Origin of the sequence: Micromonospora sp. NPDC049374, from assembly GCF_040677165.1 — a bacterium.
In the GTDB taxonomy this organism is placed as follows: Bacteria; Actinomycetota; Actinomycetes; order Mycobacteriales; family Micromonosporaceae; genus Micromonospora.
On sequence record NZ_JBFAQH010000001.1, the window covers coordinates 340,048 to 397,718 of the forward strand.

Below are 57,671 nucleotides of genomic sequence, written 5' to 3' on the forward strand. Positions count from 1 at the left end.
GATCGGCGACGGCTGGGACTACGCGGCCGGCGCGATCACCCGTACCTACGTCAACTGCCGGCAGGACTCCAAGAAGCCCGGCTCGAACAACAGCGAGCACCGGACCGCGGACCTCTGCTGGGGGTCGAAGAACGCCACCCTCTCCCTCGGCGGGATGACCACCGAGCTGGTCCGGGACGACAGCACCGGGACCTGGATCACCGCCAACGGCGACGGGTCCAAGGTGCAGCTGCTCAAGGACACCGGCCTGGACAACGGCGACGCCGACGGTGAGTACTGGGTCGTCACCACTAGGGACGGCACCCGCTACCACTTCGGCCGGCACCGCCTGCCCGGCTGGACCGCCGGTCAGCCGGTCACCAACTCGGTGCTTACCGCACCGGTCTACGGCAACCACTCCGGTGAGGACTGCTACCAGGCCGGCGACTGGGCAGACTCGGCCTGCACCCAGGCCTGGCGGTGGTCGCTGGACTACGTCGAGGACATCCACGGCAACGTGATGAGCCTGTGGTGGGCCAAGGAGGAGAACCGCTACGCGCGGAACTTCAACTTCAAGTCCCCGGTGAAGTACGACCGTGGCGGCTACCTGACCCGCATCGACTATGGGCAGCGCAGCAACAACATCTACGGCACCGCGCCGCTGGCCCGGGTCAGCTTCGACGTGGCGGAGCGCTGCTTCGCCGAGGGCTCCCAGACCTGTTCCGAGTCGAACTTCAACAGCCAGATCCCGCACGACTACCGCATCTGGTACGACACCCCGGCCGACCTGAACTGCATCTCTGGCCGGAAGTGCTGGAACGCCTCACCGTCGTTCTTCACCCGCAAGCGGCTCGACAAGATCACCACCTGGGCGCAGCGGCGCAGCGGCTCCACCGCGTTGCAGAAGGTCGACGAGTACCAGCTCACCCAGTCCTTCCCGACCCTGCTGACCGGCCCCAACACCGCGCTGTGGTTGGAGTCGATCCAGCGGACCGGGTACGGCGTCGACGGCGACAAGGTCGCGCTCAACCCGGTGCGGTTCGCCCACAACCCGGAGGACATGCCCAACCGGGTACGCAACGACAACCGCCCCAGCTTCTCCCGGCTGCGCATCGCGCGGGTGATCAACGAGTACGGCGGCGAGACGGTCGTCACCTACAAGCAACCCACCGGCTCCTGCGCCACCGGCTCCGGCCTGCCCGGCAAGGACGACACCGCCGCGCTGAAGGGCAACACGCGGCTCTGCTTCCCCAACTTCTGGCACCCGGACCCGGCCAAGGACGACGTCATCGACTGGTTCCACAAGTACGTGGTGGAGTCCGTCGAGGAACTACCGGCGATCGACGGTGCCGCCTCCTCCACCCTCACCACGTACGCGTACGACAACGCCGGCTGGCGCCTCGCCGAGCCGGAATTCAGCAAGAAGTCCCGCCGCACCTACTCCCAGTTCGCCGGCTTCGAGCAGGTCACCGTCCTCACCGGGCCACCCGCCGCCGAGCTGGGCAGCGAGCAGACCAAGTCCGTCACCCGCTACTTCCGGGGGATGGGCGACAGCGTGTCCGTGAAGGACAACGTGGGCACCGGCGAGGAGATCGCCAAGGACCGGGAGCCGTTCGCCGGCCGGGTCGCCGAGGAGTTGACGTACGCCAAGGCCAGCGACCCGGACGCCAACTGGCTCACCCGCAGCGTCACCTACCCCACGGCGACCGAACTCGCCTCCCGCGACCGGGACGACGGGCTCGACCCGTTGAAGGCGTGGCGGGTCACCGACACGCGGCAGAAGGCGGTGTCCCGGTCCTCCGGCACCGGCGACGACACCCGCACGCTGCGCACGGTCGAGACCAAGACCACCTACGAGAGCACCCACGGGCTGCCGGAGCGGATCGAGTCACTCGGTGACACCGGCAAGTCCGGTGACGAGTCCTGCACCCTCGTGGAGTACGCGCACCACACCGACAAGAACCTCATCGGCCTCACCAGGCAGATCCGCAGCAGCCCGACGACCTGTGCGGCTGCCGACTTCGACGACCTGACGACGCTCTCCTCCGCAGGCCGGGTCGGCTACGACGGCGCCGCCTACGGTGCCGCCCTGCCGAGCAACACCCGGGGCCTGGCCACCCAGACCTGGTCGCTGAAGGCGGACGGCTCCGGCTTCCAGAACGACGGCACCACCACCTTCGACGCCATCGGCCGGGTGCTGACCCGCACCGACCCGGACAACAAGGTCTCCCGGATCACCTACACCCCGGCGACCGGGCAGGCGTACGCGGTAAGCGAGGAGAACTCCCTCGGGCACAAGCAGACCCGCGAACTGGATCCGGGCCGCGCGGTCACCCTCAAGACCACCGACCCGAACAACCAGGTCAGCCACGCGGAATACGACGCCCTCGGCCGCCTCGTCAAGGCGTGGGGCGCGGGGCGTACCCCGTCACCGGCCCTGGTGCCCGACTTCCGTGCCGAGTACGCCCTCCCGGCGATCGTGCCCGACCCGGAGAACCCCGGCGAGAGCATCCGCAAGCCGCCGTACGTGACCACCTTCGCCCGGGGCCACGAGGACCGGATCCAGACCTCGGTCACCATCTACGACGGGCTCGGCCGCGAGCGGCAGTCCCAGGTGGAGGCGACCGGCGGCGGACGGCTGATCACCGACACGCTCTACAACTCGGCCGGTGAGGTCTGGCAGACGAACAACGCCTACTTCGCCGAGGGCTCGCCGATCGGCCGGCTCTTCACACCCGAGTCGGACACGGTGGTGCCCAACGCCACCCGCTACACCTACGACGGCCTCGGCCGGGTGGTCGAGGAACTGCCGCTGCTCAACGGCACGGAGTACCCGAGCCGCGCCACCAAGTACAGCTACGGTCTCGACCACTCCACCGTCATCAACCCGGCGGGCGCGGCCTCGTACCGGCTCTACACCGACGGCCTCGGCCGCACCACGCGGGTCGACACCTTCCGCGACGCCGCCCGCACCGACTTCACCTCCATGCGCTACGAGTACGACGCGCGGGGGCAGCTCGCCGAGGCCACCCACTCGGCGAACCCGGTCCCGTGGACCTGGACGTACGACCAGCGCGGCCGGCTGACCCGGACCACCGACCCGGACACCGGCGCCACCACCATGACGTACGACCACCGGGACCGGCCGCTGACCACCACCAACGCCCGTGGCATCACGGTGTGGAACGGGTACGACGAACTGTCCCGCCCCACCCAGCAGCGGCTCGGTGGCAGCGGCGGTGAACTGCTTGCCGAGTACACCTACGACACGGTGGCCGGCGGCAAGGGCCTGCCGGCGACGTCGACCCGGTACACCGACGGCCTGCCGTACACCCAGTCGGTCGGCGGCTACACCGAGGACTACCAGCCGACCTCGACCACGTTGATGCTCCCCGAGTCGATCGCCACCACCTGGGGTCTGAACCGGGAGTACCGCTACGACTACACGTACACCGACACCGGTCTGACCGAGTCGGCGACGCTGCCGGCGGTCGGCTCGCTACCCAGCGAGAAGCTGCTGGTCCGGTACACCAAGGACGGCCTGCCGCTGTCGGTGTCCGGCAAGGACTGGTACGGCTCCGAGACGGTCTACTCGCCGTACGGGCAGGTGTTGCGCTCCACCCTGGGCGCACACCCGTACCGGGTGTGGACCATGGCCTCGTACGACGACGCCAGCGGCGCCCTCACCCGGCAGCAGGTGTTCCGCGAGGTCAAGGGCGACCACCTGGTCTCGAACCGTGGTTACTGGTACGACGCCGCCGGCAACGTGACCGCGATCCGTGAGTACGCCGCCGGAATCGCCGAACGGCAGTGCTTCACCTACGACCCGCTCGGCCAACTCCGTAACGCCTGGACGTCGCAGGACCAGGCGTCGTGCCAGGCCGGGCCGGGCACGGCGACGGCCCCGAACGCGGCGGCGGGGGTCGACGGCACCGGCTACTGGCAGGAGTACGAGTACGACCTGCTCGGCAACCGCACCAAGCTGGTCGAGCGGGACCTGACCGGCCGCACCTCCACCGGCCCGATCGAGACCACCTACGGGTACGGCTACGGCACCGAGGAAGGCGACCAGCCGCGCACCCTCGACGCCGTCACCAAGACCTACACCACGCCGCAGGGCGCGGCCATCGTCTCCGAGGCGAAGCGGCTGTACGAACTGACCGGCGAGACGAAGTCGGTCACCTCCACCCGCAACGGGGACCAGCAGGAGCTGTCCTGGACGTACGACGGCCAGGTCGAGCGGATCACCGGCTCCGGCACCAAGGGCCGCACCGCGTACATGGGTCTGGCCGCCAAGTGCATGGACCTCAGCCAGCGCCTCGCCCAGCCGAACCAGCCGATCCAGCTCTACTCGTGCAACGGCGGCGCCTGGCAGAAGTGGGCCTTCACGCCCACCCCGAGCCAGAACAACGGCAACCTCGGCACGCTCTCGGTCTACGACGACAAGTGGTGTGCCCAGCCGGCCGGCACGACGGCGGGCTCGGTGCTGCGGTTGCAGGCGTGTGACGGCACTGCCGGCCAGCAGTTCGAGCGGCTGCCGTCCACGGCACAGCTCAAGCATGCCGCGTCCGGCCTGTGCCTGGCCGCGAAGGACGGTGCCTCGGCCGACAACACCCCGATCGTGCTGGTGACCTGCGCCAGCGGATCCGCCGCGCAGCAGTGGAACCCGCAGGACGAGACCCGGCACATCTACGGGCCCGGTGGCACCCGGCTGCTGACCGTGCAGGGCCGGCAGGCCACGCTGAATCTCGGCGAGGCCCAGCTGACGGTGCACCCGGGCGGGTCGCCGATCGACGCACAGCGCACCTACTCGACTCCCGGTGGCGCGGTGCTGCGTCAGTTTGTCGGCACGGCCCAACAACCGTTGACCGTGGTGGCCGGTGACCACCAGGGCAGCCCGTACGCCGAGGTGAACCTCTCCGGTGTGATGGAGGCCCGGATCCGTAAGCAGGATCCGTTCGGCAACGTGCGTACCGGTGCGGTCAGCGGCTATCTGCGGACCAACCAGGGCTTCCTCGGCGCGGTCCGCGACGACGCCTCCGGCTTCGTACCGTTGGGTGCCCGGCTGTACGACCCGGAGGTGGGTCGGTTCCTCTCCGTTGACCCGGTGCTGGACCTGACCGACCCGGTGCAGAACAACGGCTTCACGTACGCCCACAACAACCCGGTCACGCACTCCGACCCGTCGGGTCTGTCGGTGGCGTTGACCGCGTCGGAGACGGCGGCGGCGCTGGCTGGTGCAGGCTTGTCGTCGGCGATGATCGCTCAGGCGCAGGCCAACATGGGCCGCTCGCTGATCTCGGTCATCCTGGATTCGGCGTGGTACATCCTCAAGGAGTTCATCGGCATCAACGACGCCCTGAACTGCTTCGGCGGTGACATGTGGGCGTGCGGCAGCCTCATCCTCAACGCGATCCCCTGGACCAAGGTCGCCAAGATCCCTGCGGTGATCCGGGCGGTCAACCGTACGATCAACGCGATCCAGGCATGGCAGGCCGCGAAACGGGCCGCCGAGGCGGTGCTGGCCGCGGCACGGGCTGCCGAGGCCGCCGCGTTGCAGGCGAAGAAGCTCGCCATCGAACGGGCCAAGAAGGCCGCCCAGGCAGCAAAGAAGAAGGCCGCCGACAAGGTCAACTCGACAAGCAACAAGGCGACCCAGTCGGCCAAGAAGACGGGTAACGGCCCACAGAAGGAAGCCCAGGCCAAGTCCAACCCGAAGGGCTCGTCGGCAGCCTCCGGTGGCGCCGGCGGCAAGGGCGGCGGCAAGGGCGACGGTGGCGGCGGCAAGGGCGACTCGAAGCCGGGCGGCTCCTCTGGCGCCTCCAACCGCAGCAACGGCGGCTCCAGCGGCAGTGATGCCGGTTCTTCGGGCGGCGAATCCTGCCCCGTTCGCAACAGTTTCGTCCCGGGCACGCGGGTGCTCATGGCCGACGGCTCAACCAAGGCGATCGAGGACGTCAAGCCCGGCGACAAGGTAGTGGTCACCGATCCGGAGACCGGCCGTACCGAGGTGGACACGGTCAGCGCCGCGATCACCGGCGACGGCGTCAAGGACCTGGTGAAGGTCGTCATCGACACCGACGGCGACCACGGCAGCGAAACCGCCGAGGTCACCGCCACCGACGGCCACCCGTTCTGGGTGCCCGAGCTGGGCGAGTGGATCGACGCCACCGACCTCCAGCCCGGACAGTGGCTTCAAACCAGCGCCGGCACCTACGTCCAGATCACCGCGATCGACCGCTGGAGCGTCCCCCGCGCCACCGTCCACAACCTCACCGTCGCCAACACCCACACGTACCATGTGGTGGCCGGAACCGCGCCGGTGCTTGTACACAACTGCGGTCCCGAGCCGGGGCCGGCGCCAGAAGGCTCCACCTTAGAGGATTATCGGCAAGCGAATCTTGGGACGAATGCGCCGCGATTTGTCACCGAATACACCTCGCCCAATGGCAACCGCTATTATGGCCGAACCACCCCTGGGGGTGTGGATATCGAGTCAGGTTCGGTTTTGGATGATGTGCTGCGTGGGCGTCATACCGGCTGCTCCGAGGTCTGTGCGCTCAACGAGGCCCAGAAGGCTGGGGACGAGATATTCGGGGGAACATTCCGAACGCTGAAGGTGAACTCAGGAGAGCTTGTAGATCCCTGCAAGGACTATTGTCAACCTATGATCAACCGGTTGTTCGGAACGTGGTGATGATGAGGTAGGCTACGTTCGTTGGAGAGTGAAGGGTGTGTCGCGATGGATTTACCGGCAGGTGTTTTATCGCGGCGCGCCCTATCATTCGTGCGGGCGCACGGACAAAGGATGCCTAGTGGTCGGGCGCGGCGATCTGCAGAGCAGTGGATCAAGCAAGGGCTCGACCGGGCCCTCGTTCAGCGGGCTATCGATTACGAGCGTCGCTGGGGCGATCTGTATCTGCCACCGTCGGTTTTGTATAACGGCGGACCAAAATACCTTGGCCCTGATCTGCTCGTTGGCCATTGGTCGGACGGCGGATACATCGAGGCGGGCCCTGCTCGGTTCTCTGTCTTTTACGATTTCCTACTTGGGCCTGATGGTGTTTTTGGTGTAGGAGACGTCGAATTCGTTCCTCTTTACGGGTCAGTGGAGGGCTGGATCGAGTCGTTGGCGCTCGAGAACGAGATCCGAAGCATGGCCAACGAAATACGGAGGTTTAAAGGGTCCGAGGTTTCCTCGCTCGATCTCTCGGCGATGGTTCCCTTTCCTGGTATTTCCGGAATTTCCGATAGTTGGCTGATGAACGACGGGCAAATCGTCTTCGTCAGTCGGGGGATTAGCCTCATCTCCGGCCATCTGGACGACGTGGTCGCCATCGTATATTCGGGTATTCCCGATCGCGAGGCGAGCCTCGGGCTGTGGCCATCTTGAGCGGTGAGGATCCTGGTTGTGAAGCTGCCGTCGCATGACGGAGAAGATCGATCGGTTTTGCAAGTGTGCCACTAACTCCCCGGGTTGCTCTGGCCGGAGGAGATGCTGCCGGTGTAGGTCGACTCGTAGCCGCTGCGCCACGATCACCGGCGACGGCGTCAAGGACCTGGTGAAGGTCGTCATCGACACCGACGGCGACCAGGGCACCGAAACCGCCGAGGTCACCGCCACCGACGGCCACCCATTCTGGGTGCCCGAGCTGGGCGAGTGGATCGACGCCACCGACCTCCAGCCAGGCCAGTGGCTACAAACCAGCGCCGGCACCTACGTCCAGATCACCGCCATCGACCGCTGGAGCGTCCCCCGCGCCACCGTCCATAACCTCACCGTCGCCAACACCCACACGTACTATGTGATTGCAGGCAGCGCTCGGGTGTTGGTTCATAACTGTGACGGCGAAGTCAGCCGCGTAGCGGAGAATGCTAGCAAGTCTGCCGAGGCTGCCGACTATGAGGGCGGTTCGGGGGGTCGTGTTCCGGCGCTAGACTACGTGAATGGTGCGCTCGAAATTGCTGAGGTAAGATTCGATGATTTCGATGCTGCAGCAGGTGTGCTTATTGATCGAAAGCACGGCGTGGCCACCACGCGCAAGATGGTCGATACGGCAGTTCGGCAGTCCATGGCCCTTGAGCAGAATGGTTACACCGGTAGGTGGGAGGTTCCTAATGAGAGGGCGTTACGGAGGGCCAACAAGGTGTTCCGAGATGCTGGCGTAACGAACATTGTGGCGGCGGTGGTGAAGCATGATCTCGCAGGTTGTAAATGCACTCGTTAACCTGCTCGTCTCGATTGATGTTGCGGCCGACTCCGAGATCGATCCGGACTTTGCTGTGTCCCTTCAAGGGCGGGCCGCGACAGTATTTGACGCATTGACGAACGATGAGCGGCACGAAGTGGCGCGCTTAGTGCGGGATATGGCTAGACTGGAGCTGGATTCTGAACGAAAGAGCGCCTTAGGCGAGTTCATTGATGCCTACGGTCTTGAAGATGACGACTAGAAGGAACTGTTTCGAATCTGTGGCTACATCGTGCCGCCCCGTCTTGATGCGCCACGGCGTCCGCGGTGTGGATCGTGGTGAACGGACCCTCGGTGGTCCTGGCCGACGGCACGGACCTGTTGGCGTTGCCGGCGCTGGGCCTCGCCTGGTGGACGTGGCGTTCGGCGGTGGCCCGCCCGACCCTGGCGCGCTGGCTGCGGATGGTGTCGGTGCTGGTGGTGTTGCCGATCGCCGGGCTGGGCGTCGCGGCCACCTCCGCTCCCCAGTACGACGACGCTGTCGCCTTGTACGAGTGGCAGGGCGTCGCCGTGGTCGGCATCGGCAACGCCTATCACGACTCCCGGAAGCCCTATACGTGGTGGATCGGCGCGGATGACGGACCGAGGTTCTCGGAGCTGCCGGAGGGCGGCTACGAGCTGTTCTCGACGCAGCCGCCGCCGGTCGCGTCGGGAGAGGACTGTTCGGCGCGGGATCCGAGGCACTGTTTCCGAATCGTGCCGCGCCGTCTGGCGGTGCAGGAGAGTCGGGACGGTGGGGCGAGCTGGCGCGTCGCCTGGCAGATTGACGAGGACGCCCGGCAGCGACTGGCGACTGCGATACCTGGTTTGCGTGATGCTGATGAGTACCTGTCGTCCCGCGCGTTGCTGGTGCGGGATCAGCCAAACGGCGGGGTGGTCGTGCTGGTGGCAAACGGTCGGGACGGCTTTGCCCGCCGGGACGCTGCCGGCAGCTGGGAGCGCATCGGGTTCGGCACCCTTGTCGGTGACGGTTTACGGCACCAGCAACCCGCAACACCGATCCCGGGTGTCGCCGAGGCGACCGTCACCGTCGGCTGGCGGGTCGCCGTACCGCTGTCGGTCGCGGTGGGAAGCCTGGTGGTGCTCGCCGGCTGCGCCACGTTGCTGGCGCGGCGGCACGGCTGGTTCGTGATTCCACTTGCCGCCGTTGGTGGCGCGCTCGGTCTCTTGGCGCTCGCCCTGTACGTCCCCTACGCATTGCGTGGCGCGAACTCGGACGACGGAGTGGGATCGGTCCTCGTGGTTGCGCTGATCGTGGGGATGACGGCGGTGCCGGCGGGCATCGCCGTGCTCGTCGCCAATGTCACGGAGCCGTTGCCGGCACTGACCGGCCGGATCTGCGTCGCGGGCATTCTCGCCGGGGCGATGGTGCCACTACCGTTGCTGCTGCGTCTGCTTACCGGTTGGCCTCCGCAACGTGCGGCGGTGGTCGTCGTGCCGATCGTCGCGGTGGTCGTGATGGTTGTCGGCGTCGCGTGGGCCATCCGCTACGCCGTACGGCGGGTGCCGAGGCGAGGGTCCTCATCGGCGGGCACACCGCTGTGGACGCCTCCCGACCCACCGTGGCCGCAAACCAATGACGAGCCGCGCACCGCCTGATCGGGTACTCCACAGCTCGTCGTCCGACGACCTTTGCCTTGCCACGCCGTCAGGACGGTACCGCGTGCCGACTGCGCATCTGACGGATGAGGCTCGGGTCTTGGCTCTCGGGGTGCGTCGGGTGCCTCAGAGCAGGTCGTAGACGTCGCTCCGGTGACCGAGGTGAAACGACGAGCACGATCAGCTCCTGGTCCCGGACGGTGTAGATGATGCGGTACGCGCCGACGCGGATGCGGAAAAGGCTGGAGTGGCCGGTCAGGGCTTTGACGCCGGCTGGGCGAGGTTCGGTGGCCAGGTTGGCGATCGCGCGGTGACTCGACGGGCCTGCACGGGGCGGTCGAGCTTGCGCAGCAGCTTGGCGGCGGCTCGGTCGACCTGGACGGTGTAGGTGGGTGGAGTCGGGCTGGTCACAAGCCGAGCTCGTCGCGTAGGTCGGTAAGCGGTATCGGGGTGTCGCCGGCGTCAATGCGGGTCAGGGCCTCGCGGCGGCGGCGACATCGCTGGCGTCTTCGGCCCGCTCGATGGCCTCGGCGACCTCGGCCGGGGGTGATGGCGGCCAGGCGTTGGCCCCGACGGGGGACGTAGGTGATCCTCCCGGCGTAGTGCGCGCGGGAGACGACGTCCGCGAGGCTGTCGCGGGCGTCTGAGATCGGGAGTTCGGCTGCGGGCTCACTCATGGTGCTGATTGTGCAACTCGTACGAATCGAACGGGTCGACGTAGGTCATAAGATCACGAGCCGGATCCGGCCGTGGGCGTCAAGATCGGTCGAGAGCGCAGGGGCCAGGGTGGGCGTTGGGGTGGGGGCAGCGTCCGGGGCCGTCGAGTGGGGTGTCGCACCAGACTCGGGTACGCAGGCTTTGGTGGTCTTCTTCGCTGAGGGTGGTTTCGCCGAAGTCGATGACCGTCAAGTGGCCGAGGGAGTCGCGGAGGGCCACGGCGAGTGCGGTCGCCTCGTCGAGGCTGGTCAGGGTGGTGGGTAGGTGGATGACCCAGCGGGGCGGGCTCATCGCGGCTCGCGATCGTAGTGGCGGTGGGCGGCCTGGCGAGACTGCCATTGGCGCAGCGCCTGGCGGATGCGCTCGGCTTCGGTGTTGGCGGTGGTCAGCTCGCGGTGCAGGCGTTCCAGTTCGTCGGCGAGCCGGTTGAGGTAGGCGTACACCTGGTCCGGGTCGAGGCCGCGCCAGCGGGTGTCGAAGGTGGCGGCGCGGGCGTGCTGGGGGAGTGGGCGCTCCCCGGACAGGTAGATCATGGGCGGGCGGCTTCCTGCTCGGCAAGCATCGTGGTGATCTGCTGATCGGTGAGGCCGCGCATGGTGAGGATGCGGCGGCCCCAGCGGTGCAGGCGGCAGGGGTGGGGTGCTCGGTCGTTGCGGCAGCGCGGGCCGTCGGGCCATTGCTGTGCGGCGTGCACGCTTATCGCCCGGAGCGCGAATGTGACATCTTCGGCGCTGATGTAGGGAGGCAGCGGAATCTCGCCGAGGGCTTCGTCGATCGAATCCATGATCCTCCTCTGTGGAATGGTCTCGGGGCCGGAGCGGACGCCGGGATGAGGTTCGTGGGAGGCGTCCGCTCCGGCCGTGACCTGCCAGGGGGATTGGCTGGTCATCCACGATGGTGATTTCACTACTGGCCTGGCGCAATGTTCTGCGGAAGAATGCGAATCAAGGGATGAGGTGCCTTACGCGACAACAGCAGAGGAGATGACGTGGACGACCCGGGAAGCACCGTCCCGCGTAGGCAACTCGGTAGGTATTTGAGAGAACTTCGCGAAAACGCGCACGTAACTGTGGTCGCGGCCGCGAAGGAACTGGAATGGTCGACGCCGCGAATCTGGCGGTACGAAACCGGCCAGGTCCCCATGCACCCGAACGACGTGGAGGCCATGTGCCGGGTGTACGGCGCGACCCCCGAGACCATCCAGACCATGCGGTCGTTGGCCCGCGAAACCAAGGCGCACGGCTGGTGGCACAGCTACGGCGAGGCGATCGAGGACTGGTTCAAGCTGTACGTCGGCCTGGAGGCCGCCGCGACAAAGATTCGAAAGTACGAGGCCGACCTGGTACCCGGTCTGTTGCAGACGGTCGAGTACATGACTGAGGTCATCGCGACGAACCATCCGGATCTGTCCCAGGCGGAACAGCAGGTCAAAGTAGATGTTCGACTGCGCAGACAACGTCTGCTGGCTCGGGCGGTGCCCCGCGCGCCCTACTACGACGTGATTCTCAGCGAGGCGGTGCTACGTCGGCCACTGCGTGACCGGGCGGCGATGGCCCGGCAACTCGACGCGCTAGTGGTGGCGGGTCGACAGCACAACATCAAGATCCGGGTGCTTCCGTTGGCCGCCGGGCTGTTCCGCTCGGCCGACACGGGAACCTTCACCATGCTCGATTTCCCCACCGACGTGCGGGAACCGGAGCCGACCACGATCTACATGGACGGTCCGTGCGGCGCGGTCTACCTTGACAAGCCGCACGAGATTCAGACCTACGAGGATGTCTGGCGCTCGCTCGGCGAGCGAGCGCTCGATGGCGACGACTCCCGTGAGCTGATCACGGCGATCGCGAAGGAGATGAGCCATGAAGCGTGACGGGGTGTGGCGCACGTCGTCCCGGTCCGGCAGTGGTGAGTGCGTCGAGGTGGCGGGTTTCGCTGACGCGGTCGGCGTACGCGACAGCAAGGACCGGCAGGGCGCGGAGCTGAGCTTCGAGGCGACAAGCTGGACCCGGTTCGTCGCCGCCACCCGCACGGGCCGCTTCACCCTCCGCACCTGAACCTGGCATGACCCGCCCGGTGCCGACCGAACCCGGTCGGCACCGGGCCGTGTCTTCGCAGTCATGTCATGGGTCGGTCGAAGCTCGATCAGTAAACCGGTGCGGTGGAATTCGACCGGCGACGACGCGGACCGGGCTGAAAGGCGTCGACCTGCTAGGCGATCGCGGAGATGTTGCCGTCGTCAAAGTAGATCGCTTGGTGCAGGCGCCCTCCGAGAGCGGCCGCGTAGCGGGCCATGACGTCCTGGCCGGAGATCTTGCCTTGCTCGATCTGGGAGACGCGACCCTTGGTGACGCCCATACGCTCAGCGACCTGCTGCTGGGTGAGACCGCGGGCGCGGCGGATCTCAGCCAAGCGGTGCCCGATGACGGTGGCGAGTAGCTCCTGCTTGCCCACCTCAACGGCCTCTTCGCCGCCGGCCCGCTCGATCTGCTCGGCGCGGATGTCCTTCCATCGCGTGTAGTTGCCCATCAGAGCCGGTCCCCCTCGACGCGTTCCTTCAGGTATATCTCGTATCGGTGCTCGGCCAGCGGGATGGCTTCGGTGTACCACTCGTTCCATCGTCCGGTCTTGTCTCCCGCGACCAGGAGAATGCTTGAGCGCCATGGATCGAAGGCAAACAGGATGCGTACGGTCCCTGGCCGCAGCTCTTTGAGGTTAGCGATCGTCGAGCCGTGGATCGTGTCAACAAGTGGTCGGCCCAGCCCTGGCCCGACCTCGGCAAGTAGGTCGATGGCCTGCACGACACGTTTTCGGGTGGCGGGGTCGAGGGTCTCGATCCAGTCGCGGACCTCATCAACGAGGTAGACATCCCACTCGCGGCTAGCCACGCGGCGAGTATAGCGAATGGTAAACCCGGGTGTGGGTGTCAGCCGCGCGTGTATCTGCTCGGGCAGGCTGTGTGATGGCGTGCGTCGGGCGGGGAGGGCTGAGGCTGTCAGGTGGGCCGCAGCGGGCGTGGGGAAGAATGGGCGGCGTGACGTCCCCCCGTGATCTTGTGCTGCTGGGTTGTACCGGGTCGATAGGTACCCAGGCCATCGACATCGTGCGGCGCAACCCGGAGCGGTTCCGGGTGGTGGGGTTGGGCGCTGGTGGCGGCAACATCGGGCTGCTCGCCGCCCAGGCCCTCGAACTCGGCGTCGACGTGGTTGGGGTGGCGAAGGCGTCCGCCGCGCAGGACCTCCAGCTGGCGTTCTACGCCGAGGCGAGCCGGCGGGGCTGGGCGAGCGGGGAGTTCAAGCTGCCCAAGATCGTGGCCGGGCCGGAGGCGATGACCGAGCTGGCGCAGTGGCCGTGTGACGTCGTACTCAACGGGGTGGTGGGGTCGCTCGGGCTGGCGCCGACGCTGGCGGCGCTGCGCGCCGGGCGTACGCTCGCGCTTGCCAACAAGGAGTCGCTGGTGGCCGGCGGCTCGCTGGTCAAGGGCGCGGTGACGCGGCCGGAGCAGATCGTCCCGGTGGATTCGGAGCACTCGGCGTTGGCCCAGTGCCTGCGCGGCGGCACCCGGGGTGAGGTACGCCGGCTGGTGGTGACCGCCAGTGGTGGGCCGTTCCGGGGTAGGCGGCGCGACGAGTTGACGGCGGTCACGCCGGAGCAGGCGCTCGCCCACCCGACCTGGAACATGGGACCGGTCGTCACGATCAACTCGGCGACCATGGTCAACAAGGCGCTTGAGGTGATCGAGGCGCACGAGCTGTTCGACGTGCCGTACGCCGACATCACCGTGATGGTGCATCCCCAGTCGGTGATCCACTCGATGGTCGAGTTCGTCGACGGATCGACGTTGGCGCAGGCCAGCCCGCCGGACATGCGGCTGCCGATCGCCCTGGGCCTCGGCTGGCCGGATCGGGTGCCCGAGGCTGCCGCCGCCGTCGACTGGGCCACGGCGCACACCTGGGAGTTTGCGCCGCTTGACGACGAGGCGTTCCCGGCGGTGGCGCTGGCCAAGGCGGCCGGGGAGGCGGGCCGTTGCCGACCGGCGATCTACAACGCGGCGAACGAGGAGTGCGTGGCGGCGTTCGTCGCCGGGCGGCTGCCGTTCCTCGGCATCGTCGACACGTTGCAGCGCGTGTTGGAGGAGGCTCCCGATTTCGGTGAACCGGGTACCGTCGAGGACGTACTCGAAGCCGAGTCGTGGGCGCGCGCACACGCGCAGGAGATCATCGCTGCTGCGGTGGAAGGAGCTTGATGTCGTTCGCGTTCGGGGTGGTGCTGTTCGCCCTCGGCATTCTCATCTCGGTGAGCCTGCACGAGGCCGGGCACATGCTCACCGCCAAGGCCTTCGGCATGAAGGTCACCCGCTACTTCGTCGGCTTCGGCCCCACCCTCTGGTCGTTCAAGCGCGGCGAGACCGAGTACGGGATCAAGGGCATCCCGCTCGGCGGCTTCTGCAAGATCGTCGGCATGACGCCGCAGGACGACGACGTCGAGCCCGGTGACGAGAAGCGCGCCATGTGGCGCTACCCGGTGTGGAAGCGCACCATCGTGATGTCCGCCGGGTCGGTCACCCACTTCGGGTTGGCGATCTTCGCCGCCTGGCTGGCCGCGATGACCTTCGGCCTGCCCAACCCCGACCGTCCGACCACCGAGGAGCAGATCCGCGCCGAGCCCGCGGTGATCGCCCTCCAGGACTGCGTCCTGCCGGACACCACCTACCGCGAGTGCACCGCGAGCGACGCGGCCAGCCCGGCCGCCGCGGCCGGGCTGCGGGACGGCGACCGAATCACCTCGTTCAACGGCACCCCGATCAACAACTACGGTGACCTGCTCACCGCCCTGCGGACCGCCAGCCCGGGTGCCACCGCCGCCATCGGCTACGAGCGTGACGGCCAGGCCGGCAACGTCGAGACCGTGCTGGGCACCACCAAGCGTCCCCCGATCGACAACCCCGACGGGCCGGTCACCGACGTGCCCGCGCTCGGCATCGGGCTGATCATCAGCACCCCCGGCCTGGTCAGCTACGGCCCGGTGGAGGCGGTCGGCGCGACAAGCACCTTCATCGGCGACATGGCGGTGGCCACCGCGCAGGCGTTGCAGCGGCTGCCGGAGAAGATCCCCGCGCTGTGGACCGCCATCACCGGCGGCGAGCGGGACATCGACACCCCGATCAGCGTGGTCGGCGCCAGCGTCCTCGGTGGCGAGGCGGTCGCCAACAACGCCTGGGAAATCTTCGTCATGCTGTTCATCTCGCTGAACTTCTTCATCGGGGTGTTCAACCTGCTGCCGCTGCTGCCGCTGGACGGCGGCCACATCGCCATCGCCTGGTTCGAACGAGCCCGTTCCTGGCTGTACGCGCGGCTGCGCCGGCCCGACCCGGGCCGGGTGGACTACTTCAAGCTGATGCCCTTCACGTACGTGGTGATCCTGATCGGTGGGGTGTTCACCCTGCTCACCATCACCGCGGACGTGGTCAACCCGATCACCCTCTTCCCAAAGTGAGTGCCTGAAGTGACCGCTGTCAGTCTCGGTATGCCGCCCGTACCGCCGCCGCCGCTCGCGCCCCGCCGGGCCAGCCGCCAGATCATGGTCGGGTCCGTGCCGGTCGGTGGCGGGGCGCCGGTGTCGGTCCAGTCGATGACCACCACGTTGACCGCTGACGTCAACGCCACGTTGCAGCAGATCGCGGAGCTGACGGCGTCCGGGTGTCAGATCGTCCGGGTCGCGGTGCCCAGCCAGGACGACGTGGAGGCGCTGCCGGCCATCGCGCGCAAGTCGCAGATTCCGGTGATCGCGGACATCCATTTCCAGCCGAAGTACGTCTTCGCCGCGATCGACGCCGGGTGCGCGGCGGTCCGGGTCAACCCGGGCAACATCCGGCAGTTCGACGACAAGGTCAAGGAGATCGCGGCAGCGGCCTCCGCCGCCGGTACGCCGATCCGGATCGGGGTCAACGCCGGCTCGCTGGACAAGCGGCTGCTGGCCAAGTACGGCAGGGCCACGGCGGAGGCGCTTGTCGAGTCGGCGCTGTGGGAGTGCTCGCTGTTCGAGGAGCACGGCTTCCGGGACATCAAGATCTCGGTGAAGCACAACGACCCGGTGGTGATGATCCGGGCGTACCGGCAGCTCGCCGAGCAGTGCGACTACCCGCTGCACCTGGGCGTGACCGAGGCCGGGCCGGCGTTCCAGGGCACCATCAAGTCGGCTGTCGCCTTCGGGGCGCTGCTGGCCGAGGGGATCGGCGACACCATCCGGGTGTCGCTGTCCGCGCCGCCGGTCGAGGAGATCAAGGTCGGCAACCAGATCCTGGAGTCACTCGGGCTGCGTGAGCGCGGCCTGGAGATCGTCTCCTGCCCGTCCTGTGGGCGGGCCCAGGTGGACGTCTACAAGCTGGCCGAGGAGGTCACCGCCGGCCTGGAAGGGCTGCCGGTGCCGCTGCGGGTCGCCGTGATGGGCTGCGTGGTAAACGGTCCCGGTGAGGCCCGCGAGGCCGACCTGGGGGTGGCCTCCGGCAACGGCAAGGGCCAGATCTTCGTCAAGGGTCAGGTCATCAAGACCGTGCCCGAGGGGCAGATCGTGGAGACCCTCATCGAGGAGGCGCTGCGGCTGGCCGACGAGATGGGCGCCGAGCTGCCCGAGGAACTGCGCGACCTGGTTCCCGGCGCCACCGTCACCGTGCACTGACGACGCGACCAGCACGAGGGCGGCCACCCCACCGGGTGGCCGCCCTCGGCGCGTACCGGGGTCACTCGGATTCGGCGAGGATCGCGTACAACTTGCGACGCGTCTCGTCGAGCACCTGGGCGGCGCGTTCCCGCTGATCGTCGGTGCCCGTCATCATCACCTGGCGGAGCGCCTGCATCGCCTGCATGCCGGCGTTACGAATGTCGTGCCAGCTGTTGATGGTGTCCTCGGCGACCTCCGCCCAGGGCGGTGTCTGGGCCGCCTCGTCGGCCTCGGCCCGGCCCTGCTCGGTCAGGGTGAACCGCTTGCGGCCACCGCCGGACTCCTCGGTGGCGACGACGACGCCCTCGTCCTCCAGCAACTGGAGGGTCGGGTAGATCGAACCGGGGCTGGGCCGCCAGCTCCCGCCGGTGCGGGAGTCGATCTCCTGGATCATCTCGTAGCCGTGCATCGGCCGCTCGGTGAGCAGGGCCAGCACCGCGTTGCGGACGTTCGGCCGGCGTCCCCGGCCCCGTCCACGACCGCCTCGGCCGTGCCCGAACCCGTGCCCGCCGGGCGGAAACGGCGGCCCCGGCGGGAAGGGCGGGAAACCGAACCCCCGCATCCGCCCCTCGTGCAGCCCACGCCCACGTCGATGAAACTTCATCCTGTTCTCCTTACCGGAACTATCACTGATGCATCAACGATATATCGCCAACACAACGCCGACAACTCACCAACCAACCCACCCCGCCCCGCGCCCACGCCACGTCGCCTTGTTGACCAAGAAGTCTGGGTCGGAATCAGCGGGTGCAGCCGGCGAAAACTTCTTGATCAACGAGGGCAGGGGGTTGGGCGGTGGTTACCGTCCGCCAACAGAAGGTGAACGAATCTGGCAGGCTGGTAACCGTGCTGACGGCGCCGGTGCGGCAAATCGGGGAATCGGAACGGCGTGCGGTCGAGCGGTTGCTCGATCTCGACCCGTTCGCCAGCGCGCAGGTCGCGGAGCGGGTCGCCGCGCGCGGGCTGGCCTGGTGGCGGGCCGAAGGCCGGGTCCTGGGGTACGGCTCCCGCCGCCACCTCGAATCCGTCTGTTGGCTCGGCGGCAACCTCACCCCGGTGCTGGCCGGCCCCCAGGCCATCGCCGCCTTCGCCGACCTGCTGGCCGGCGAGGAACGACTCTGCTCCTCGATCGTCGGGCGAGCCGACGCCGTGCTGCAACTGTGGGAGCGACTCTCCGACACCTGGGGACCGGCCCGCGACGTACGCCCGAACCAACCGTTGCTGGTCACCGACGCGCTGCCCCCGGTCCCCGTCGACCCGCAGGTACGCCGGGTGCGCAGCGGTGAACTCGACCGGCTCTTCCCGGCCGCCGTGGCGATGTACACCGAGGAGGTCGGCATCTCACCGCTGGCCGACGACGGCGGGCGCGGGTACCGACGCCGGGTCACCGACATGATCCGCTCGGGTCGGGCGTACGCCCGCTTCGTCGACGGCCGGGTGGTGTTCAAGGCCGAACTGGCGGTCGTGACCCGGCGCACCGCGCAGGTCCAGGGAGTGTGGGTGGCACCCGAGTGGCGGGGGCGGGGCATCGCCACCGCCGCGATGGCGGCGGTGGTCCGTGACGCGCTGACCCGGGTCGCCCCGACCGTCAGTTTGTACGTCAACGACTTCAACCTGCCCGCCCGGCGGGTCTACGAGCGTTGCGGCTTCCGACCCGTCGGTGCGCTGGCGACCGTGTTGTTCTGAGTCGGCCGCCGTCGGCTGGAGATTTTCGTCACCCACGCTGCCGCAGGCGAAAATACGTTGAGCCAGGCGGCCGGGCGAAGCAGGCTGGAAACTCCGCCACCAGACCGGAGGAACCGACGCATGCGCCTGCTTCGTGATCTGTGGGTCACGTCCTCGCGTCGGATGACCCTGGTGGTCGTCCTGATCCTGCTCGGCGGCATCGGCCAGGCGGCCACCGCCGCGCTCGCCGGGCCGGTGCTGTTGCACCGCTCCGTCGGGTTCTTCGTGCTGCTGTCGGTGGCGCTTGTCGCGTCGGTCGTCAGCGACCTGGTGGTCAGTCTGGTGATGGCCGGCGTGACCGCCGACTGGTCCGCCGACCTGCGTCGCCGACTGTGCCGGGTGGCGCTGGGGCAGCCCGTGCCAACCCTGGAGACGACCCCGGTGGGGGAGATGCTCGACCGGATCGACGGCGACGTGTACGACGTCGCCTCCGGGGTGCGCGGTCCCGGCGTACGGCTGGCCCAGGCGTTGGCCGTCGGCCTGCTGTCCACGCTCGCCGCGTTCACCGTCTGGTGGCCGGCCGGGGTCGGCATGCTGCTGCTCTGCGTCCTGCTCGCCTTCACGCTGCGCCGTCCCGCCGCCCGGATCGCCCCGGCCCGGATGCACGAGGAGGCGGCCTGGTCGGACCTCGCGGCGGTGATGGAGGAGGCGATCCACGGCCAGGACGACGTACGCACGAGTCTGGCCCGGCCGTACGTGCTCCGCCTCTACGCCCGCCGGGCAGCCGAGGTGCTGCGCCGTGGTCTCCGGGTGTGGCAGATGTCGGCGCAGGTCAACACCGTCGCCGCCGGGGTGACCCGGGCCGGGGTGGCGGTGGTCGTGCTCGGCGGGGTGTGGGCGCTGACCACCGGCCGGGTCGACGCCGCCCGGATGACCGCGATCTGGCTGCTCGCGCTCTCCTTCGGCATGACCGTCGAACACGTCAGCCGGATGGTGCCGGAGGTGCAGTACGCCCTCGGCGCGTGGGGACGGGTCCAACTGCTCTCGGCGGCTCCGCAGGAGCCCAGCGGCGGTGCCGCCCCCAGCGACGGTGACCTGGTCATCCGCGACCTGACCTACCGTTATCCGAGCACCGGGCCGGACGCCGATCGCGGCCCCGCACTGCGCGACATCGACCTGACCTTCCTGCGGGGCCGCTCGTACGCCCTGGTCGGCCGGACCGGGTCGGGTAAGTCGACGCTGGCCAAGCTGCTCACCCGGGCGGTGGACGTGCCACCGGGGACGGTCCTGCTCGGCGGGCGCGACGTGCTCGACCTCGACGTGGAGCAGCTACGCCAGTGGGTCGCCGTGGTGCCGCAGCGTACCGAGATCCTCGCCGGCACACTCGCCGAGAACGTGGCGCTGTTCGACCCCGAGCTGCTCGACGCCGCCGCCCGGGCCCTGGACGAGCTGGGGCTGGCCAACTGGATCGCCGAGCTGCCGGCCGGCCTGGACACCCGCCTCGGCGAGGGCGGCCACGTGCTCTCGGCCGGTCAGGAGCAGCTGGTCGCCTTCGCCCGGATCCTGGTCCGTGATCCGCACGTGGTGATCCTCGACGAGGCCACCGCCCGACTCGACCCGGTCACCGAGACCCGGGTGCAGCAGGCCACCGAGCGCCTGCTGCGCGACCGGATCGGCATCGTCATCGCCCACCGGCTGTCGTCGGTGAGCCGCTGCGACGAGGTGGTGGTGCTGGCCGACGGCGCGGTCGTCGAGGCCGCCCCGCTGGCCGAGTCGCGGCGCTTCGCCGAGCTGTTGGCGGCCGGTCATCAGGGCGGGCACGGTGCCGACGCGGAAACTGAGCTGCTGCCGGAGCCGGCGACGGACCGCATCTGGGCGGAGCCGGCGCTTGTCGGTGCCAACCCGGCGGCGGCCACGCCGGCCGGCACGTTGAGCCCGACGACCGCGATCAGCACGCCCGTGCCGACCCGCCCGGCAGCCGCGCGCGGCGCGGACGTGCTGCTGCCCGACGAGACCGGCGACGGCACGGGCTCGCAACCACCGGCCGATGCTGAGCTGCCCGCTCGGCACGCCGTCGAGGCAGCTCTGCCGGTGGGCGATCCCGCGCCGGCCGTCGGGCCGGAACCGGTCGATCCGGCGGAGGGCCGACAGGTCGGCGGGCGTGAAGCCGGCACCGGTACCGCAGGCGCGGCGACGGAGAACGACCGGCAGCCGGCGTCCCGGGGACGAACCCTGCGGGAGATCGCTCGGCTCTGCCTCAACGACCCCCGGTACGGCGCGGCGGCGGTGGGCATCTTCGCCGTGCTGGCGATCCTCGGCCTGGACGGGCCGGTGCTCGCCTGGCTCTGGGCCGACGTGGTCGACGGCACCGGCGACCCCTGGCTACCCGCCCTGGGTATCGCGGCCGGGTTGATCCTCGCCATCCCGGCGCACTACTGGACCCACCTGTGGTTTCCCGCCTGGTGGGTACGGCAGATGCTACGGATCAGCGCCCGCCTGGTGTACGGCCAGACCGGCCCGCGCCGGGTCAGCCGGCACACCCCCGCCGAGGTGGTGGCGCAGGGCGGCGACACCGAACGGGTGGTCCAACTCGCCGACAACGTACTCGACCAGACCGTCGGTCTGATCCTGCTGGTCGCCATGACCCTGATCACCGACAGCGTGGTGCCGGGACTGTTCTTCCTCGGCACGATGGTGCTCTCCGGGCTGGCCGCCACGGCGTTCGGACCGAGGCTGGAGCGGGCGGCACGGGACACCGTCGCCGCCCGGGCAGCCTTCGCCACCGCCCTGGTCTCCACACTGTCGGCGGCCCGCACGGTGAAGCTGGCCGGGGCCACCCGACCGGTGCTGACCCACCTCGCCAACCTCGACACCGTACGCAGCGAACGGCAGCGCCGGGAGATCGCCGTGCAGGTCTGGGCGCGCTCCACGCCGGCGGTGGCCAGCGGGCTGTTCCCGATCGGCGTGTGGGCGTTGTTCCTGGCCGGCGGGCTTTCCGCCGGGGCGGCGCTGGTCGCGGTAGCCACGCTGGGCGCGGCCCGCTGGTTCGCCTGGACCACCGCCTCGTTGATCTCCCAGGTGCCGTCGGCGCGGGTGTGGACCCGGCGGACGGCGGAGATGACCGGGATCGAGGCGTACTCGGCGAGGGTGCCCGGCGTCGACCTGACCGCCGGCACCGCCCCCGCCCCGACGGTGCCAGCGCGTACGCCGCTGCGGCGGCTGGAACTGGTCGGCTTCGGCGTCCGACACACCGACGGCACCACCGCCGTACGCGACGTGGACCTGACCGTGGAACGCGGCCAACTGGTCCTCGTGGTCGGACCGGTCGGCTCGGGCAAGTCGTCGCTGCTGCGCGCCCTCGCCGGCATCGCCCCGCACACCGGGCTGCTGACCTGGAACGGCGAACCGGTGACCGAACCGGAGCTGTTCCTGCGCCCCAATCAGGTCGGCTACGTCGGTCAATTGCCCCGGGTGCTCTCCGGCACGGTCGCCGACAACATCACCCTCGGGCATCAGGTGGACGCCGCCCACGCGGTCAGCACCGCCCAGCTCGAACACGACCTGGCCGGTACCGGCAGCGGGCTCGGCCTGCTCATCGGGCACAAGGGCACCCGGTTGTCCGGTGGTCAGCTGCAACGGCTGGCGCTGGCCCGGGCCCTGGCTCCGCGTACCGAGCTGCTGGTGGCCGACGACGTCTCCTCCGCGCTGGACGTCACCACCGAACTGGCGCTGTGGCAGGCGTTGCGGAAGCGCGGCGTCACCGTGGTCGGCTCCACCTCGAAGCGGGCCGCGCTGGTGCGGGCCGACCACGTGGTGGTGCTCATCGCCGGTACGGTGGCCGCCCAGGGCCCGTGGCGTGACCTGGACCGGCGCTGGGGTCACCTGGCCGGCTGAAAAGCGTGTCTGAGATCCGTAGGGGTCCGGCTGCCCTCGGCCGTCACCGGGCAGCCGGACCCGCCGGTCAGGCCGCCCGCAGGTACGGGTCCGGCCAGTTGGGCGCGGCGCCCAGCTTGGCGGCCGCCTGGTGCGGCCAGTACGGATTGCGCAGCAGTTCCCGGCCGAGCAGCACCATGTCGGCCTCGCCGTCGGCGATGATCGCCTCGGCCTGCTCCGGTTCGACGATCAGGCCGACCGCGCCGGTCGGCACCTGCGCCTCGCGGCGGACCTGAGCGGCCAGCGGCACCTGGTAACCGCGCCCGACCGGAACTTTGGCGGATGGCGACGCGCCGCCGGAGGAGCAGTCGATCAGGTCCACCCCGGCGGCGGCGAGTTCGGCGGCGAGGGCCACGCTGTCCTCGACCGTCCAGCCGCCCGGCACCCAGTCGGTGGCCGAGATCCGGGCCAGTACCGGCACGTCCTCACCGACCGCGGCGCGCACCGACCGAGCCACCTCCAGCGTCAGCCGCATCCGCCCGGCCCGGTCACCGCCCCAGCCGTCGGCCCGATGGTTGGTCAGCGGGGAGAGGAACTCGTGCAGCAGGTAGCCGTGTGCAGCGTGGATCTCCACGGCGGCGAAGCCGGCCGCCACCGCCCGCGTGGCGGACTCGGCGAATGCCGCGACGACATCGGCGATCCCGGTGTCGTCCAGGGCCGACGGCACCCGGTACTCCGGCACGAACGGTTCACCGGTGGGCCCGACCGGCGTCCAGCCGCCCTCGGCGTCCGGCACCCCACCCTGGCGCGGCTCCCACGGCCGGTACGTCGACGCTTTGAACCCGGCATGCGCGAGCTGCACCACGGGCACCGCGCCGTGCGCGGCCACGAGCCTGGTCACCGGCCGCCAGGCGTCGACGTGGCGGCCGGACCACAACCCGGTGTCCTGCGGACTGATCCGGCCCTCCGGCAGCACGGCGGTCGCCTCGGTCATCACCAGGCCCGCGCCACCGATCGCCCGGGTGCCGAGATGCACCAGGTGCCAGTCGGTGGGCAGGCCGTCGGGACCGGCGCTGTACTGGCACATCGGTGCCAGCGCGATCCGGTTGGGCAGGGTGACCGTCCGCAGCGTCAGCGGCGTGAACAACGAACTCATTGCGCCATCCTCTCCCGGGTGCGCGACCTCAGCGCCGACGGCGAACTGTGGGTTCGCGCACGGTAGGTGTCCGGTGGTCCTGCACCGCCACCGCCGTGGGGTCACGTACCGCCAACGCTCCGGCGGTGGCCAGGGCCCAGCCGACGGCAACCGTCAGCAGCAGCCGCTCCAGCACCCCGACCAGCGGACTCCGGCCGACCAGCAGCATCGCCAAACCGACCGCTCCCGCGAGTGGCAGCGACACCGCCGCCGCGACGACGCCCGTGCGCCGCAGCCGGCGTCGCGCCACCGGCGAGAAGGCGACCGCCAGCATCGCGAAGACCACCGCCGCTGTCGCGGCGACACTGGCCGCACCGTGCACCAGATCCGCCACGGTGGCCCGTTCGAACGGCGGCAGTGGGCAGCCCGCGCTGCACGTCACCGCTCCGGACAGGATCGTGCACAGACTCGCCGCCACGAGTAGCGTCACGGCGACCCGAAGTGCCGTGTCGCCGCAGTGCGGCGCACCGACCCGGAGCGCGACGGCGAGCAGCAGCAGCGCCCCGGCCAGGGCGAACACCCCGATTCGGTACGTCCAGGCATAGTCGCTGTCGACGACACCGGCTTCACTCACGTACCCGGTCAGGCCCGGTCCTGGGCCGGCGACCACGGCGAGTGTCACCGCAGCCGCGCCAGCCAGGGCGCAGAGCGCGGCGACCAGCGCGGCGCCCCGCCGCACCGACCGTCGGACCGCTGCCGGCGGCTCAGCCACGTCCGTGCGGCGTCGTCCAGCCGTGCAGGTCCGGCCCGAGTGGGACGATCCCGGTCGGGTTGATCTCGTCATGGGTGGCGTAGTAGTGCCGCTTGATGTGGTCGAAGTCGACGGTCTCCCCGAAACCGGGGGTCTGGAACAGGTCCCGGGCGTACGCCCACAACACCGGCATCTCGGTGATTTTCTGCCGGTTGCACTTGAAGTGTCCGTGGTATGCCACGTCGAAGCGGACCAGGGTGGTGAACAGGCGCACGTCCGCCTCGGTGATCGAGTCACCCATCAGGTAACGCCGGCCGGCCAACCGCTCCGACAGCGCGTCCAGCCGGGTGAACAGGGCCTCGAACGCCTCGTCGTACGCCTGCTGTGAAGTGGCGAAACCACATCGGTAGACGCCGTTGTTGACGTCCCGGTGGATCTCGGCCATCAGCGCGTCCAGCTCCGGGCGCAGCTCGACCGGGTAGAGGTCCGGCGCGTCCGGGGCGTGCAGCCGCCGCCACTCGGTGGACAGGTCCAGGGTCAGTTGCGGGTAGTCGTTGGTGACCACCCGGCCGGTACGGGTGTCCACCAACGCCGGCACGGTGACCCGGCCGGTGTAGTCCGGATCGGTGGCCAGGTACGCCTCGGAGAGGAAGCCGATGCCCAGCACCGGGTCGAAGCCGTCCTGGTCGAGGGCGAATCGCCAGCCGCGATCGTCCCGGATCGGGTCGACGGTGCCCAGCGAGATGGCGTCGGTGAGCCCGAGCAGGTTACGCACGATCAGCGCCCGGTGCGCCCAGGGGCAGGCCCGGCACCAGATCAGTCGGTAGCGGCCCGGCTCCAGCGGCCAGCGGCCCTGCTCGTCCGGCCCGCCGCCCGGCGGTGCGGTCGAGTGCGGGGTCACCCGCCCGGTGAAGCGGTTGGGTTGGCGGACGAACGCACCGCCGCCGCTGGTTTCCGCGCTGAACTGGGCCCGTGCCATGCCCACAACCTATCGGCACCCACCGGGGATATCCTGGCCGTCGGTGAGTCCCCGTGGACCCGGTGGACGCACCCCTCCGCCCTTCCCATCCCCCCGAAGGACTCGCGATGACCGTGGCATACCTGGTGGCCGGTGTCCGCACCCCGATCGGCCGTTACGCCGGTGCGCTGGCCGGCGTACGCCCCGACGATCTGGCCGCCCACGTGATCCGCGAGCTGGTCGCGAGGCACCCCTCGGTGGACTGGGCGCGTACCGACGACGTGGTGCTCGGTTGCGCCAACCAGGCCGGCGAGGACAACCGCAACGTGGCCCGGATGGCGGCGCTGCTCGGTGGGCTGCCCGAGCAGGTGCCCGGCAGCACGGTCAACCGGCTCTGCGGCTCCGGGCTGGACGCGCTGGCCACCGCCGCCCGGTCGATCGTCGCCGGCGAGGCGGACCTGGTCGTCGCGGGCGGCGTGGAGAGCATGAGCCGGGCGCCGTTCGTCATGCCGAAGGCGACCACCGCGTTCTCCCGATCCGCCGAGGTGTACGACACCACTATCGGTTGGCGGCTGGTGAACCCGTTGATGGAGCGTGGCTGGGGCATCGACTCGATGCCCGAGACGGCGGAGAACGTGGCCGCCGAGTACGGCGTCGATCGGGCGGCGCAGGACGAGTTCGCGTACCGCTCCCAGTTGCGGGCCGCCAAGGCTCAGGCCGACGGGCGGCTGGCCGAGGAGATCGTGCCGGTGACCGTGCCGGCGGGCCGGCGGGAGACCCGGCTGGTCGAGGCCGACGAGCACCCCCGACAGACCTCGCTGGAGAAACTGGCCGCGCTGCCCACCCCGTTCCGCGACGGCGGCACGGTGACCGCCGGGAACTCCTCCGGCGTCAACGACGGCGCGGTGGCCCTGCTTGTCGCCTCGGAGGCGGCCGTCGCCGCGTACGGTCTCACTCCGCTGGCCCGGGTCACCGGCACGGCGGCGGCCGGCGTGCCGCCCCGGGTCATGGGCGTCGGGCCGGTTCCGGCGACCCGGCGGCTGCTGGACCGGCAGGGGTTGGCGCTTACCGACATCGACGTGATCGAGCTGAACGAGGCCTTCGCCGCCCAGTCCGTCGCGGTGCTGCGCGAACTCGGCCTGCCGGAGGACGCCGAGCACGTCAACCCCAACGGGGGCGCCATCGCGCTGGGCCACCCGCTCGGTGCCAGTGGTGCCCGGCTCGCGCTCACCGCCGCGTTGGAACTGCGCCGCCGGGGCGGGCGACGGGCGTTGGCCACCATGTGCATCGGGGTGGGGCAGGGCATCGCGCTGCTGCTGGAGGCCGCCTGAGCCGCCGGCACCGGCGGTAGATCAGGAAAAGGCGGTTGTGGATCTCCCCCCGCGCCGCGGACCCGCCTAGAGTGGTCAGCATCACGATCCACGGCGACGACGTGAGGTGCAACCAGTGCAGCAGCCGGACGGACTTCCCGCCGAGATCGACCTATCCCGGCCCAGCGCGGCGCGGGTGTACGACTACTTCCTCGGCGGTGCCCACAACTTCGACATCGACCGGCAACTGGCCGAGCAGATCGCGACCATGACGCCGAACCTGGCGGCGACCATGCGAGCCGGGCGGGAATTCCTCCGCCGGGCCGTGCGCGCCCTGCTCGACGCCGGCACCGACCAGTTCCTGGACATCGGCTCCGGCATCCCCACGGTCGGCAATGTGCACGAGGTCGCCCAGGCCGCGAACCCGAAGGCCCGGGTGATCTACGTCGACATCGACCCGGTCGCGGTGGCACACAGCCGGGAACTGCTCGCCGGCAACGAGGCGACCGGCGTCATCCACGCCGACCTGCGCGACCCGGAACGGATCCTGGCCGAGGCCCGCAAGCTGGGCCTGCTCGACTTCGACCGGCCGTTGGGCATCCTGCTCGCCGGGGTGGTGCACTTCGTCCCGGACACCGACCGCCCCGGTGACGTCCTGGCCACCCTGCGCGCGGCCGCCGCCCCCGGCAGCCACCTGGTCATCTCACACTCGACCTTCGAGGACCAGCCGCAGGAGATGCTGGACGCGCAACGGTTGTCGGCACGCACCGCCACGGAGATCACCCTCCGCTCGCGAGCCGAGATCACCGGGTACTTCGGCGACTGGACCATTCTGGAGCCCGGGGTGGTGCACATGGAGTTGTGGCGACCCGACTCGCCGTCCGAGGTCACCGCCGAGGGGCAGCGTTTCGGTGCCTTCGGTGGTGTCGCCCGGAACGACCGGCCCGCCGGCTGATCCGATGGCCGCCGTGGGTGCCTCCGGCGGGAACACCGTCGATCCGGCCGGCGCCCAGCGGTACGCAACCGACTGGGCGCGGGCCGTACGCCGGCTCGGTTTTGTGCCGCTGAGCGCGGCCGAGACCGAGCGGCTGCTGCTCGGGCACACCGTCCGGCTGGCGGAGGTGCTGCTCTCCGCCGAGCCGCCGGCCTCGGCAGCGCAGGAGATCGGGCGGTCACTTGTCGACGCGCACCTCACCGAGCCGGGAGTGATCGAGTGGTCGGTGCGTACGCTCGGCGAGCGGTTCCGGACCGACGTGCTCGCCGCCGCGGCCGGGCGGCCGGGGCTCGACGAGCGGATCGCGGCCGTGCAGGGCGCCCTCGCGGCCGGCTTCGCCCGCGCGCTGCGGGAGCGGACCTTCGTCCAGCAGGAGGGGATCGCCCGCGCGATGTGGCAGGCGCGGGACGACGCCGAGCAGGCGTTGCGCAACAGCGAGGCCCGCTTCCGGGCGGTCTTCGACGGCGCGGCCGTCGGCATCGGCATCGCCGGAGTCGACGGGACGATCATCGACGTCAACCACGCCTTCGCCGACATGCTCGGCTACCCGGTCGAGGAACTGCGACAAACAAACGTGGCGTCCCTGTTCCATGCCGACGACGCCGCCGGCATGTGGGAGCTGTACCAGGAACTGATCGAGGGTAAGCACGAAGCGGCCCGGGTGCAGAAGCGCTACTACCGCAAGGACGGCAGCGCCGTCTGGACGGATCTGGCCGTCTCGCTGATCCGCCATGACGACGGCCGTCCCCGGTTCACCGTGGCCGTGGTCGAGGACATCACCGAACGGTACGAACTCCAGCAGCGGTTGCGCTTCCAGGCGCTGCACGACCCGCTCACCGGCCTGCCGAACCGGACGCTGTTCTTCGACACGCTGGCCGGCCTGGTGGAGCAGCCCGACGCGCCGGGCCGGGTCGGTGTCTGCTTCCTCGACCTGGACGGGTTCAAGGCGATAAACGACAGTCTCGGGCACGCCCTCGGCGACCGGCTGCTCGTGATGATCGCCCGACGGCTGGCCGACTGCGTGGCCGAACAGGGCTATCTGGTCGCCCGGATGGGCGGCGACGAGTTCGTCATCCTGGTCGACGGGGTCGCCGCCGTGGAGGACGTGATCGCCGTGGCCGAGGCGGCTCTGGCCGCCGTCGCCGCGCCGATGTGCGTCGGCGACCAGCAGCTCGCGGTCTCGGCGAGCATCGGCATCGTCGACTCGGCGGTCGCCGGCACCAGCGTCGTGGAACTGATGAAGGCCGCCGACGCCACGCTCTACTGGGCGAAGGCGGAGGGCCGTGACCGGTGGGCGGTCTACGACCCTGAGCGCAGCGCCCGGGACAGCGCCCGATCGGCGCTGGCCGCCGGGCTGCCGGTGGCCCTGGACCGGGGCGAGTTCGTGCTGCACTACCAGCCGATCGTGTCCCTGCTCGACGGGCGCATACTTGCCGTCGAGGCGCTCGTCCGCTGGCAGCATCCGCAACTGGGCCTGATCGGTCCCGATCGGTTCATCGGGCTCGCCGAGGAGACCGGCCTGATCGTCCGTCTCGGTGAGTGGGTGCTGCGGCAGGCGTGCCGCGACGCCCAGCGGTGGCACACCGACTTTCCCGACGCCAGGCTGGTGGTGAGCGTCAACCTGGCTGCCCGCCAGGCCGACCGCCCGGCGATCGTGGACACCGTGGCCGATGCGCTGGCCAGCAGTGGACTGCCGGCGGAACTGCTGCAACTGGAGCTGACCGAGAGCGCGGTGATGGGGTCCGCGGGGGAGCCGCTGCGGACGCTGCACCGGCTCGCCGCGCTGGGCGTACGACTGGCCGTGGACGACTTCGGCACCGGGTACTCGAATCTGGCGTACCTGCGCCGGCTGCCGATCACCTGCCTGAAGCTGGCCGGCCCGTTCGTCGAGGGAATCCGGGGCACCGCGCCGGCCGATGCCGACCACCGCGACGAACGCATCGTCGATGCGCTGGTGCGGCTGGCCCACGCGTTGGAGCTGTGGGTCACCGCGGAGGCGGTGGAGACCGAGGCGCAGGCGGAGCGGCTACGGGCATTGCGTTGCGACACCGCACAGGGCCGGCTGTTCGGCCCGCCGGGTCCGGCGGAGACGGTGGTGGCCCGGTTGCGTGGCGACGAACCGTGATGATCGTGCTGTGACGATCCCGGGTACCAGTGTGGCGAGTGGACCAGGGCCGGAACGAACAACTGGGAGTCGACGTGGGGCTGACGGAGACCGGAACGGTGGTGTCGGTCGTCGCCGCGCTGGCCATCCTCGCCGGGTTGGCCGGGGTGGTGGTGCCCGGTCTGCCGGCGCTGCCGTTGTGCTGGGGCGGCGTACTGGTGTGGAGCCTGTTCGGCGACGCCGGAGCCGGGCGGTGGCTGGTGCTCGCCGCCGCCACGCTTGTCGCCGTGGGGGGCACCGTCGTCAAGTACGCCTGGCCCGGCCGTAACCTCAAGCGGGCCGGGGTGCCCACCAGCTCGCTGCTGGCCGGCGCGGTGCTCGGCCTGGTCGGCTTCTTCGTCATCCCGGTGGTCGGGCTGGTCATCGGCTTCGTCGGCGGGATCTTCGCGGTGGAGCGGCTCCGACTCGGCGACACCCGACTCGCCTGGCCGGCGACGAAACGGGCGGTCGCCGCGGCGGGCCTGTCGATGCTTGTGGAGTTTCTGTCCGGGCTGGTGATCGGTGCCCTGTGGGTGGCCGGCCTGGTGATGGCCTGACTGGTCTGGGCAGGTGCTGACCGAAGCGGCGCGGGACGGAGTCAGGGTAGGGCGCGACGCCGTACCCGAGAGAGAGGTGACACTTTCCCGCGCCGCCGCGGTGGCCGGGCCGTTCCGAGGGCCCGGTGGTCGGCCCGTCGCGATCGGGCCTGGTCACACGCCCAAGGATGGGCTACTCCGGCCCCGCCGGCAACGCAATTGCGGGTGGCCGGCTGAGTTCGTCGGCCAGGCTCGGACGGTTTGCCGGGGGAGCGGATGCGGGTACGGGCGGAGCGTCTTATTGACGGTGATCGGCTCGGCCGGTAGACCTTGGTGATGGAGGCTCGCGGATGAGAAAACCGCCGCTCACGCTGGAACAGTTGCGGGTCGCCGTCGCCGAGGGTGAGATCGACACGGTGGTGCTGGCCCTGGTCGACATGCAGGGCCGATTGCAGGGCAAACGCTTCCACGCCCCGTACTTCCTCGACCAGGTCGTCGCGCACGGCAGCGAGGGATGCAACTACCTGCTCGCGGTCGACGTGGACATGAACACGGTCGACGGGTACGCGATGTCGAGCTGGGAACGCGGCTACGGCGACTTCGCGATGAAGCCGGACTTCGGCACCCTGCGCCGGGTGCCGTGGCAGCCCGGCACCGCACTGCTCCTGGCCGACCTGGAGTGGTTGGACGGCGCCGGTCCGGTGATCGCCTCACCGCGGCAGATCCTCCGCCGGCAGTTGGACCGGCTGGCCGCGCACGGGCTGACCGCGTACGCCGGCACCGAGTTGGAGTTCGTGCTGTTCCGCGACTCGTACGAGCAGGCGTGGCGGCGCGGGTACCGGGAGCTGACCCCGGCCAACCAGTACAACGTGGACTACTCGCTGCTCGGTACCGCCCGGGTGGAGCCGCTGCTGCGCCGGATCCGTACCGAGATGGCCGGCGCGGGACTGGTGCCGGAGAGCGCGAAGGGGGAGTGCAACCTCGGCCAGCACGAGATCGCCTTCCGCTACGACGAGGCGGTTGCCTGCGCCGACCACCACGTCATCTACAAGAACGGGGCGAAGGAGATCGCCGCCCAGGAGGGCATGTCGATCACTTTCATGGCCAAGCCGAACGAGCGGGAGGGCAACTCCTGCCACATCCACTTCTCGCTGCGCGACGCCTCCGGTGGCTCGGCGATGCTTGGTGACGGGCCGGCGCACCTGAGCCCGACCGGGCAGCGGGTGCTCGCCGGGCTGCTCGCCACCATGCGGGAGTTGAGCCTGCTCTTCGCGCCGAACATCAACTCCTACAAGCGTTACCAGCCGGGCTCGTTCGCGCCGACCGCGCTGCGGTGGGGCACCGACAACCGCACCTGCGCCCTGCGGTTGGTGGGGCACGGCCAGGGGATGCGGGTGGAGAACCGGGTGCCGGGTGCCGACGTCAACCCGTACCTGGCGATCGCGGCCCTGGTGGCGGGCGCGCTGCACGGCATCGAGAACGGGTTGGAACTGGCCGAGGAGTGCACCGGCAACGCGTACGACGACCCGAGCGCCGAACGCGTCCCCGGCACCCTCCGCGACGCCCTCACCCTCTGGACATCGTCAGACGTCGCCCGCGAAGCCTTCGGCGCCGAGGTGGTAGCCCACTACGCCAACATGGCCCGCGTCGAGCTGGCCGCCTTCGACGCCGCCGTCACCGACTGGGAACTCACCCGTGGCTTCGAACGCCTCTGACCCCCACCACCCCACCTTCTCCGCGATCTTGCACTTCTGGTCGTCGATTTGCGGTGGTGTGTCGAGTTTGTCCCGACGGAAAGTGCAAGATCGGCGAGGAGTGGGTGGGGTGAGGGTGGGTGGGTGAGGTACGGGATCCGGCTACGGGCGCGGTGTTGCGGGGGGTGGGGGACAGCTCGGTAAGCGATGTGGATGCAGCCGTGGAGCGGGCGGGGCGGGCGTTTCAGGGGTGGCGGGGGGTCAGCGCGGGGGACCGGGGGCGGTTGTTGCGGCGGTTCGCGGCGGTGGTGGACGAGCACCTGGAGGAGTTGGCGCGGCTGGAGGTGGCCAACGCGGGGCACACCATCGGCAATGCGCGCTGGGAGGCGGGCAACGTCCGGGACGTGCTGGACTACTACGCGGGGGCGCCGGAACGGCTCACCGGGCAACAGATTCCGGTGCCGGGCGGGCTGGACGTCACCTTCCACGAACCGCTCGGCGTGGTCGGGGTGATCGTGCCGTGGAACTTCCCCATGCCCATCGCCGCCTGGGGCTTCGCTCCCGCGCTCGCCGCCGGCAACACGGTGGTGCTCAAGCCCGCCGAGCTGACTCCGTTGACCGCGTTGCGGCTGGCCGAGCTGGCGGAACAGGCGGGTCTGCCCGAAGGTGTGTTCACCGTGCTGCCCGGGCGGGGAGAGGTGGTCGGTGAACGGTTCGTCACCCACCCGGCCGTACGCAAGATCTGCTTCACCGGCTCCACCGAGGTCGGCACCCGGATCATGGCCGGCTGCGCGGACCAGGTGAAGCGGTTGACCCTGGAGTTGGGCGGCAAGTCGGTGAACCTGATCTTCGCCGACGCCGACCTGGAGCGGGCCGCCGCCAGTGCGCCGTACGCCGTCTTCGACAACGCCGGCCAGGACTGCTGTGCCCGGTCCCGGCTGCTGGTGCAACGCGGGGTGTACGACCGCTTCCTCGAACTGCTCGAACCGGCGGTGCGCGCCTTCCGGGTGGGCGACCCGGCCGACGAGAGCACCGAGATGGGACCACTGATCTCGGCCGGGCAGCGGGATCGGGTCGCCGGGTACGTCGACGGTTCGCGGGTGGCGTTCACCGGCTCGCGGCCCGACGGCCCCGGCTACTGGTACGCACCGACCGTGCTGCTCGCCGACTCACCCGGCGACCGCCACTGGCGGGAGGAGGTCTTCGGTCCGGTCGTCTCGGTGCTCCCGTTCGACGACGAGGCCGACGCCGTCCGGCTGGCCAACGACACCGAGTACGGTCTCTCCGGCTCGATCTGGACCCGCGACGTGGGCCGGGCACTGCGGATGGCCCGGGCCGTGGAGGCCGGCAACCTGAGCGTCAACTCCCACTCCTCGGTGCGGTACTGGACGCCGTTCGGCGGGATGAAGCGCTCCGGTCTGGGGCGGGAACTGGGGCCGGACGCCCTGCATGCGTTCACCGACGTCAAGAACGTCTTCGTCAGCACCGAGGAGTGAGCATGCCGGGACGGTTGCAGGATCGGGTGGCCGTGGTGACCGGGGCGGCCAGCGGTATCGGGCTGGCCACCGTGCGGCGGTTCGCCGCCGAGGGCGCCCGGGTCGTCTGCGTCGACGTCGACACCGAGGCCGGCCAGCGGGCCGCCGACGAGGTGGGCGGGAGCTTCGTCGCGGCCGACGTGGCCGACGAGACGGCGGTACGCGACCTCTTCGACGGGGTGGTCGAGCGGTACGGGCGGGTGGACGTCGCGTTCAACAACGCCGGCATCTCCCCGCCGGACGACGACTCCATTCTGGAGACCGGGCTGGACGCCTGGGAACGGGTGCTGCGGGTCAACACGACGAGCGTCTACCTGTGTTGCAAGCACGTCATCCCGCACATGCGCCGGCAGGGTCGGGGCTCGATCATCAACACCGCCTCCTTCGTGGCGCTGATGGGCGCGGCGACGTCCCAGATCGCGTACACCGCGAGCAAGGGCGGGGTGCTGGCGCTGACCCGGGAACTGGGCGTGCAGTTCGCCCGGGAGGGCATCCGGGTCAACGCCCTGTGTCCGGGGCCGGTGGCCACGCCGCTGCTGCGTGAGTTGTTCGCGGCCGATCCGGAGCGGGCCGCCCGCCGGCTGGTGCACGTGCCGATGGGCCGGTTCGGTGAACCGGCCGAGATCGCCGCCGCGGTGGCCTTCCTGGCCAGCGACGACGCCTCGTTCATGACCGCCGCGCAGTTCGTGGTCGACGGGGGAATCACCGGCGCGTACGTCACCCCCCTGTGATCTCGCTTACACCGATCGTGAGTGAGCCCGGTCGCCTGCGTCGCCACCGGCGCTCACCTGGAGCTGAACAGCGTCCGAACCGTCGTATGCGTTACGTGGCGGATCCGTCTGGGTAGAAGGCCGGTCAGGGCAATTGATGATCGGGAGCGGTGCGGACACGGCCGGGGAGGCTGCATGAACTCGGCCCAGGGGGGCGTGGACGGTGGTCAGCCGTCCGCAGCGGAAAGTGGAACGTCTCCGCTGCTCGCGGCGGCATTCGCGGGTGGCGGTGAGATGGGCGCCCTGTTGCGCGACCGGGACTGGTCGGCCAACCCGCTCGGTCCACCGGAGCGTTGGCCGACCTCGTTGGGCAACGCCCTCAGCACGATGCTCGCCTCCAAGGCGCAGATCGCCATGTTCTGGGGCGAGGACCTGCGCGCCTTCTACAACGACGCGTACCGGCCCACCATCGGCGACAAGCATCCCGCGGTGCTGGGCGAGCCCGCTCGGGAACACTGGGCGGAGACGTGGGACGTGCTGGGGCCGCTGCTGACCGACGTGCTGCGCGGCGGCGAGGCCTACCAGGCCCGGGACCATCACTTTCTGCTTGATCGGCACGGCTTCGTGGAGGACGTCTACTTCGACGTCTCGTACGACCCGATCCGCGACGTCGACGGTGCGATCAGCGGGGTGCTCTGCATCTGTAGCGAGACCACCGGGCGGGTGCTCAGCGAACGCCGGCTGCGCGCGTTGGCCGAACTCGGCTCGGAGCTGGCCGATCCGGTCGGCACCGAGGGACTCGGCCAGGTCGCGGCGGCGGTGCTCGACCGGTACCGGGCCGACGTCCCGTTCGGGCTGCTCTACCTGCGGGACAACGACGGACACCTGCGCCTGGCCGGGGTGAGTGGTGCCGTGACCGTCGCGGCCGATCCGCCCACCCGGCTGGAGGAGATGACCGCGGCGGGCGTCGGCGAGGTGGTGGCCGTCGCCGATCTGCTCGGCCAGGTCCCGCCCGATGCCGCCGACGAGGCGGTGGTGCTGCCGATCAGCGCGACAAACGACCCGGCCGGGGTGCTGGTGCTGGGAGCGGCCCGGCGGCTGCCGCTCACCGACGACTACCGCACCTTCTTCGAGCTGGTCGCCGCGCAGATCTCCCGGGCGGTCGGCAAGCAGCGGGCGTACGAGCAGGAGCGGTCCCGGGCCGCCGAGCTGGCCGCCCTGGACCTGGCCAAGACCAACTTCTTCGCCAACGTGAGCCACGAGTTCCGTACGCCACTGACCCTGGTGCTGGGCCCGTTGGAGGACCTGCTCGCCGAGCCGGAGCTCAGCGAGGACCATACGCAGCGGCTGACCGTGATGCACCGCAACGCGTTGCGGCTGCTGAAGCTGGTCAACACGGTGCTCGACTTCTCGCGGCTGGAGTCCGGGCGGCTGGTGGCGCACTACGAGCCCACCGACCTGGCCGACTACACCTCGCGGGTGGCCAGCACGTTCCGCTCCGCCACCGAGCGCACCGGGCTGCGGCTGGTGGTGGACTGTCCGCCGTTGCCGGAGCCGGTCTTCGTCGACCCGGACATGTGGGAGAAGATCGTCCTCAATCTGGTCTCCAACGCCCTCAAGTTCACCTTCGAGGGAGAGATCAGCATCCGGGTCCGTACGGTCGACGGCGCCGCCCAGCTGGAGGTCTCCGACACCGGGGTGGGCATCGACGCGGGGGAACTGCCGCACGTGTTCGAGCGGTTCCACCGGGTGCCGGGGGTGCGCTCCCGCAGCCACGAGGGCACCGGGATCGGCCTGGCCCTGGTGCGGGAACTGGTCGAGATGCACGGCGGCCGGGTCAGTGCCACGAGCGAGATCGACGTCGGCAGCAGCTTCGTGGTCACCATCCCGTTCGGTGTCGGGCACCTGCCGGCCGAACGGGTGGCCGACGCCGACCACGCCGAGCGCGAGCCGCGGCAGGCACCCCTCTTCGTCGCCGAGACCGTGCAGTGGACGGCCGGTCCGTCCGCGGCCGTGTCCCGCCCGGTGCCGGCCGTCGCCTCGACCGTGCCGGACACCGACGCCTCGGCGAAGCGGGTGCCCCGGCCCCTCACCGCCACGCCCGCCGGCCGCGTGCTGGTCGTGGACGACAATCCCGATCTGCGCGAACATGTCACCCGGTTGCTCGTGCCCATCTGGGAGGTGAGTACCGCCGCCGACGGGGTGGAGGCGTTGCGGCTCGCCACCGAGGAGGCTTTCGATCTGGTGCTCACCGACGTGATGATGCCGCGCCTGGACGGCTTCGGTCTGGTCGCCGCGCTGCGCGCGGACCCGCGTACCCGGTACATGCCGATCGTGCTGCTCTCCGCCCGCGCCGGCTCCGCCGAGGAGGTGGCCGGGTTGTCGGTGGGTGCCGACGACTACCTCACCAAACCCTTCTCCGGGCAGGAGTTGATCGCCCGCGTCCGGGCCAACATGGCCCTCGGTCAGCTGCGTAACCAGATCATCCGCCGGCTGCGTGCCCTCGCGGACGCGGCGGTCGCGGTCAACACCGCCCGATCCACCGCCGACGTGCTCCAGGTCGCCGCCCGCCATGCGTTGAGCCTCGCGGAGGCCGTCCGGGTCGTGGTCTCCGCCGGCGGCGCGCGTTACGAGGCCGACGCCGGTGGGGCCAGCAGCGTCGAGCCGTCCTTCGTCCTGCCGTTGACCGGGGTGGCCGACCAGCCGCTCGGTGAGCTTCGGGTGTGGCATCCGGCCGCCGAGAGCGCCGACACCGACGAGGCGGCGTTGACCCAGCTCGCCCGCCTGGTCGGGGTACGCATGGAGAACGCCCAGCTCTACGAGGCCGAGCACCGCATCGCCACCACTCTCCAGCACAGCCTGCTGCCCCGCACCCTGCCACAGTTGCCCGGCGCGGTGGTGGCCAGTCGCTACCTGCCGGGCAGCGCGGACGTCGAGGTGGGCGGCGACTGGTACGACGTGGTGGCCCGGGACGACGACGAACTCGTGCTGATCATCGGTGACGTGGTCGGCAAGGGCGTGCCGGCGGCAGCCGCCATGGGTCAGCTACGCAACGCGCTGCGCGCGTACGTGCTGGAGGGTTTCGACCCCGGTGAGTCGTTGACCCGGCTGAACCGGCTGGTGGGGTCCACCGAGTCACGCTCGTTCGCGACGGTCTTCTGTCTGTGGTTCAGCCCTCGGACGGGTCGGCTGCGCTACGCCAGCGCCGGGCACCCGTCGCCCCTGCTGATCCGGAGCGACGACGTGGCGTTCCTGCACGGCCGGGCGCTCGGACCGCCGGTAGGTGCCATCGCGGGCACCGAGTACGAGACCGTCTCGGGCGAGCTGGGGGCCGGTGACCGGCTGTTGCTCTACACCGACGGCCTGATCGAGGACCGGCAGGTCGGCATCGACGAATCACTGGCCCTGCTGCGCGCCGACGCGGCCCGCTCCGGTGAGCACGTGGCCGACCTGATCGACGCGGTGGTGGCGCGGGTCGCCGACCGGCCCCGACGGGACGACGTCGCGGTCCTGGCCCTGGAGGCGGTCGAACTCAACCGGTTCGCGCTGCGGCTGCCCGCCGACCCGACCCGGCTCAGTGTGCTGCGCAAGCGGCTGGAGGACTTCCTCGTCGCACACCGGGTGGGCGAGACGGACCTGTTCGACCTGACCGTGGCGGTTTCGGAGGCGGCGGCGAACGCCATCGAGCACCCGGTCGACCCGGTGGAGCCGGTGGTCGAGATCGAGGTGCGGGTCGAGGACCGCACGGTGGTGGCGACGGTGTCGGACAGCGGGCGGTGGCGGGAGTCGACCGGGTCGGGTTTCCGGGGTCGCGGGCTGTCGCTGATCCGGGCACTCGGGGATCTCTCGGTCGAGCACACCCCGCAGGGGACACGGCTCACCCTGCGTCGGGAGCTGACCGGGTAGCCGGGCGGCTCAGGCCGGCGGCGGATCGGCGCGGTGGTGGGCGCGGATCAGGCCGGACGCAGCCAGGGCTGACCGCCCAGACCGGCGATCTCCAGCACCCGACTGACCTGTCGGGACGGCAGCACCGTCAACGCGTCCGGGTAGTGGCCGGCGAGCCGGACCACCGCGTGGATGGCCGCCGAGTCGAAGAAGGTGACCGCCCGCAGGTCGAGCGTCACCCGGCCGGCCGGTTCCCGCATCACCGTCTCGAGCATGGTGTCGGCGGTGGCCATGTCGACCTCGCCGGTGACCACCACGCTGAGGTGGTCACCATCGGTCTCCGCGTTGGCGGAGAAGATGGGAGGTGCGCCCCCTTGATCCACGCAGACACCTTGACACAGTGCTTGTGGTAGGGCAACAACCGCTCGGGGCGGCCGGTGGTGGGGGTCACTACGGGGGCGGCGATAGGCTTGAGTCATGACCGTCCGTGCGCCGCTGACCCCCGGCACGCTCACCCCGTGGCGGCCGGTGCCCGCCCACATCGCCCGCCCGGAGTACGTCGGCAAGAAGGCCCCCCGGCCCTGGCAGGGGTCGCACGTGCAGACACCGGAGACCATCGAGAAGATGCGTCTGGCGGGGCGGATCGCCGCCCAGGCGGTGCAGTTGGCGGGGGAGCACTGCAAGCCCGGCGTGACCACTGACGAGATCGACCGGGTGGTGCACGACTTCCTCGTCGACAACGGCGCCTACCCGTCGACCCTGGGCTACCGGGGCTTCCCGAAGTCCTGCTGCACCAGCCTGAACGAGGTGATCTGCCACGGCATCCCCGACTCGACCGCGCTTGTCGACGGCGACATCATCAACGTCGACGTCACCGCGTACATCGGTGGGGTGCACGGTGACACGGACGCGACGTTCTGCGTCGGCGAGGTCAGCGAGGAGAACCGACTGCTCGTCGAGCGGACCCACGAGGCGATGATGCGGGGGATCCGGGCGGTCGCCCCGGGTCGGCAGATCAACGTGATCGGCCGGGTCATCGAGTCGTACGCCAAGCGTTTCGGCTACGGCGTGGTCCGGGACTTCACCGGCCACGGCATCGGCGAGTCCTTCCACAGCGGGCTGTACGTCCCGCACTACGACAGCCCGCGCCCCACCGACGTGATGGAGCCGGGAATGACCTTCACCATCGAGCCGATGATCACGCTCGGCACCTACCAGTACGACCTCTGGGACGACGGCTGGACGGTGGTCACCAAGGACCGCAGGTGGACCGCCCAGTTCGAGCACACCGTGCTGGTGACCGAGGGCGGCCACGAGATCCTGACGCTGCCGTGACCGAGACCCCGGCTGCGCTGCGCGAGCACCACCACGCCGACGTGTCCGGCGGCTGGCTGCGCCCGGCCGTGTTCGGTGCGATGGACGGCCTGGTCACCAACATCGCCCTGATCGCCGGTGTCGGCGGCGGCGGCGTCTCGCCCCGCACCATCGTGCTCACCGGCACCGCCGGCCTGGTGGCCGGCGCCATCTCGATGGCGCTCGGTGAATACACAAGCGTGCGGTCGGCCAACGAGCAGATCGCCGCCGAGGTGGCCAAGGAGCGACGGGAACTGGAGCGGCACCCGGACGCCGAGGCCCGGGAGCTTGCCGACATGTGGATCGCCAGGGGCCTGCCGGAAGACCTCGCCGTCCAGGTCGCCGAGGCGGTGCGCCGCCACCCGGAGCAGGCGCTGCGCATGCACGTGCAGGAGGAGTTGGGCGTCAACCCGGACGAACAACCCAACCCGTGGGCCGCGGCGCTATCGTCGTTCCTCTGCTTCTCCGTCGGCGCGTTGGTGCCGCTGCTGCCGTACCTGTTCGGGGCGACCAGCCTGGCCCTGGCCCTGGCGGTCGGCGGGCTCGGGCTCTTCGTCGCCGGTGCGGTCGTCTCCCGGTTCACCAACCGCCGGTGGTGGTCCGGTGGGCTGCGCCAGCTGCTGCTCGGCGCCGCCGCCGCGGTGGCGACATACCTGATCGGCGCGCTGATCGGGGTGCAGGGCGGCCTCGGCTGAGTCAGCCGTCGAGCAGGTCGTCGATAGTGCCGTCGACCGGACGGCCACGGGCGGTGAGTTCCGCCGACTGGCGGGCCAGTACGGCACCCACCTCGGTCATGTCCGCCCCGGCCAGCCCGGTCCGCCGTACCGCGTCGCCCGGATCCCGGAAGTAGGTGCGGCTGAGCAGTCCGCTGACCGTGGCCGCGCCGAGTCGGGCCTCGCCGAGCATCAGCAGGGCCTGGTCCGTCTCGTACCACTCGGCCAGCCGGGCAGCCCGGGCAAGCGCGGCGCTGCCCCGGTACCACGCCCTGCGGGCGGCCGAGGTGAACTCGGCCGGTCGGGCCCGGGCCAGTCGGCCGAGGTGCTCGTCGCGCAGGGTGGCCAGCCACCCGGTCGGGTCGTGCAGGGCCCGCGTGGTCACGTAGCGGTCGGCGGTCAGTGGCCACCGGCTGGTCAGTTGCCGGGCCTGGCGCAGCCGCTCCTCGGCGGCCACGACGGTCAGGTCGACAAGCACGCCGTCAACCCGGCGGGTCGCCGCCGGAGGCCCGGTGCCGGGCCGGTAGGTGACCACCAGCAGCCCGACCTCACCGTCGCCACCGCCGTCGTCGTCGCCGTGGGCCAACGGGCCGTGGACCGCGACCGCGAGCACCTCGGCCGGGAACCGCCGTCGGACGGCTGCGGCCACCCGCTCGGCCACGTCCCACCGGGGATCGTCCGGGTGTTCCTGGACACCGTCCACGCCGACCACCCCGCGTTCGCGCCACTCACCGCGACCTCTCGGTCACCGCACACCCTAACGCCTGTGTCGGGGCTCCCGGTCGAGCCGCGACGGGGGTCAGGTGAGGCGGTCGTCGTCGGACACCAGCCGGAAGATCCGAATCTCCCGGCCACCGGCCCGCTCCACGTACGTCTCGTAGGCCGGCCACTCGTCGACCAGCAGCCGCCACAGCCGGTCGCGTTCGGCGTCGGAGGCCACCTCGGCGCGTACCGGGATCCGGCGACCCTTGACGTCCACCTCGGCCCTCGGCTCGGCGAGCAGGTTCAGCGACCACGCCGGCTGGTGCGCCTGGCCCCAGTTCGACCCGACGACCACGTATCCGTCGCCGTCGGGCACGTAGAGCAGCGGGTTGCTGCGCGGCCGACCAGACTTGCGGCCGGTCGTGGTGATCACCAGGGACGGTACGAGCCCGAGGGCGACCACCCGGCCCCGGGTCAGCCGCCCGACGGCCCGGTCGACGGGTACCAGCAGCCGGATGGCGGCACCGAACCAGCGGTACCGACCGACCCGGCGGGTGAGGCTTCCCAGCACGGACATCCGCACAGTCTGAGGTGTCGGGTGCCGGTCAGTCCAGACGGCGTTCCACCGGTAGCCGGGACCGGGTGAACAGCGCCGCGCCGAGCATCGCCACAAGTGGTACCGCCACCAGCACACCCAGGGTGAGCCAGGGCATCACAAGCGGGTAGGGCGGTTCGATCGGCCAACTGTCGGCGTACCGCCGGTTGGTGAAGGCCAGCACGATCAGGGCCGAGGCGAGTCCGGCGACGATGCCGAGCGTCGAGCCGAGCACCGCGATCAGGCCAGCCTGGCAGAGCGACAGCAGGCGGCGTACGCCCGGGCCTGCGCCGACCGCGGCGAGGGTGGACAGGTCGGCCCGACCCTCGGCGGCGGCCAGACCGGTGGCGATGCCGGCGGCGCCGACGGTGACCACCGCGGAGACCGCCGCCAGCAACAGCAGTAGCGGGCGGGTGTCGTCGTAGTCCCGGTTCTGCTCCACCGAGATGCCCACGGAGCCGAGCGGGCGGAGCGCGGCGTCGAGTTCGTCCTGTCGCTGCTCGTCCGGTGGTTGCTGGACGTGCAACGCCCAGCCGATCTGCCGGGTGATGAGCCCGAGCTGGTCGGCGGCGGCGGGGGAGAGCAGCAGCCAGTGCTCACCGAGCCCGGTGTGCAGCGTGTGCCCGGGCACCGTGGTGAGGTCCGCCGGCCGCGTCTCGCTGCCATGTTCGACCCGGAGATCCAGCCGGCCGTCGCGCAGGAAGCGGGCGTCGGTGATCACGGCGCCACCGGAGCGCAGCGTTGCGGTGGCGGCGTCGGCGTCGGCCGGTGCGACGCCGGTGAGCAGCCGCAGCGTGGTGCCGTCGTCTACAGCGACCCGAAGGTAAGGGCCGCTGGGGCTGTCGTCGATGCGCTGGCAGCGGGAGTCGGCGCGGGCCCGCAGTTGGTCGGCGGCGCTGAGCGGCTCGTACGGCTGCCAGGGGCAGGCCCGCTCGGGGGGCATGGTCGCGGTGATCGTGCAGGCGTAGAAGTCCGGCGAGCAGCCCGCTGCGACCAGCGGAGCGATCGTGTCGGCACCGAGCAGTTCCCGCGCCGGGCCGCTGATCTGGTCGAGGGCGGGTGGGCGGTCCGACGCGGGATCGCCACCGGTGGTGACCAGCACGGTGCGTTCCGGCAGCAGCGACCGGTTCCGCTGATCGCTGCGGGCGTCGTCGCTGGCCAGGAAGAGGCCGAGGGCGACGCTGCCGGCGACTGCGGCCATCACGGCGGAGATGGCCGGCGCGGCCGACGCACGGTTGCGGCTGGCGTCGCGTACCGCGATCCGGGGAGCCAGTGGCAGGAACCGACCGAGCCGGGCCAGCAGTCCCACAAGCGTCGGGGTGGCGAACACCAGCCCCAGTTCGCCCAGGACCAGCCCGGCGAGGATGACCGGCTGCGAGGTGACGACCGCGCCGATCGCGGCCACGACGGTGCCGCCGGCGGCCAGCGCGATACCGATGGCGAGCCACCGGCGTCGGTGCACGGGCGGGGTCCGCCGTCCGGCGAGCCCGGCCACCACGTCCTGCCGGGCGGCCGTCCACGCCGGTGCCAGCGCGGCCAGGACCCCGGCCAGCACCGCGACCAGCGCGATCACGACCAGGGCCGCGGGCCAGACGCGGTAGCCGCCGAACCGCTGCTGGAAGATGAACTGTTCGACAAGCGGCCGGCCGGCGAAGGCGGCGGCCACGCCGAGCGCGATCCCGGTCACCGCACCGACTACGCCCAGCACCACGCCGTCGGCGAGCACCACCCGACGCAGCTGCACCGCATCGCCACCGGCGACCGCGACCAGGGCCAGTTCCCGTCGCCGACGGCGTACCCCGACGGCGAACGCCGGCCCGACCAGCAGCACCACTTCGAGCAGGCCGAGCCCGCCGACGAGTACGCCGGTGCTGACCGCCTCCACGTTCATTCCGCTCATCCGCGAGTCGACGTACGTGGGCGGCAGCTTCCCGGGCGGCGCGGGTACGCGGGCGGTGACCACGACGCCGTTGCGGTTGAGGTGCCGGAAGGTGTCGGCGGTGAGCGGGCCGGGCAGGTCGGCCAGGAACACCTCGTCGGGGTCGGTCTGCGTGGGAGCCCCGGCGGGATGCAGGATGACCATCGGGGTCAGTCGTTCGGGGAGTTCGGCCACGCCGACGACCGTCCAGGTACGGGTGCCGTCCCCGGCATGGACCCGGTCCCCGAGGTCGACGCCGAGGCTGCGACGGGCGGCCAGGTTCACCGCGATCTCGTCGGCGGTGGCCGGTGGCCGGCCCCGGTGGATCCGGGCGGTGCCCTGCCCGAGGGGGTCGGTCAGGTCGATCACGGTGGCGGTGATGTCGTCGCTGATCCGGTCGCCCTGCCAGGCGCTGAACGGCACCCAGCGACGTACCGCCAGCACCCGGCTGCCCTCGGGCAGCAGCGCGGCGACGTGCTCCGTGGTGACCGGTGCGGTGAGCGGCTGGTCCCGGTCTCCGGAGGTCCAGCCGCTGCCGTCGGAGTTCTGCTCGACCGGGCCGCGCCCCACCATCCGAAGTTCCGCGTCGGCGCTGCCGAGCCGGCGTTCCATCTGCTCGTTCGGGGTCAGCCGGGCCATGTCGACGCTGACCGCGATGAAACTCAACGCCAGCACCGGCAGGATGATCATCGCCAGCACCAGGGTGGTACGCCCGCGCGCCCGCTTCGCCTCGCGTCGGGCGATGCGCAGCGCGGCTCGCCACGATCCGAGCGTCTCGGCCAGCCGTGCGCCGCCGGTCAGCCGGGCCGGTCGACCGCTCACCGGCCGCTGCCGCTGAGCAGGGCCTCCACGCCGGCCAGCGGGGCCGTCGAGTCGACCGTCACGCCGTCGCGCAGGAAGACCACCCGATCCGCCCACGCCGCGTGGCGCGCCTCGTGGGTCACCAGCACACCGGCGGCCCCCGCGTCGACCCGGCGGCGCAGCAGCCGCAGCACCGCCTCCCCGGTCTGCGAGTCGAGCGCCCCGGTCGGCTCGTCGGCCAGCACGAGGCGCCGCTGCCCGACCAACGCCCGGGCGATGGCGACGCGCTGCTGCTGGCCACCGGAAAGCTGGTCCGGGAACCGGTCACCCAGCTCCGACAGCCCCACCTCGGTCAGCGCGTCGAGCGCCAGCCGGCGGGCCGTTCGTACCCGGGTGCCGTCCAGTTCGAGGGGGAGGGCGACGTTCTCCACGGCGGTCAGGCTGCCGATGAGGTTGAGGTTCTGGAAGATGTACCCGATCCGGCGGCGGCGCAGCCGGGCCAGCCCGCGCCGGTCCAGGGCGTGCAGCGGCTGCCCCTCGACGTGCACCTCACCTGCGGTCGGGCTGTCCAACCCGCCGGCCAGGGTGAGCAGGGTGGACTTGCCCGAACCGGAGGGGCCCATCACGGCGACGAGTTCGCCGGGGCGTACAGCCAGGCTCACCCCGCGCAGGGCGTGTACCGCCGCCGGGCCGCTGCCGTGCGTGCGATGCACGTCACGCAGGTCGAGTACCGTGTCGCCGGCCGGTGCGGGGACGGATCCGTCGGGGATGTCGGCGGAGTCCGACGTGGCCCGCGGGTCGGGGGCGGCCGGCATCTGCCTCCCAGCGGCGGTCACCGTCGTGCCTCCTCACCACTGTGGCCCACCGCCTCGGAGAGGGGCGCTGGGCCGGCGGCCGGGGGGCGGTGCCGCACCAGGCTGCTCTCGCAGTGGTCGAGCCAGCGCACCTCGGCCTCGGCCTGGAACACCATCGCGTCCAGCACCAGCCGCCACGGCAGATCCTCCGGACGGTCGCTGGAGTACTTCAGCCGGGTCAACTCCTGCAATGTCCGCATGGTGGCGGTCCGTTGCGTCTGGACTACCGCACGGACGTCCACGCCGGGGGTGGTCAACGCCAGCGCCAGCTTGATCGAAAGCTCGTCGCGGGGGCGGTCGCTGCGGCTGAGCGGGGTGGCGAACCACAGGGCCAGGTCCGCCCGCCCGGCGTCGGTGATCTCGTACGGCCGCTGTCCGGCTTCGCTCTCCGGCAGCGGCCTGACCAGACCGTCCCGCTCCAGCCGGGACAGGGTGGTGTAGACCTGCCCGATGTTCAGCGGCCAGGTGGCGCCGGTCGACTCCTCGAAGGCGGCCCTGAGCTGATAGCCGTACATCTGCCCGCGTTCGAGCAGGGCGAGCAGGCCGTGGCGGATGGACATGGACCGGAGTATGCATACCTGGTATGTCGACCGCAACCGGCGTGGACGTGAGTTCGCCTACGCCGGGGTGCGTCAGCCGGCTCGGCTCAGCCGGGGCGACCCGGGAACGGCACGGTCAACGGGGTGATTCCGGCGCTTCGCCGCCAGCGGGTCGCCCGCACCGCGTACTCCACCAGGGCGGCCAGGGCGCGATCCCGCTCGGCACCGGTGCTGACCGGCAGCGCCGCACGCCAGAAGGCCGCCGTACGTTCCTCCACCTGCACGGCGAGGCGCAGTGCGCTGGCCCGATCGGTCACCGGGAAGGGCAACGCGTATCCGGCCCGATCGGGCGGAACGCTGCCGCCGCCGGTGCTCAACTGCACAACCAGGGCGTCCCGGCGGGCCCGGTGAGCGGCTTCCGCCTCCACCGCGGCCTTGCGTTCCGCGCCGCTGAGTCGTACCCCGACGGGGCCGTAGGCCCAGATGGCGGCGTACTCGGCGGTGAGGGCGCCGGCGAGCGCCTCGGCGGATTCGCTCATGACGTCACTCCGCTTCGCTCGTTCATCGCAGCGCCTCCAGGTGGGTCGCGCGGGCGGCGGCGACCGAGCCGAGCAGCGCGACACGTTCGGCGGGCGCCGCCGCGCAGGCCCGGATCGCCGATTCCCGGCCGGCGCGTTCGGACTTCCGCAGCGCGGTCAGCGTGGCTGAGCGATCCGTCGGCGGCGCGTCCGACGGGGCGGCCGTGGGCGTGGCGGAGGCGGTCGCCACGCCGGTCAGCCGGGCGAGTTCCGTGGCGTGCGCCTCGTGCGACTCGGCAAGTGGGAGCAGCCGGGCGGCCAGGTCGGGGTGGGCGGTGGCGGCGGCCCGCAGGCCCGCCGCGAGCCGCAGCGACTCGTCCAGCAGCGGCGCGAGCGGATCGGGCTGCGGCGGTGGCTCGTCGCGGTCGAGCAGGTCACAACCGGTCAGCGGAGCGGCGGCCCCGCCAAGCGCCAGCAGCGCACCGGCCCGCAGTAGGCCGCGTCGGGAAAGCTCGGACGATTCGTCCTGCCGAGTCGTTCTGCCCATCGCCACCGGACAAGTCAACACCATCGCCGCGAGGTGTGTCCGGCGGTGGCGTCGGTGCGCCGCCCGGGCCGTCGTCCGGGCGGCGCGTTACGCTCTGCGCAGCCACCGGCGCGTCCGCACCGGTGGCGTGCCGGCATGGCGTCGGCGAGCAGCGGAAAGGTTTTTCAGATGACGCAGCGTGGCCGTGCCACCAGGACGACGGGGCGACCCCGCGGTGGTCAGGCTGCACGCGCGGGTCAGACCTCCCGCGGTGACCTCGCTGCCCGCCGCGAACGGCTGCGCTCGGTGATCGCGCCCGTGGTGCAGGCCGCCGGCTACGACCTGGAGGACCTCACCGTCTCCCGAGCCGGCCGCCGGCACGTCGTGCGCGTGATCGTCGACGCCGACGGCGGGATCAACCTGGACGCGGTGGCCGACGTGTCACGCGCGGTCTCCACCGCCCTGGACGCGGCCGAGGAGAGCGCCGGCGACATCGTCGCGGGGGAGTACCAGCTCGAGGTCAGTTCGCCGGGGGTGGACCGCCCGTTGACGCTGCCCCGGCACTGGCGCCGCAACGTGGGGCGGCTGGTCCGGGTGACCGTGCGCGGTGGCACGCCGTCCGGGGGCGACCGCCAGGTCACCGGCCGGGTGGTCGACGCCGACACCGAACGGGTGGTGCTGGAGACCGACGCGGACCGCGCGGAGTGGGCCTACGCCGACCTCGGCCCGGGTCGGGTGCAGGTCGAGTTCACCCGCCTCGACGAGCTGGCCGAATCAGAAGACGTCGACGACGATGACGATGTGGAGGACGAGGAGAGGTGAACATCGACCTCGCGGCGCTGCGCGCACTGGAGCGCGAGCGGGAGATCCCGTTCGACACGATCCTCGCGGCGATCGAGACCGCGCTGTTGACCGCGTACCGGCACACCGAGGGGGCCCAGCCGCACGCCCGGGTGGAAATCGACCGGAAGACCGGCGCGGCACTTGTCTACGCCCAGGAGCTGGGCACCGAGGGCTCCGTCGAGCGGGAGTGGGACGACACCCCGCACGACTTCGGCCGGATCGCCGCCATGACCGCCAAGCAGGTGATCCTCCAGCGGCTGCGGGAGGCCACCGACGAGGTGCACTTCGGCGAGTACGTCGGCCGCGACGGTGACCTGGTCACCGGGGTGGTGCAGGCGCACGAGGCGCGGGCCGAGAAGGGCATCGTCACCGTCGACCTGGGCAAGCTGGAGGGTGTGCTGCCGCAGTCGGAGCAGGTGCCCGGCGAGCGGTACACCCACGGTGAGCGGATCCGTTGCGTGGTGGTGCACGTGGCCAAGGGAATGCGTGGCCCGCAGATCACGTTGTCCCGGACGCACCCGAACCTGGTGAAGAAGCTCTTCGCCCTGGAGGTGCCGGAGATCGCAGACGGCACGGTCGAGATCGGCGCGATCGCCCGCGAGGCGGGTCACCGTACGAAGATCGCGGTGCGTTCCACCGCGGCCGGGGTCAACGCCAAGGGTGCCTGCATCGGTCCGATGGGTCAGCGGGTCCGGGCGGTGATGAGCGAACTCCACGGAGAGAAGATCGACATCATCGACTGGTCGGACGACCCGGCGACCTTCGTCGGTAACGCGCTCTCCCCGGCCAAGGCGCTGCGCGTCGAGGTGGTCGACCTGGCCAACCGGGCCGCTCGGGTGACGGTTCCGGATTTCCAGCTCTCGCTCGCGATCGGGCGGGAGGGGCAGAATGCCCGACTTGCTGCCCGACTGACCGGTTGGCGGATCGACATTCGCTCCGACGCCGAACAGACCAGCCCCGCCGGGCAATCCGGAGCTGATCACGTCCGGGAACCGGGCGGAGCGGTGTCGGGTAGCTAGGGGTAGACTTCCACCAGTGGCACGACGCGCGCTGCCGGAGCGCACCTGTGTGGGTTGTCGACGGCGCGCACCGGCCAGTGAATTGCTGCGGATCGTCGCGATTGGCGACGAGGCTGGTTTCAGCCTCCGACCCGATCCGGCCCGCAGGCTGCCGGGTCGGGGAGCGAACATGCACCCGGATCCGGCCTGCTTCGCGCAGGCAGTGCGGCGTCGTGCCTTCGGGCGCGCGCTGCGCGTCGCCGGGGTTCCGGATGACGGGGCCCTCGCGGAGTACCTGACGCGTCAACCACCACGTTCGGTCACCCGACCGGACGAGGGCCGCTAGCAAGGTAGGACGACCGACATGAGCACACGATGAAGTCCCAGAAATGATCAGGCTTCAAGTGCACGAGTGAGGTCGCTGCGGGTGCTGCCCGCACGACCTCGGAGTGAGGAGTGCAGTGGCAGGTAAGGCCCGCGTACACGAGCTTGCAAAAGAGCTCGGGGTCGAAAGCAAGACCGTACTCGCCAAGCTCAAGGAGATGGGCGAGTTCGTCAAGTCCGCGTCGAGCACCGTAGAGGCGCCTGTCGCCCGACGGCTGCGCAGCGCGTTCGTCGCCTCGGGTGGCCCCGGTGCCTCGGCGGCTGCGCCGCCGGCCGCGCCGGCTCCGACGGCGGCAGCACCGACCCCGTCGCCGACCCCCGGCGAGCCTCGGGTCACCGCCAAGCCGACGCCACCACGGCGTCCGGCGGTGCCCGGGCCGAAGCCGAAGGGTCCGGTGCCCGGTCCGCCGCCAGCGGCGGCCCCGGTCGCCAAGCCGGCGAGTGCTCACGATATCGAGGTGGCCGCCGCCGAGGCGCGTGCCGCCGCGTTGAAGGCTGAGCAGGAGGCCGCGGTCAAGGCCGCCCAGGCCGCCCGCCAGCAGCAGCGGGAGAACGTCCGCCGGGAGCCCCCGGCCGACGGCGGTACCCGTCCGGGTCCCCGACCCGGTCCCGGCACGATGCCGCCCCGCCCGGGTTCTCCGGCTGCGGGTCGTCCCGGTGCCACCAACCCGGGTCCGGGTGGCCGGCAGGGTCGCCCGCCGGCGCGCGGCGCCGGTAACAACCCCTTCGGCATCCAGGGCAGCCAGCAGCAGCGGCCACCGGCCGCCGGTGCCGGTGGTTCCCGGCCCAGCCCGGCCTCGATGCCGCCGCGGCCCAGCCCGGCCTCTATGCCGCCCCGGCCCAGCCCGGCCTCGATGCCGAGCCAGCGTCCGGGTCGTCCCGGTGGCCCGGGTGCCGGTCGTCCCGGTGGGGGCGCCGGTCGTCCCGGTGGTGGCGGCGGTGGCGGTGGCTACCGTGGTGGCCCCGGTGGTGGCGGCGGTGGCGGTGGCTACCGTGGTGGCCCCGGTGGTGGCGGCGGTGGCGGTGGCTACCGTGGCGGTCCCGGTGGCGGCGGTGGCGGTGGATTCCGCCCGGGTGCGCCGGCCGGTGGCGGCGGTCGCCCCGGTGGCGGCGGCCGTGGCCGTGGCGGCGGTGCCGCAGGTGCCTTCGGGCGTCCGGGTGGCAAGCCCACCCGTGGTCGCAAGTCCAAGAAGCAGCGCAGACAGGAGTTCGACAACCTGTCGGCTCCGACCATGAGCTCGGGGGCTCCCCGGGGTCAGGGGCAGACGGTACGCCTCTCCCGTGGCGCCTCGCTGTCGGACTTCGCTGACAAGATCAACGCCAATCCGGGTTCGCTGGTCCAGGAGATGTTCAACCTGGGCGAGATGGTCACCGCGACCCAGTCGTGCTCCGACGACACGCTGCTGCTGCTCGGTGAGCACCTCGGCTTCAACGTGCAGATCGTCAGCCCGGAGGACGAGGACCGCGAGCTGCTCGCGCAGTTCAACATCGACCTCGACGCCGAGGTGGCGGAGGACCGCCTGGTCAGCCGGGCGCCGGTGGTGACCGTCATGGGTCACGTCGACCACGGTAAGACCAAGCTGCTCGACGCGATCCGTAAGGCGAACGTCGTCGCCGGTGAGGCCGGAGGCATCACCCAGCACATCGGTGCCTACCAGGTCCACGTGCCGCACGAGGGCGTGGACCGCGCGGTGACCTTCATCGACACCCCGGGTCACGAGGCGTTCACCGCCATGCGTGCCCGTGGTGCCCAGGTGACGGACATCGTGATCCTGGTGGTCGCGGCCGACGACGGTGTCATGCCGCAGACCATCGAGGCGTTGAACCACGCCAAGGCGGCCGAGGTGCCGATCGTGGTGGCGGTCAACAAGGTCGACAAGCCGGAGGCGAACCCGGACAAGGTCCGCCAGCAGCTGACCGAGTACGGCCTGGTCGCCGAGGAGTACGGCGGCGAGACCATGTTCGTCAACGTGGCCGCGAAGCCCGGCATCGGCATCGAGGAACTGCTCGAAGCGGTGCTGCTCACCGCCGACGCGTCGCTGGAGCTGACCGCTCCGACCGACGGGCCGGCGCAGGGTGTGGCCATCGAGGCGCACCTGGACAAGGGCCGTGGTGCGGTGGCGACGGTGCTGGTGCAGAAGGGCACCCTGCGGGCGGGCGACTCGATCGTCGCCGGTGGGGCGCACGGCCGGGTCCGGGCGATGCTCGACGAGAACGGCAACCAGGTCACCGAGGCGGGTCCGGCGCGTCCGGTCATGGTCCTCGGTCTGACCGCGGTGCCGGGGGCGGGCGACACCTTCCTCGCTGCGGCGGACGACCGCACGGTGCGGCAGATCGCCGAGCAGCGGCAGGCCCGTCGGCGGGCGGCGGCGTTCGCCAACTCCCGTGGCCGGGCCACCCTTGAGACGCTCATGGAGCAGCTCAAGGAGGGCGAGAAGACGTCGCTCAACCTCATCCTCAAGGGTGACGTCTCCGGTTCGGTGGAGGCCCTGGAGGACGCGCTGTTCAACCTCGACATCCCCGAGGAGGTTCAGCTCAAGGTCCTCGACCGGGGCGTCGGCGCGATCACCGAGAGCAACGTCATGCTCGCGAGCGCCTCGTCCGAGCCGGTCACGATCATCGGCTTCAACGTGCGGGCCTCGAACAAGGTCCGCGAGATGGCCGACCGCGAGGGCGTGGAGATCCGGTACTACACCGTCATCTACCAGGCCATCGAGGAGATCGAGGCGGCGCTCAAGGGCCTGCTCAAGCCGGAGTACGAGGAGGTCGAGCTCGGCACCGCGGAGATCCGCGACGTGTTCCGCTCGTCCAAGATCGGCAACATCTCCGGTTGCATCGTCCGGTCGGGTGTCATCCGACGGAACGCGAAGGCGCGCCTGCTGCGCGACGGCACGGTCGTGGCGGACAACCTCACGGTCAGCTCGCTCAAGCGGTTCAAGGACGACGCGACGGAGGTCCGGGAGGGCTTCGAGTGCGGTCTGACTCTGGGTGGTTACAACAACGTCCAGGTCGGCGACGTGATCGAGACCTTCGAGATGCGGGAGAAGGTTCGCGCCTGATCCGGCGGTGACGCACTGATCAAGGGGTTTACGCCGACCGGCGTAAACCCCTTGATCATGTGGGGTGGGGTACGGGTAGTGTCCCCAGACGATGTACACCGCAACCGCAGTATTCGACCTGCTGCTACCGGGGGACTCCCGGTCGCTGAAGGCCAAGAGGTCGTACGTGCGGCCGATCGTCGCGGCGCTCCGCCGGTTCGACGTGTCGGCCGCCGAGGTGGGGGCGCTCGACCTGCACGGGCGAGCGGAGATAGGAGTGGCGGTGGTGGCCGCCGAGGCGGCACACGCCCATGAGGTGCTCGACTCGTGCGAGCGTCTGGTGGCGGGCCGTCCGGAGGTCGAACTGCTGTCGGTGCGTCGTCGGTGGTACGGCGACGACGACTGAGTCGGCTGAACACCGCCCCGCACGCCGGGGGCGGACGGCGCGGGTAGGGTTCGAGTGTTGGGGTCGGTGCGGGCTCCGGTGACGCCGGCGTCACCGGTCCCGCCCGGTAGCGGGACGCCGTGGAGGTGGCGGAGATGACGGATGCGGCCAAGGTACGCCGGCACGCGGAGCGGGTGCGCGAACTGGTCGCGTCGGTGGTGCGGAGTCAGATCAAGGATCCCCGACTCGGCATGATCACCATCACCGACGCCCGGATCACCGCCGACCTGCGTGACGCCACGGTCTTCTACACCGTGCTCGGCGACGCGGCGGCCCAGGCGGGCACCGCCGCCGCGCTGGACAGCGCCAAGGGCATGCTGCGCAGCACGGTCGGCAAGGCTCTCGGGCTGCGCCACTCGCCGACGCTGACCTTCGTCCTGGACGACGTTCAGGATCAGGTCAAGCACATCGACGACCTGCTAGCCGCGGCCCGTAACGCGGACGCCGAGGTGCAGCGCCTGGCGGCGAGGGCCGAGTACGCCGGTGAGGCGCAGCCGTACCGCCTCGACGAGGACGAGGACGGCGCCGATGACGAGGACGGCGCCGAGGACGAGGACGAGCCCGACGGGACCGCCGACGATGCCCGGGGCGGGGACCGTCGGTGACCACTCCCTCCGGTGGTGCCGTGACCGAGCCGGATCCCGCCGTGCGGCGGCAACCCGGCCCCGGCCGGGTCGGTGCGGTCGCAGGCGGTCAGCCGGCCCCGGCGACGGCGACGGCAGGTCCGCACGCTCCGGTCGACTCGCCCGGGTCGAGTCCGTCCGCGTCGACATCCGTCGGCCCGACCGAGGCCGGGCCGGCACCCGCCGGGCCGACCGAGGCCGACTGGGCCGCCGCGGTGGCAGCGGTCCGCCAGTTGCCCGCCGACGGCCGGGTGCTGCTGATCTGCCACGTCAACCCGGACGGTGACGCGCTGGGCAGCATGCTCGGCTTCGCGCTCGGGCTGCGGCGACTCGGCGTACGCCGGTTGCAGGCCACCTTCCCCGGTCCGCCGGAGGTGCCCGAGCCGTTGCGCGGCCTGCCCGGTCTGGAGCTGCTGGTGCCGGAGGCGGAGGTGGAACCCGAGCCGGATCTGGTCATCTGCTTCGACGCGGCGAGTGAGTCGCGGCTCGGTGAGCTGGCCGACCGGTTGACCGGGAAGGGCACCGCGCTGGTGCTCGACCACCACGCCTCGAACCGTGGCTTCGGCGACGTGAACCTGGTCGATCCGGCGGCGGCGGCGACCTCCGTACTCGCCGAGCAGCTACTGGACCGGCTCGGCGTGCCGTTGGACGCCGGCATCGCCGAGTGCCTGTACGTGGCGTTGAGCACCGACACGGGATCGTTCCGGTTCGACGCGACCACCCCGGCGGTGCACGAGATGGCGGCCCGGCTGTTGGCCACCGGGATCCGTCCTGGTGACATCTCGCGGCTGGTGTTCGACAGCCGGCCGTTCGGCGCGGTGCGGCTTTTCGGTGAGGTGCTCGGGCGAGCCCGGCTGGAGCCCGATGAGGCCGGCGGGCAGGGCCTGGTCTGGACGTACGCGACCCTGGACGACCTGGCCCGCCACGAGCAGCGGCCGTACGTGCTGGAGGCGCTGATCGATCCGGTGCGCTGCACCGCTGAGGCCGACGTGAGTTGCGTGGTCAAGCAGACCGCGCCGGGGGTGTGGGCGGTCTCCCTGCGCAGCAAGGGTGCGACGGACGTGAGTCGGGTGGCTGTCGCGCTGGGCGGTGGTGGGCATCGGCTGGCCGCCGGTTTCACCGGCCGTGGCACGGTGGACGAGGTCATCGAGCAGATCAGGACCCAGTTGCGGGCGTACGCCCCGAGGAGCGGCACCGACCAGCAGGGGTGATTTCAGGGTCGACTCCGGGGCGTCGGCGCTTCGGCACCTGGACAGGGCGGGGAGAATCGGATGATGGAGCAGCCCCACGATCTCACCGTCGACGCCCCTCGCACCTGGGAGCGGCCGGTCGTCTGCGTACCGGTGCTTGTCGCTCTCTCACTGGTGGGCGGCCGCTTCTCGTCCTTCTCGACCGAGGCGAACGTCTATGTGTTCGGTGCCGGCGGGGTGCTGATCTGGCTCGGTCTGACCAAGCGGGTGCAGGCCCGCCCGGCGCCTGAGCGGTTGCGACCCGGCGCGGTCTGGTGGGCGCTGCCGGTGGTGGTCTTCGGGATCTTCGAGGGGGTCACCTTCATCGCGGCGGCCGGTGACGACTTCCCCACCTTCTCCCTGCTGGCCGACCCGCTGCTGGAGGACCGACTGGTCCGTTCGGCGGCCTGGTTGGTGTGGCTGTCGGCGTTCTGGGGACTGGTGCGGCGATGATGCGGGCACTGGCGATCGGCGGGTTCCTGGTCGGGTTGGCGCTGTTCGGGCTGATCGAGTGGCTGGCCCGACGGGAGGGCTCGAAGATCCCGACACTCGGCGAACTCTGCGCATACGTCATGCGGTACGAGGTCGGTCCGGTGCCGGTGGGCCGGATCGGGTTGTTCGGCTTCTGGTGGTGGATCGGCTGGCACTTCCTGGCTCGATGACGGGATTCGATCCGTCCAGATCGCGGGAACAGCGCGCACCATGTGGACCTGAACGATAACTTGGGAAACGGCTGGCGCCGCTTCGGCGCAGGTCAGGGGCGGAGCCATACCCGGTACCGCTCCGCTCCAGGGTTGACCGACCCGGGCCACCAGGCCGCCCATCCGCCGCTCCGGCGACCCCGGAACCGGCTTTCGGGCGACAGTCGTAGCACCGCCCGTGACGCGCCGCCGCGCTCGGTGACGCGTGCCCTGGAAGGGGTTCACCATGGCCGCCAAGCCCAAGCCCGAGACCACTGACGAGGCCCGTGAGCAGGCCCGTCGCGCCCTGCAGACCTCCATGGACACCCGTCAGTGACGGTGTTCGACCGGTGGTGACGTCCCGCCGCCGACGCGTACGGCGTCACCGCCGGTCCGGTCGTCCTCCCGCGCCGCCGGGCTGGACCGCCGCTGCCCCGACCACCCGGGGGGGACGTTCGTCCGGGTAAGTGGTGGGTAAGCTTGCTCCCCTTACGCCTAACGTGCCACCATCGGCGGCGATGAGTCAGTCGACAATTGCCACCGGCCGGGTTGCGTCGCCGCGTCGAATCGCCGCGCTCGCCCTGCCCGCCCTCGTGGTGCTCGCCGCCGAGCCGCTCTACGTGCTCGTCGACACGGCGGTTGTCGGCCACCTGGGCCGGGTGCCCCTGGCGGCGGTAGCCGTGGGTGGCACCGTGATGACCCTCACCGCCTGGCTGGGGACCGTGGTCGCGTACGGCACGACCGGCCGCGCGGCTCGCCGGTTCGGTGCCGGGGACCGCGCCGCCGCGGTGGCCGAGGGGGTCCAGGCATCCTGGTCGGCCCTTGGCGTCGGGCTGGCGGTCGTCATCGGCATGCAGTTCGGCGGTGGTGCCCTCGCGGGTGCCCTGGCCGGCGGTGGTGAGGTGGCCGTCGCCGCCGCGGAGTGGCTGCGCATCGCGGCGTTCGGTGCCCCCGGGCTGCTGCTCGCCGCCGCCGGCAACGGCTGGCTGCGGGGTGTGCAGGACACCCGCCGGCCGCTGCTCTTCGTGGTCGGCCCCAACGTGCTCTCCGCGGTGCTCTGCCCGGTGCTGGTCTACCCGGTCGGCATGGGGCTGATCGGCTCGGCGGTGGCGAACGTGATCGCGCAGACCCTCTCCGGTGCCCTCTTCGCCGCCGCCCTGGTCGCCGAGCGGGTGGCCCTGCGCCCGCGTCCCCGGATCATCGGCCAGCAACTGGTGCTCAGCCGGGACCTGCTGATCCGCGGGGTGGCCTTCCAGGCCAGCTTCCTGTCCGCCACGGCCGTGGCCGCCCGGTTCGGTGCCGCCACGGTCGGCGCCCACCAGATCGCCGTACAGCTCTGGTTCTTCGCGGCGCTGGTGCTCGACGCCTTGGCCATCGCCGCGCAGGCGCTGGTAGGGGCGGCGCTCGGCGGTGGTGACGACGCGACGGCGCGGGCGCTGGCCCGCCGGATCGGCCGGTTGGGCGCGATCTGCGGTACGGCGTTCGCGGTGCTCGCGGCGGCCGGTGCCGGCGTGGTGCCCACCTGGTTCAGCTCCGATCGGGCGGTACACGAGCAGGCGCTTGTCGCCTGGCCCTGGTTCGCCGCGATGCTGCCGCTGGCCGGGGTGGTGTTCGCCCTCGACGGGGTGCTGATCGGCGCGGGTGACATCCGTTATCTGCGCAACCTCACCATGGCCGGTGCGCTCGGCGGATTCCTGCCGGCGATCTGGCTGGCGTACGCCCTCGACCTGGGCCTCGGTGGCATCTGGGCCGGGCTGATGCTGTTCACCGTCATCCGCCTGATCGGGCTGCTGCTGCGACTACGCAGCGGTGCGTGGGCGGTGACCGGCGCGATCCGCGGCGAGGAGCGCGTTGCCGCCTGATCAGGCCTGGCTGTAGAGCGCGTAGATGAAGAGCACCAGGGCCAGGCTCACCACGAAGGAGACGAGCATGGCGATGACCTTCACGGTGTTCGGGTAACGGTCGCGGAGGCGTCGTCGTCCCTGCCAGGCCCACCAGCGGCGGCGGACCGTGCCGGCCCCGGGCAGAGCGGCCACCCCCTCGGCGATCCGGACGCCGAGCGTGCGTCTCGGCGGCGGTGGATCCAGCATCCAGTCCGGCAGTGCGCTGGGCTGGTCGGGCGTACGCAGACGGACCGAATCGTCGGGCCGGCGTGTTCGATCGGGCGTGGTCATCTCGTTCTCCCCGTGGCCTGCCGGCGGCGGCACTCACCGCCGCCGATGTGCCCATCGTGTCAGGGAGATACCAACGCGAACATCCGATTTTCGGCGGCCCGTCCGGTGCTCGGGGCGGCAGGCCGGTCTGGCAGGCTTGCACGCCGTGAGCACAGACGGCCTGATCGTGGTGGACAAGTCCGGCGGTATGACCTCGCACGACGTGGTCGCCCGGATCCGCCGGCTGGCCCGGACCCGACGCGTCGGTCACGGCGGCACGCTCGATCCGATGGCCACCGGGGTTCTGGT

Annotated in this window: 51 protein-coding genes and 2 pseudogenes (2 of these 53 only partly in view); 33 read left to right on the forward strand and 20 right to left on the reverse strand. The window is 70.9% G+C overall.

The window, feature by feature from the left end; all coding sequences use genetic code 11:
- The 5 genes from AB0J93_RS01625 to AB0J93_RS01645 all read left to right on the forward strand — a co-directional run.
- A protein-coding gene (locus AB0J93_RS01625) for a ricin-type beta-trefoil lectin domain protein (RefSeq protein WP_363917043.1) crosses the window boundary here: on the forward strand, positions 1–6,676 show its 3' portion. It extends 1,091 nt beyond the left edge of the window; the window shows 6,676 of its 7,767 coding nt (coding positions 1,092–7,767); the start codon falls outside the window, past its left edge; it ends in the stop codon at positions 6,674–6,676.
- A gap of 45 nt (positions 6,677–6,721) precedes the next feature.
- Positions 6,722–7,372, forward strand: a complete 651-nt coding sequence (locus tag AB0J93_RS01630; protein WP_363917045.1) for a hypothetical protein — start codon at positions 6,722–6,724, stop codon at positions 7,370–7,372.
- Between the two features lie 169 nt (positions 7,373–7,541).
- A complete protein-coding gene (locus AB0J93_RS01635) occupies positions 7,542–8,207 on the forward strand; it encodes a polymorphic toxin-type HINT domain-containing protein (protein WP_363917047.1) in 666 nt (221 codons plus the stop codon).
- Positions 8,176–8,430, forward strand: coding sequence for a hypothetical protein (locus AB0J93_RS01640; RefSeq protein ID WP_363917049.1), 255 nt, complete (start codon positions 8,176–8,178; stop codon positions 8,428–8,430). Before AB0J93_RS01635 ends, AB0J93_RS01640 begins: the two co-directional genes overlap by 32 nt.
- A gap of 74 nt (positions 8,431–8,504) precedes the next feature.
- Positions 8,505–9,827, forward strand: coding sequence for a hypothetical protein (locus tag AB0J93_RS01645; RefSeq protein ID WP_363917051.1), 1,323 nt, complete (start codon positions 8,505–8,507; stop codon positions 9,825–9,827).
- A gap of 126 nt (positions 9,828–9,953) precedes the next feature.
- Here the strand turns inward: AB0J93_RS01645 and AB0J93_RS01650 are convergent.
- From AB0J93_RS01650 to AB0J93_RS01670, 5 genes and pseudogenes are all read right to left on the reverse strand, one after another.
- Positions 9,954–10,131, reverse strand: a pseudogene (locus tag AB0J93_RS01650) (type II toxin-antitoxin system RelE/ParE family toxin).
- Positions 10,132–10,234: 103 nt separating this feature from the next.
- On the reverse strand, positions 10,235–10,504 hold the full coding sequence (locus AB0J93_RS01655) for a prevent-host-death protein (protein WP_363917729.1): 270 nt from the start codon (positions 10,502–10,504) through the stop codon (positions 10,235–10,237).
- A 79-nt stretch (positions 10,505–10,583) separates the two neighbouring features.
- A complete protein-coding gene (locus AB0J93_RS01660) occupies positions 10,584–10,835 on the reverse strand; it encodes a hypothetical protein (RefSeq protein WP_099847132.1) in 252 nt (83 codons plus the stop codon).
- A complete protein-coding gene (locus AB0J93_RS01665) occupies positions 10,832–11,077 on the reverse strand; it encodes a DivIVA domain-containing protein (protein ID WP_363917053.1) in 246 nt (81 codons plus the stop codon). Before AB0J93_RS01665 ends, AB0J93_RS01660 begins: the two co-directional genes overlap by 4 nt.
- Entirely contained in the window at positions 11,074–11,328 is a 255-nt protein-coding gene (locus tag AB0J93_RS01670) for a hypothetical protein (RefSeq protein ID WP_363917055.1), read from the reverse strand. The genes AB0J93_RS01665 and AB0J93_RS01670 overlap by 4 nt, the downstream gene beginning before the upstream one ends.
- A gap of 204 nt (positions 11,329–11,532) precedes the next feature.
- Between AB0J93_RS01670 and AB0J93_RS01675 the strand changes: the two genes are divergently transcribed.
- Positions 11,533–12,414, forward strand: a complete 882-nt coding sequence (locus AB0J93_RS01675) for a helix-turn-helix transcriptional regulator (RefSeq protein ID WP_363917057.1) — start codon at positions 11,533–11,535, stop codon at positions 12,412–12,414.
- Between the two features lie 4 nt (positions 12,415–12,418).
- A complete protein-coding gene (locus AB0J93_RS01680; protein ID WP_363917676.1) occupies positions 12,419–12,598 on the forward strand; it encodes a DUF397 domain-containing protein in 180 nt (59 codons plus the stop codon).
- Positions 12,599–12,752: 154 nt separating this feature from the next.
- Here the strand turns inward: AB0J93_RS01680 and AB0J93_RS01685 are convergent, their stop codons facing one another.
- Positions 12,753–13,070: a helix-turn-helix transcriptional regulator gene (locus AB0J93_RS01685; protein WP_363917059.1), complete on the reverse strand. Its 318-nt coding sequence runs from the start codon at positions 13,068–13,070 to the stop codon at positions 12,753–12,755.
- Positions 13,070–13,429: a type II toxin-antitoxin system RelE/ParE family toxin gene (locus AB0J93_RS01690; protein ID WP_363917061.1), complete on the reverse strand. Its 360-nt coding sequence runs from the start codon at positions 13,427–13,429 to the stop codon at positions 13,070–13,072. Before AB0J93_RS01690 ends, AB0J93_RS01685 begins: the two co-directional genes overlap by 1 nt.
- A 146-nt stretch (positions 13,430–13,575) precedes the next feature.
- On the opposite strand from AB0J93_RS01690, the gene dxr reads away from it, so the two are divergent.
- From dxr to ispG, 3 genes are read left to right on the forward strand one after another with little or no spacing between them, the layout of a single operon-like run.
- Complete coding sequence (dxr, locus tag AB0J93_RS01695; protein WP_363917063.1) at positions 13,576–14,787, forward strand: 1-deoxy-D-xylulose-5-phosphate reductoisomerase; 1,212 nt, start codon at positions 13,576–13,578, stop codon at positions 14,785–14,787.
- A complete protein-coding gene (locus AB0J93_RS01700; protein ID WP_363917065.1) occupies positions 14,787–16,037 on the forward strand; it encodes a site-2 protease family protein in 1,251 nt (416 codons plus the stop codon). Before dxr ends, AB0J93_RS01700 begins: the two co-directional genes overlap by 1 nt.
- Positions 16,038–16,046: 9 nt before the next feature.
- Positions 16,047–17,219: a flavodoxin-dependent (E)-4-hydroxy-3-methylbut-2-enyl-diphosphate synthase gene (gene ispG, locus AB0J93_RS01705; protein WP_363917067.1), complete on the forward strand. Its 1,173-nt coding sequence runs from the start codon at positions 16,047–16,049 to the stop codon at positions 17,217–17,219.
- A gap of 61 nt (positions 17,220–17,280) precedes the next feature.
- On the opposite strand, the gene AB0J93_RS01710 is transcribed toward ispG, so the two are convergent.
- Entirely contained in the window at positions 17,281–17,865 is a 585-nt protein-coding gene (locus AB0J93_RS01710) for a PadR family transcriptional regulator (RefSeq protein ID WP_363917069.1), read from the reverse strand.
- A gap of 242 nt (positions 17,866–18,107) precedes the next feature.
- Here AB0J93_RS01710 and AB0J93_RS01715 point away from each other — a divergent pair, with 242 nt between their 5' ends.
- Both AB0J93_RS01715 and AB0J93_RS01720 read left to right on the forward strand, forming a co-directional pair.
- On the forward strand, positions 18,108–18,947 hold the full coding sequence (locus AB0J93_RS01715) for a GNAT family N-acetyltransferase (RefSeq protein ID WP_363917071.1): 840 nt from the start codon (positions 18,108–18,110) through the stop codon (positions 18,945–18,947).
- Positions 18,948–19,067: 120 nt separating this feature from the next.
- Positions 19,068–22,820: an ATP-binding cassette domain-containing protein gene (locus AB0J93_RS01720; protein WP_363917073.1), complete on the forward strand. Its 3,753-nt coding sequence runs from the start codon at positions 19,068–19,070 to the stop codon at positions 22,818–22,820.
- A gap of 67 nt (positions 22,821–22,887) precedes the next feature.
- Here AB0J93_RS01720 and AB0J93_RS01725 read toward each other — a convergent pair whose 3' ends face one another.
- Genes AB0J93_RS01725 through AB0J93_RS01735 form a run of 3 tightly spaced genes read right to left on the reverse strand, consistent with a single transcriptional unit; the run spans position 22,888 to position 25,664 of the window.
- The gene (locus AB0J93_RS01725; RefSeq protein ID WP_363917075.1) at positions 22,888–23,955 is read right to left on the reverse strand and encodes an NADH:flavin oxidoreductase/NADH oxidase; all 1,068 of its coding nucleotides are present in this window, start codon (positions 23,953–23,955) and stop codon (positions 22,888–22,890) included.
- 28 nt (positions 23,956–23,983) lie between these two features.
- Positions 23,984–24,706, reverse strand: coding sequence for a DUF998 domain-containing protein (locus AB0J93_RS01730; protein WP_363917077.1), 723 nt, complete (start codon positions 24,704–24,706; stop codon positions 23,984–23,986).
- Positions 24,699–25,664, reverse strand: a complete 966-nt coding sequence (locus AB0J93_RS01735) for a glutathione S-transferase C-terminal domain-containing protein (protein ID WP_363917079.1) — start codon at positions 25,662–25,664, stop codon at positions 24,699–24,701. Before AB0J93_RS01735 ends, AB0J93_RS01730 begins: the two co-directional genes overlap by 8 nt.
- A 107-nt stretch (positions 25,665–25,771) precedes the next feature.
- Here AB0J93_RS01735 and pcaF point away from each other — a divergent pair, with 107 nt between their 5' ends.
- The 8 genes from pcaF to AB0J93_RS01775 all read left to right on the forward strand — a co-directional run bounded on the left by pcaF (position 25,772) and on the right by AB0J93_RS01775 (position 38,471).
- On the forward strand, positions 25,772–26,974 hold the full coding sequence (gene pcaF, locus AB0J93_RS01740; protein ID WP_363917081.1) for a 3-oxoadipyl-CoA thiolase: 1,203 nt from the start codon (positions 25,772–25,774) through the stop codon (positions 26,972–26,974).
- 115 nt (positions 26,975–27,089) lie between these two features.
- Positions 27,090–27,908 carry an SAM-dependent methyltransferase gene (locus AB0J93_RS01745; RefSeq protein WP_363917083.1) on the forward strand — a complete coding sequence of 273 codons (819 nt, stop codon included), beginning with the start codon at positions 27,090–27,092 and terminating at the stop codon, positions 27,906–27,908.
- 4 nt (positions 27,909–27,912) lie between these two features.
- Positions 27,913–30,072, forward strand: coding sequence for an EAL domain-containing protein (locus AB0J93_RS01750; protein ID WP_363917085.1), 2,160 nt, complete (start codon positions 27,913–27,915; stop codon positions 30,070–30,072).
- 74 nt (positions 30,073–30,146) lie between these two features.
- Complete coding sequence (locus AB0J93_RS01755; protein ID WP_363917087.1) at positions 30,147–30,647, forward strand: DUF456 domain-containing protein; 501 nt, start codon at positions 30,147–30,149, stop codon at positions 30,645–30,647.
- A 329-nt stretch (positions 30,648–30,976) separates the two neighbouring features.
- Positions 30,977–32,341: a glutamine synthetase family protein gene (locus tag AB0J93_RS01760; RefSeq protein ID WP_363917089.1), complete on the forward strand. Its 1,365-nt coding sequence runs from the start codon at positions 30,977–30,979 to the stop codon at positions 32,339–32,341.
- A gap of 119 nt (positions 32,342–32,460) precedes the next feature.
- Complete coding sequence (locus tag AB0J93_RS01765; protein WP_363917091.1) at positions 32,461–33,816, forward strand: aldehyde dehydrogenase family protein; 1,356 nt, start codon at positions 32,461–32,463, stop codon at positions 33,814–33,816.
- A gap of 2 nt (positions 33,817–33,818) precedes the next feature.
- Entirely contained in the window at positions 33,819–34,586 is a 768-nt protein-coding gene (locus tag AB0J93_RS01770; RefSeq protein WP_363917093.1) for a 3-oxoacyl-ACP reductase, read from the forward strand.
- 174 nt (positions 34,587–34,760) lie between these two features.
- Positions 34,761–38,471 (forward strand): SpoIIE family protein phosphatase, encoded by a 3,711-nt coding sequence (locus tag AB0J93_RS01775; protein ID WP_363917095.1) that lies wholly within the window; start codon positions 34,761–34,763, stop codon positions 38,469–38,471.
- A 47-nt stretch (positions 38,472–38,518) separates the two neighbouring features.
- Here AB0J93_RS01775 and AB0J93_RS01780 read toward each other — a convergent pair whose 3' ends face one another.
- Positions 38,519–38,833, reverse strand: coding sequence for an STAS domain-containing protein (locus tag AB0J93_RS01780; RefSeq protein WP_363917097.1), 315 nt, complete (start codon positions 38,831–38,833; stop codon positions 38,519–38,521).
- Between the two features lie 94 nt (positions 38,834–38,927).
- Between AB0J93_RS01780 and map the strand changes: the two genes are divergently transcribed.
- Both map and AB0J93_RS01790 read left to right on the forward strand, forming a co-directional pair.
- On the forward strand, positions 38,928–39,785 hold the full coding sequence (gene map, locus AB0J93_RS01785) for a type I methionyl aminopeptidase (protein WP_363917099.1): 858 nt from the start codon (positions 38,928–38,930) through the stop codon (positions 39,783–39,785).
- Positions 39,782–40,498 carry a VIT1/CCC1 transporter family protein gene (locus tag AB0J93_RS01790; RefSeq protein ID WP_363917101.1) on the forward strand — a complete coding sequence of 239 codons (717 nt, stop codon included), beginning with the start codon at positions 39,782–39,784 and terminating at the stop codon, positions 40,496–40,498. The genes map and AB0J93_RS01790 overlap by 4 nt, the downstream gene beginning before the upstream one ends.
- 1 nt (position 40,499) lies before the next feature.
- Here AB0J93_RS01790 and AB0J93_RS01795 read toward each other — a convergent pair whose 3' ends face one another.
- The 7 genes from AB0J93_RS01795 to AB0J93_RS01825 all read right to left on the reverse strand — a co-directional run bounded on the left by AB0J93_RS01795 (position 40,500) and on the right by AB0J93_RS01825 (position 46,990).
- Positions 40,500–41,219 (reverse strand): nucleotidyltransferase domain-containing protein, encoded by a 720-nt coding sequence (locus AB0J93_RS01795; protein WP_363917103.1) that lies wholly within the window; start codon positions 41,217–41,219, stop codon positions 40,500–40,502.
- A gap of 96 nt (positions 41,220–41,315) precedes the next feature.
- On the reverse strand, positions 41,316–41,795 hold the full coding sequence (locus AB0J93_RS01800; RefSeq protein WP_363917105.1) for a nitroreductase family deazaflavin-dependent oxidoreductase: 480 nt from the start codon (positions 41,793–41,795) through the stop codon (positions 41,316–41,318).
- A 28-nt stretch (positions 41,796–41,823) separates the two neighbouring features.
- Complete coding sequence (locus tag AB0J93_RS01805) at positions 41,824–44,553, reverse strand: ABC transporter permease (protein WP_363917107.1); 2,730 nt, start codon at positions 44,551–44,553, stop codon at positions 41,824–41,826.
- Positions 44,550–45,368, reverse strand: coding sequence for an ABC transporter ATP-binding protein (locus AB0J93_RS01810; RefSeq protein ID WP_363917109.1), 819 nt, complete (start codon positions 45,366–45,368; stop codon positions 44,550–44,552). Before AB0J93_RS01810 ends, AB0J93_RS01805 begins: the two co-directional genes overlap by 4 nt.
- Positions 45,365–45,946 (reverse strand): PadR family transcriptional regulator, encoded by a 582-nt coding sequence (locus tag AB0J93_RS01815; protein ID WP_363917111.1) that lies wholly within the window; start codon positions 45,944–45,946, stop codon positions 45,365–45,367. The genes AB0J93_RS01810 and AB0J93_RS01815 overlap by 4 nt, the downstream gene beginning before the upstream one ends.
- 86 nt (positions 45,947–46,032) lie before the next feature.
- Positions 46,033–46,464 carry a ferritin-like domain-containing protein gene (locus tag AB0J93_RS01820; protein WP_363917113.1) on the reverse strand — a complete coding sequence of 144 codons (432 nt, stop codon included), beginning with the start codon at positions 46,462–46,464 and terminating at the stop codon, positions 46,033–46,035.
- Positions 46,465–46,486: 22 nt separating this feature from the next.
- On the reverse strand, positions 46,487–46,990 hold the full coding sequence (locus AB0J93_RS01825) for a hypothetical protein (protein WP_363917678.1): 504 nt from the start codon (positions 46,988–46,990) through the stop codon (positions 46,487–46,489).
- A gap of 168 nt (positions 46,991–47,158) precedes the next feature.
- On the opposite strand from AB0J93_RS01825, the gene rimP reads away from it, so the two are divergent.
- The 10 genes and pseudogenes from rimP to AB0J93_RS01875 all read left to right on the forward strand — a co-directional run bounded on the left by rimP (position 47,159) and on the right by AB0J93_RS01875 (position 57,071).
- Positions 47,159–47,791 carry a ribosome maturation factor RimP gene (gene rimP, locus AB0J93_RS01830; protein ID WP_363917115.1) on the forward strand — a complete coding sequence of 211 codons (633 nt, stop codon included), beginning with the start codon at positions 47,159–47,161 and terminating at the stop codon, positions 47,789–47,791.
- Positions 47,788–48,831, forward strand: a complete 1,044-nt coding sequence (nusA, locus tag AB0J93_RS01835; protein WP_363917117.1) for a transcription termination factor NusA — start codon at positions 47,788–47,790, stop codon at positions 48,829–48,831. The genes rimP and nusA overlap by 4 nt, the downstream gene beginning before the upstream one ends.
- A gap of 16 nt (positions 48,832–48,847) precedes the next feature.
- Positions 48,848–49,178 (forward strand): annotated as a pseudogene (locus tag AB0J93_RS01840) (YlxR family protein).
- Between the two features lie 93 nt (positions 49,179–49,271).
- Entirely contained in the window at positions 49,272–52,253 is a 2,982-nt protein-coding gene (gene infB / locus AB0J93_RS01845) for a translation initiation factor IF-2 (RefSeq protein ID WP_363917119.1), read from the forward strand.
- 91 nt (positions 52,254–52,344) lie between these two features.
- A complete protein-coding gene (locus AB0J93_RS01850; RefSeq protein ID WP_363917121.1) occupies positions 52,345–52,638 on the forward strand; it encodes a DUF503 domain-containing protein in 294 nt (97 codons plus the stop codon).
- 134 nt (positions 52,639–52,772) lie between these two features.
- Complete coding sequence (rbfA, locus tag AB0J93_RS01855) at positions 52,773–53,282, forward strand: 30S ribosome-binding factor RbfA (RefSeq protein ID WP_363917123.1); 510 nt, start codon at positions 52,773–52,775, stop codon at positions 53,280–53,282.
- A gap of 233 nt (positions 53,283–53,515) precedes the next feature.
- Positions 53,516–54,511: a bifunctional oligoribonuclease/PAP phosphatase NrnA gene (locus tag AB0J93_RS01860; protein ID WP_363917680.1), complete on the forward strand. Its 996-nt coding sequence runs from the start codon at positions 53,516–53,518 to the stop codon at positions 54,509–54,511.
- Between the two features lie 63 nt (positions 54,512–54,574).
- Positions 54,575–54,982, forward strand: coding sequence for a hypothetical protein (locus AB0J93_RS01865; protein WP_363917682.1), 408 nt, complete (start codon positions 54,575–54,577; stop codon positions 54,980–54,982).
- Complete coding sequence (locus tag AB0J93_RS01870; protein WP_363917684.1) at positions 54,982–55,191, forward strand: DUF6186 family protein; 210 nt, start codon at positions 54,982–54,984, stop codon at positions 55,189–55,191. Before AB0J93_RS01865 ends, AB0J93_RS01870 begins: the two co-directional genes overlap by 1 nt.
- Before the next feature lie 536 nt (positions 55,192–55,727).
- The gene (locus AB0J93_RS01875; RefSeq protein WP_363917125.1) at positions 55,728–57,071 is read left to right on the forward strand and encodes an MATE family efflux transporter; all 1,344 of its coding nucleotides are present in this window, start codon (positions 55,728–55,730) and stop codon (positions 57,069–57,071) included.
- Here AB0J93_RS01875 and AB0J93_RS01880 read toward each other — a convergent pair whose 3' ends face one another.
- Positions 57,072–57,383, reverse strand: coding sequence for a hypothetical protein (locus AB0J93_RS01880; protein WP_363917127.1), 312 nt, complete (start codon positions 57,381–57,383; stop codon positions 57,072–57,074).
- Positions 57,384–57,528: 145 nt separating this feature from the next.
- Between AB0J93_RS01880 and truB the strand changes: the two genes are divergently transcribed.
- Positions 57,529–57,671, forward strand: the 5' portion of a protein-coding gene (gene truB / locus AB0J93_RS01885) for a tRNA pseudouridine(55) synthase TruB (RefSeq protein WP_363917129.1). It continues 742 nt past the right edge of the window; only the first 143 of its 885 coding nucleotides appear in the window; the start codon lies at positions 57,529–57,531; its stop codon lies beyond the right edge, outside the window.

Excerpts from the sequence above, each read along its gene's own strand:
- AB0J93_RS01850 (WP_363917121.1), top strand. The coding sequence starts at position 52,345 with ATGTACACCGCAACCGCAGTATTCGACCTGCTGCTACCGGGGGACTCC.
- pcaF (WP_363917081.1), top strand. The coding sequence starts at position 25,772 with ATGACCGTGGCATACCTGGTGGCCGGTGTCCGCACCCCGATCGGCCGT.
- AB0J93_RS01660 (WP_099847132.1), bottom strand. The coding sequence starts at position 10,835 with ATGAGCCCGCCCCGCTGGGTCATCCACCTACCCACCACCCTGACCAGC.
- AB0J93_RS01630 (WP_363917045.1), top strand. The coding sequence starts at position 6,722 with ATGGATTTACCGGCAGGTGTTTTATCGCGGCGCGCCCTATCATTCGTG.
- AB0J93_RS01820 (WP_363917113.1), bottom strand. The coding sequence starts at position 46,464 with ATGAGCGAATCCGCCGAGGCGCTCGCCGGCGCCCTCACCGCCGAGTAC.
- AB0J93_RS01665 (WP_363917053.1), bottom strand. The coding sequence starts at position 11,077 with ATGATCTACCTGTCCGGGGAGCGCCCACTCCCCCAGCACGCCCGCGCC.
- rimP (WP_363917115.1), top strand. The coding sequence starts at position 47,159 with ATGACGCAGCGTGGCCGTGCCACCAGGACGACGGGGCGACCCCGCGGT.
- AB0J93_RS01865 (WP_363917682.1), top strand. The coding sequence starts at position 54,575 with ATGGAGCAGCCCCACGATCTCACCGTCGACGCCCCTCGCACCTGGGAG.
- AB0J93_RS01700 (WP_363917065.1), top strand. The coding sequence starts at position 14,787 with ATGTCGTTCGCGTTCGGGGTGGTGCTGTTCGCCCTCGGCATTCTCATC.
- AB0J93_RS01775 (WP_363917095.1), top strand. The coding sequence starts at position 34,761 with ATGAACTCGGCCCAGGGGGGCGTGGACGGTGGTCAGCCGTCCGCAGCG.
- AB0J93_RS01725 (WP_363917075.1), bottom strand. The coding sequence starts at position 23,955 with ATGAGTTCGTTGTTCACGCCGCTGACGCTGCGGACGGTCACCCTGCCC.
- AB0J93_RS01685 (WP_363917059.1), bottom strand. The coding sequence starts at position 13,070 with ATGGGCAACTACACGCGATGGAAGGACATCCGCGCCGAGCAGATCGAG.
- AB0J93_RS01670 (WP_363917055.1), bottom strand. The coding sequence starts at position 11,328 with ATGGATTCGATCGACGAAGCCCTCGGCGAGATTCCGCTGCCTCCCTAC.
- map (WP_363917099.1), top strand. The coding sequence starts at position 38,928 with ATGACCGTCCGTGCGCCGCTGACCCCCGGCACGCTCACCCCGTGGCGG.
- AB0J93_RS01870 (WP_363917684.1), top strand. The coding sequence starts at position 54,982 with ATGCGGGCACTGGCGATCGGCGGGTTCCTGGTCGGGTTGGCGCTGTTC.
- rbfA (WP_363917123.1), top strand. The coding sequence starts at position 52,773 with ATGACGGATGCGGCCAAGGTACGCCGGCACGCGGAGCGGGTGCGCGAA.
- AB0J93_RS01880 (WP_363917127.1), bottom strand. The coding sequence starts at position 57,383 with ATGACCACGCCCGATCGAACACGCCGGCCCGACGATTCGGTCCGTCTG.
- AB0J93_RS01640 (WP_363917049.1), top strand. The coding sequence starts at position 8,176 with ATGATCTCGCAGGTTGTAAATGCACTCGTTAACCTGCTCGTCTCGATT.
- AB0J93_RS01825 (WP_363917678.1), bottom strand. The coding sequence starts at position 46,990 with ATGGGCAGAACGACTCGGCAGGACGAATCGTCCGAGCTTTCCCGACGC.
- AB0J93_RS01735 (WP_363917079.1), bottom strand. The coding sequence starts at position 25,664 with ATGGCACGGGCCCAGTTCAGCGCGGAAACCAGCGGCGGCGGTGCGTTC.
- AB0J93_RS01720 (WP_363917073.1), top strand. The coding sequence starts at position 19,068 with ATGCGCCTGCTTCGTGATCTGTGGGTCACGTCCTCGCGTCGGATGACC.
- AB0J93_RS01750 (WP_363917085.1), top strand. The coding sequence starts at position 27,913 with ATGGCCGCCGTGGGTGCCTCCGGCGGGAACACCGTCGATCCGGCCGGC.
- AB0J93_RS01800 (WP_363917105.1), bottom strand. The coding sequence starts at position 41,795 with ATGTCCGTGCTGGGAAGCCTCACCCGCCGGGTCGGTCGGTACCGCTGG.
- AB0J93_RS01875 (WP_363917125.1), top strand. The coding sequence starts at position 55,728 with ATGAGTCAGTCGACAATTGCCACCGGCCGGGTTGCGTCGCCGCGTCGA.
- AB0J93_RS01710 (WP_363917069.1), bottom strand. The coding sequence starts at position 17,865 with ATGAAGTTTCATCGACGTGGGCGTGGGCTGCACGAGGGGCGGATGCGG.
- AB0J93_RS01770 (WP_363917093.1), top strand. The coding sequence starts at position 33,819 with ATGCCGGGACGGTTGCAGGATCGGGTGGCCGTGGTGACCGGGGCGGCC.
- AB0J93_RS01655 (WP_363917729.1), bottom strand. The coding sequence starts at position 10,504 with ATGAGTGAGCCCGCAGCCGAACTCCCGATCTCAGACGCCCGCGACAGC.
- AB0J93_RS01760 (WP_363917089.1), top strand. The coding sequence starts at position 30,977 with ATGAGAAAACCGCCGCTCACGCTGGAACAGTTGCGGGTCGCCGTCGCC.
- AB0J93_RS01815 (WP_363917111.1), bottom strand. The coding sequence starts at position 45,946 with ATGTCCATCCGCCACGGCCTGCTCGCCCTGCTCGAACGCGGGCAGATG.